Consider the following 56,764-nt stretch of genomic DNA (forward strand, 5'->3'; position numbering starts at 1 on the left):
TGAAAAAGAAGCGGAACTCATCTATGCAAACAAAATGTATGATGATTTGAAACAGGATGATACCGACGTCGAACTAGTCATCATCAATCGCGACGGTACCGAAGAAGCTGAAGATGCTGAGACGGACACCGAAATGGTGGAGGACCTGGAGAAGGCACAGCTGGAAGGTCGTGCATACAGCAGGATGATTCAGCAATGGATTGGTCACGATGGCCAGGATGCGATGAAGGTTGTCGATAAATCGACACAGCAGCAGCGTGATATTCAGTATCGGGATATTGTTATCCTGCTGCGATCTATGACATGGGCACCGGCAATCGTGGAAGAACTGAAGCAGCGGGGCATTCCGGTATACGCAGAGCTTTCAACGGGCTATCTGGAAGCCATTGAGATCAAAGTGATGATGAGTGTGCTGAAAATCATTGATAACCCGCTTCAGGACATACCGTTCGCTGCCGTTTTGCGTTCTCCTATCATTGGTCTGAAGGAAGACGATCTTGCCAAAATAAGACTCGCAGATCAGCGAAGCAGCTATTACGAAGCGGCTAGGGCCTATGTTCGGACTGCGAATGATGAGATTTCTATCAAAATCGAACGGCTGCTGGAATGGCTTCGCTCTTGGAGAATGGAAGCAAGACAGGGAGCATTGTCAGCATTGATTTGGTCGATCATGAGGGAGACAGGCTACTATGATTTTGTCGGCGGTATACCAGGCGGACGACAGCGTCAGGCGAATCTTCGTGCCCTTTATGATCGAGCTAGAAACTATGAAAATACATCATTCCGCGGACTGTTCCGCTTTGTGAAGTTCATCGAACGTATGGAAGAACGCGGAGATGATTTAGGAGCTGCGAAGGCTTTAGGTGAACAGGAAGACGTCGTTCGGATTATGACGATTCATAAAAGTAAGGGGCTTGAGTTTCCAGTCGTCATCACTGGTGCGATGGATAAAACATTCAACCAGCAGGATTTGAGGGAACGTTATTTGCTGCATAAAGATCTAGGATTTGGCAGTAAATACATTGATCCAGTGAAAAGGCTTATGTATCCTACATTGATTTACCATGCATTAAAGGCAGAGAAACAGCGGGAATCACTAGCAGAAGAAATGCGCGTACTTTATGTTGCTTTGACACGTGCAAAAGAAAAACTGGTCATGGTCGGCAATGTCGCATCATTAGAGAAAAAGCTGCAAAAGTGGCGTCAAATTGCTGATCATCCGTCATGGGTGCTGCCGTCGCATTATCGACTGGAAGCAACCTCCTATTTGGATTGGGTGGCACCTGCGCTAATGCGTCATGAACAAGCAATGGAACTGAGAGCAGAAGAGCTATCACAGCACCTGCCGACAGAAATCACAGCAGATAGTTCCCAGTGGCGAATCCGTATCCAAGAAAGCAGAGATTATCTAACTTCTGAGGAACAGGAAGAAGAAGCTAACCAAGAGCTGCTTCAACGTATCACTGACTGGAATCCGGGTGAAGAGGATCCGGATTGGAAGGAAGAAGTGGAAAACCGGCTGACTTATCATTATCCGCATACAGAGGCGACAAGGTTCCGGGCAAAGCAGACAGTAACGGAAATTAAGCGCCAGCGGGAAATACGGGACAGCTATAGTGATAGTGGTGTAGTGAACCGTATCCAGCAAAGAGCACCGATTTCAAGCAGACCACGTTTCCTGCAGGAAGCGAAGGAACTTACACCGGCAGAACGAGGCAGTGCGGTCCATGCTGTCCTGCAGCAGCTTGATATCCGAAGGGAATGGGATAAGAAGAAACTGGAGGAATTTCTCTTTGAATTGGTAGATAAGGAATTTTTACAGCAAGAAGCTGCCGCATCGATTGATGTGGAGCGGATACTGGATTTTCTAGAGTCTCCAATAGCAGATCGCATACGCCGAGCTGAGCACTTCTATCGAGAAACACCGTTTACTTTGGCACTGCCGGCGAATGAACTGTACAATGACTGGACAGGTGCGGCTTCTGACAGAGTAGTTGTTCAGGGAGTGGTGGATCAAATTCTAGTGGAGGAAGACGGACTTGTACTCCTGGATTACAAAACGGATTCACTTTATGGAGAAGATCCGAATAGGAGAGCTGAGATTCTGACGGAGAAGTATCGGGTACAGATCGAGCTATACGCAAAAGCAATCGAACGGATTTGGAAGAAGCCGGTCAAGGAAAGGTATCTCTACTTCTTTGATAAAGGTCTCTTGCGACAAGTATGAGAAAAGGAGACAGCCACCGTGGGCTGTCTCCTTTTTAATTTGGCTGCAAATGTCTTTCCAATTCATAATAATCCATTTCATTCCCTGTGATTTCCGCTAACTGCTTTAGATAATCAAGTAAGCGAATCCGGTCAGCACGGAAGTAAGCAGAATCCGAGATGTGGAGGATTGTGTCTTTGGCGAACTCCCATATAATCGGGAAGTTCTTTTGAGATATAGAATCAGTCATCCGGATGAAAACGAGAATCATTTCCAGGATTAATAGATAATCCTTTTGCGTATAATGCCGAATCCTTCCGAAGCCTTCATGCAGATACGTAGAAAAAGTGACGGTATTATACACGACGCGTGTCTGTTCATCTTCATCCTGTAGATAGGGGTGAAGCGTCGTTGACGCATCGATATTGATCATCAAGTCCGCCATTTGATGGAAAGTATTTATAGCGGAGGTTGGATCATCATTTCCAATCGACTTGATGGCGATTTCACTTAGTTTATTCATACTCATATCCACGTCCTGAATCTCGGATCGCTTATGTCCAATTTGGATGAGCTTGCTGTATTTTTCGATTTGTACATCCTGTGCACCTGGTCCGCGATAGCTGAACAAGCGATTGCCTTTTAGTACGAAATCACCTGCTTTGGCATTCATTTTTACAACAACATTGTCTTCTTTAGCCTGCTTGATCATGTCCACAAAGTTGATCAGCTGGATATACCCCGAATTAGATGCTTTACAAGTGTATCCAGTATAATCTTCAAATGTATAACCGGACTCATCACTACGATACGGCTCGAGTTCATCAATTAAAGTCGATTGGATAATCCTTTCAGACTCGGTTTTCATAGCATCTACGATATTATGCATTTGCATCCATGTTGTCGTGTGGTTAACAAATACAGCAAAACCGATAACGGCTGTCAGTGTAACAAGCGTACTGGCAATCGGCACAGCCGTAAAATAATCCCGGGAACTGTTCGTGACGAACAGGAAGGAGACGAGCATAAACACAAAGCTTCCATAGAATAGTCCTAGAATATGCTGCGTCGTTCGATCAGAGATGAAGTTGAATAGCATGCGTGGTGAATACTCTGAACTGAAGCTTGTTAAGACTACTAAAATCGAGTTCAACGTATAAGCTGCCAGAAGCAGCGTACCACTGACTAGCACACTAACAAGGGTACCGGTATTCGAGGCGGAAGCATTGAAAAATCCCGTTGTTTTCGTCGGTAAATCCAAGTAAAGGTCTAATAATAGTGGTATTGTTACAAGCACGAGGGCTCCGACTATATAGATGGCGGGCATCATCCAGAGATTTAGCTGCGCTTCATGCTTGCGCTGACGTTTTGTCATATGTAGATATTTTCGTATAGGTCGCGGTAGTAATTTGATAAGCATATAGGACGCCTTTCTAATGGGAGTGATCATTGGATTTTACCCTACATTTGGAAGCGGCAAACACCTGGGAGCCAGATGAATACCTAGCTGATCATGCGGGTAAAGTAGGGGAAGGAAGGAGTTGGTACTATGGCAGACATCAAACAAGAACAAGGGCGCTTTTATATCGGAAATAGTGACCAGCCGGATGCAGAGGTGACATTCAGGGAATCTGATAATATTGTCATTGAACATACGATGGTAATAGAGGATAAGCAAGGCGCAGGCATTGGAAAGCAATTGATTAATCGAGTCGTAGATTATGCTAAGGAACAAGGGAAACAGATTGTTCCTGTATGTACTTTTGCGCATGAGATTCTGAGTTCTGACAAGAAGTATGATGGGGTTTGGGAAGGCCCGCTATAAGGAAGAGTGACTCGCATCCTGCGAGTCACTCTTTTTTAGTTGTTGATATATTTTTCGTAAACTGCACCGAAATCATGTGCATGATATTTATCTTTTGTGGCGGTCAGCCACTCGAAGCCGAATTCAGTCAGTTTTTTGTATGTCTCGTCCAGCGTACCGTCGGTATAACGGGATTGCTGAAGAATGGTCGCTGCTTTATCCAGGCTTGTATGCGCCATATCTGTATATAAACTGTTTTCATAATTGATTTCTGAAATGCGCAGCAGAGCTTTATACAAATCTTTCAGCTGATCGATTTGATCTTTCTTCACATCGATACTGATAACCTGATTATCGATAGAAAATTTAATTTCAATATCCAGATCCACTTTACCGGCTGTTTCTAAATAGACATTGCTGATACGGTGCTGCATATACGGGTAACGGCGGAGAGTTCTTTTGGAAGAAACGGCGCTTTCACCGTCAACATGAATGATAGCGAGATTCGTAAAGCAATACTCATCCTGCCTCGTTTTAATCAGGAAATAAATTTTTTCATTATCTTCATTCATGACATAATCATCGGCATCTGTCTTATCATAGTCACTTGGAGGAATGATCTTGCCGATATCAGATAGACCTAGAGCATCAGAAGCTAGTTTCTTAAACATAATTTAACCCTTTCCGCTATGTAGCATGTGATATACTAATTTTAGCAATTTTGACAGAGTGCATCCATATTTTTTCTGTAAATGGTGCATCTGTACTAATGAAAGGCGGAATGAGATGAAAGAAAGAATAAGACCTATGCCACAGACAAAACGGCTGCATTGGATCGACGCAGCAAGAGGGGCAGCCATACTTGGTATTTTCATGGTGAACGCACCATCATTCGGATCTCCCTTTTATATGCCGGGATTTGACTCTCCGGAATGGGATTCACCACTTGATAACTTTTTGCTAGGCGGTATCGATATATTTTTCCAAGCCAGCTTCTATACGTTATTTTCCATATTATTCGGGTTCGGTATGCAGCTAATATTTGATAGTCGGAAACGAGACGGCATCAAACCTGGCTGGTTCCTGAGCAGACGTATGCTGGTACTGCTCGGACTAGGAGCAATCCATGCATTTCTTATTTGGCATGGCGATATTCTCTTTACATATGCAATTCTTGGTTTACTGCTTATTCCATTCCTATATACACCAAGATGGGTTCTGCTGACAATGATTCCGGTTTTGCTTCTTCCGGTGGTTCTGCTGTTTACGCTGTTAACTCTGGCCGCGTCAATGCTAGGTGAAGGAATAAATGAAATAATGTACAGCACGATGGATATACCTAGTAAGCTAGCCGCTTATGGTAATGGTACTTATACTGATGTCCTGCAGCAGAATCTAATTGACTGGTCGACAGCCAATGGGGCCGGCGGTATATTCCTCAATGCATTTATGCTGCTGCCATTATTGATGCTTGGCGCGTATATCGCCCGTACGAAGCTGTTTCATGATCCAGTAGCCAATCGTCGCAAGCTGATTTGGTTTACTGCTATAACCGGATTTCTTTTCGTCGTATTCAAAGCGGGACCGTACTTGATTGGAGCACCTTATTGGCTGAGCATTGTTCAAGATTCGATTGGCGGCCCAGCATGTGCGCTGTTTTATCTTTCTTTGATAACACTCCTGGCAAACGTCCCTATCTTCAGTTGGATTGCACGTCAGCTAAGCTACGTTGGGCGCATGTCTTTGTCCAACTACTTATTCCAGTCCGTATTGATGTTCGTCTTGTTCTACGATATCGGTTTCGGATTATATGGGACGTTCTCTTTAGCAGGCTTCATTGGCTTTGTCATTGGTGTCTTCGTAATCCAAGTGATCTTGAGCCGCCTCTGGTTCCGATATTTCACCTTCGGACCTATTGAATGGCTGTGGCGCATACTGACGTATGGAAAAATTCAGCCGCTTCGGAAGAAAAACGAACAGCAAGTGTCTTAATGCGGCAATAATGGGAAACATGGTATGATGTACGGGTACATAACAAAAGGAGGCGCACCATGGACGGAATGATACTTACACATATAATCGGCTGGGGACTCGGTCTTCTGCTCTTCTTCTTTGCGCTTGTTCTTTATAGCGAGAAGAAAATAAAGAAGGCAACAATTCCGCATATGATCCTTCGGCTTGATTATCTGCTTATCTTGTATACTGGCTTTGTACTTTTATGGAGATATTTTGACGCATCTGGTTCTTCCTTTACTGTCCAAGCAGTCATCAAAGGTATTGCCGGGTTGATCGTCATCGTCTGCATGGAGATGATTCTCGTGAAACTGAAGAAAGAAAAGTCCGCAAAAGCTTGGTGGATTATCTTCCTCATTGCGCTCGTCATTACATTACTGCTTGGCTTTGGCATCCTTCCGATGGGATTCCTGCCATAAACCTGCCTATAAAGGCAGGTTTTTTTCTTTTGCTCACGTTTAGCTCCGCTTTTCATATGTTGTAGAAGTAACGGCTTAATATGACATAGGCGAGAAAAGGAGTAGAGCGGGCATATGTGCGGTATTACCGGGTGGGTTAATTTCAAACGAAATCTGGTGCAGGAGCAACCTGTGATCCAGAAGATGGCTCAGACATTATCGAAACGGGGTCCGGATGAGTACAACGATTGGGGCGCACCACATGTCCTGTTCGGTCACCGGCGACTGATTGTAGTAGATGCTGCAGGAGGCAAACAGCCGATGCAGCACACTGATGAGCGCGGGACTTATACATTGATTTACAATGGAGAGCTCTACAACACAGAAGATATTCGGAAGGAATTGAAGCAGCGTGGATGGTCCTTTCAAGGGCATTCCGACACGGAAGTGCTGCTGAAAAGCTATATTGAGTGGCAGGAAGCGTGTGTCGAGAAATTTAATGGGATATTTGCATTCGCCATTTGGCATGACAAAACAGAAACCCTCTTTTTTGCAAGGGATAGATTAGGCGTAAAACCACTCTTCTTTATGGAACAGGATGGCGGGCTGTTGATCGGGTCAGAACTGAAAGCAATCCTTGCCCATCCAGAAGTGGAAGCAGTACTTGATAAGGAAGGCGTTTCGGAGATTTTGGCACTCGGTCCATCACGGACACCTGGCCACGGCGTCTTTAAAGGCATCAAGGAATTACGAGCAGCACACATTGGGAAATTCGATCGGAATGGCTTGAAGCTGACTCGTTATTGGAACGTGGAAAGCAAAGAACATACAGATTCTATAGATGAAACTGCTGCAAAAGTAAGAGAACTTCTGACAGACTCCGTCATCAGACAGCTTGTATCAGATGTACCGCTTGGCACCTTTCTGTCAGGCGGCATCGACTCGAGCGCGATAACCGCAATTGCTGCGAATCACTATAAAGAAACAGGCAAAGGGCAGCTTTCAACATTCTCGATCGATTTTGACGGGAACGATACGTTTTTCAAGAAAAGCGATTTCCAGCCGGCAAGCGACCAGACTTTTGTTGAGAAAATGCAGAAAGCCTTTGGAACGAACCATAAGACATATGTAATGGATAATCTGTTATTAGCTGGCTCGCTAAAAGAAGCAGCGATTCTTAGGGATTTGCCTGGTATGGCGGATGTCGACGCCTCATTATTTTGGTTCTGTGAACGAATCAAGGAGAATGTTACGGTAGCATTATCAGGTGAATGCGCAGATGAAATCTTTGGTGGCTACCCGTGGTTTTACCGGGAGGATGACTTGAACAGAGAAGGTTTCCCTTGGATCCGATCAGCTCAAGTCCGTAATGGCTTGCTGAAGAAAGAATGGCAGCATGACCTTGATTTGCATGGGTATATGCTAGATAGATATCAAGAGACTATTGATGAAACACCAATGCTGCCTGGTGAAGAAGCAGAAGCAGCAAAACGGAGACAAATGTTTTATTTGAATATGCATTGGTTTATGCCGACGTTGCTCGATCGAAAGGACCGGATGAGCATGGGAGCAAGCTTCGAGGCCCGGGTTCCGTTTAGTGATCATCGATTGGTGGAATATGTCTGGAACATCCCATGGGAAATAAAGACGTACGGCAATAAAGAAAAGGGCATACTTCGAAAAGCGCTCGAAGGAATCCTGCCGGATGAAGTGCTTTATCGGAAGAAGAGTCCATATCCGAAAACACATAATCCAGTTTATACGGCTGCTGTCGTTCAGTGGATGGAAGAGATTCTCCGGGATGATGATGCGCGCTTATTCGACTTATTCGACCGGAAGGCCATTGATGCACTTGTCAAAAGCAAAGGTCAGGATGTAACTGCTCCTTGGTTCGGTCAATTGATGACCGGTCCGCAGCTGCTGGCACATCTGGGACAGATTGACTTTTGGCTGCGGCATCATGATGTAAAGATACGAGTTTGACTTCGGGAGCTACTATTAGCTCCTTACTTAAGAAAAGTATTTTCATTCGGAGTGATTTCGGCTATAATGATTCGCGGGCTTTGCGCAGGAATAGCTTACAGTCGTTCTGCGCAAGCTTTTTAATGTATGGGTCTTATGAGGAGGTACATAATTGTTCTACTTTGAAGTGAAACGTATCGTGGTCGTCATTTTCGGAGCTTTGCTCAATGCAGTGGCACTGAATTTCTTCCTGATACCTGCAAGTGTATATGGCAGCGGCTTTACCGGTGCTGCACAGCTTTTATTCGATTTCTTTGCACAAGTACTTGGTATCACCTCGATCGGTACTGGGATTTGGCTTTTCATTTTGAACGTTCCAGTAGCTATCCTTGGTTGGATGAAGGTGGGCAAAGGCTTTACGATTTATAGTCTCTTTTCAGTTGCTTGTATGACAGTCATGCTGGAGCTGCTTCCTATTCATGCTCTTTCAGATGATATCATCCTGAATGCCGTATTCGGCGGTGTCATTGCAGGTGTTGGGGTTGGTCTGACACTCAAATGGGGAGCTTCTACCGGAGGTATGGATATTGTCGTCATGATTTTATCCCGTCTGAAGGATCGCCCTGTTGGCACATACTTCCTGCTTTTGAATGGAGTCATCATCCTTCTTGCCGGTGTCTTGAATGAACCAGCCAATGCCTTGTACACGCTGGTCACGCTTTATGTATCGACTCGAGTAATCGATGCGATCCATACACGCTATGAGAAGGTGACAGCAATGATTGTCACTACCAAGGCGGACGAGCTTTCAAAAGCGATTTATAATAAAATGGTACGGGGTATTACGATCATTCCTGTTCGAGGCGGCTACACAAAGCAGGACAAAAATATGCTGATGCTCGTCATCACTCGTTATGAATTATATGATTTGGAGCACATTATTAAGGAAGTGGATCCATCAGCCTTCATGAATGTCGTAGAGACAGCGGGTATCTATGGATTCTTCCGTAAAGATAAATAAAAGCTGAGGAGCATTATAGCTCCTCAGCTTTTTTTAATAGCCTGCTTCTTCCATGACAGCGACGACTTTCGCAGAAAGCTCGTCCCAATCTGCGTTCGGCAGCTTGTTGATTGTAATGAAGTTCTGGAAACCGAAAACATTATCGACACCTTCAACTGTCATCAGCTGATTCATGATGTCGTATTCGCTCGTTTGTCCAGGCATGACAGACACGCTGCCGTTGCCTTCAAAGATGATTTTATCAGTAGTAAATTTCTTTGCATTCGGATTTGGGGTATTTTCCACTCTAATACTCATGCTATTGGCCTCCTTGCGTCCATACTTACCACTATCATAGCAGATAGCGAACGATTTAAAAAGCGGGAAATAACTTGGTTAAATAGAAACAGGTTTGGGTAGTGAAAAAGGTGTAGAGGAGGGGTATGGATGGTGGTTCGTGTTTTTTGCATTGGCAGTATATCGGGCATTGCACTATCGGCCTGGATGTATCTTTGGCAGCAATTAACTAGCAGTAAGGTGTATACATTACTGCTGAATGTTGATTTCATTCCCTATTTTCGACAGGTGGATTGGAATGAACTTATGCTCAACATCTTTCACATTATTATTTCCTGGGCAATTGTCCTTGTCTTCTTCTTATTGATAAATAGGATCGGACTAGGCAGGTGGTTGAGTAGTATTGGTCTAAGCCTCTTTGCGGCCTCTGTATATTTTCCATTATCCATTCTTGCTAAACAGTCAGTACCAGCTGTAGATGATTGGTTGGCTATTATAATCTGGTATACCGGGCACTTACTATATGGTCTTCTGGTAGTAAAACTGACCGATTTATTTTATAATCGTAAATTTTTAGGGAAACAAAGATGAAGGTTGCTGTTGTGATATAATCAACCTGCAATCTTAGCTAATACACCAGGAGTTAAGTGCTTAATAAAGATAGAGGTGTACAGATTGAAGAAATACCAAGAGATATTTACGTCAAAAATTAATGAAAGTTTTGCAATGTTCAAGCAGCAGGAAACGATACGAAAAGGGGATTTATATCAGTTAATCCATCAAATAAAAGGGACAGGAGCATCCATAGGTCTTAATACCTTGTCTGAAGTTGCAGAAGCCCAGCTGCTCTGTATAGCGGAAATAGATGAGGAACGTCTGTCAAAGGACATTTGGATGCCAATAATAGAAGCTATCGAGCCAGAATTGCAGCAGCAAGCTGAACTTCCTGTTAGACCGCGGGAATTTATCAGGCAAGAACCTGTGCTGCTTATATCCAGCAATAATGACTGGCTCATGCGAGCGAGAGAACGTATCGAGAAGGAAGGGCTCCAAGTAATTGTAGCCGCGGACAAAGAACGTGCGATTGCGCATCTTTACGAGGCGCATCCGCTTATGACACTGATTGATGGCAGCTGGCGTGAGCATATAAAGAAGGAAGATAAATCCTATGTTCAACAGAAGATGTTTTCCTTTGTCATGTTCATTGGAGGTAATTTGAAATTCGAGGAAAAACAGCGATTCTTCCGAAATGGTATAACCGATATTATTGATCAGCATGAAGTGGACGAGTTGGTAATTGAACTCATCTTTAACCGTTTGAAGCTTTTGGAAACGCTGGAACAGCGAGTCGTGGTCGACCCATTAACGCAAGTTTATAACCGCTCATTCTTAGCTGGCTTCCCAGCTGGCCGGGAGGCAGAGCTCACTTGTGCCGTGCTTGATATTGATAATTTTAAACAAGTAAACGATACATATGGTCACGCAAGCGGTGATATTGTACTGCGGAATTTTGCTGCTTATTTTAAAGGTGCTGTGAGAGAAGAGGATTACATCATCAGGTATGGAGGGGAAGAGTTCCTTCTGCTCATGCCGGGAATTACGGATGAACTTGCAGCAAGCCGCTTACGTGAAATTCTGGAAGGCTATAAACAGCAGCCGCATGAGCTGGCTCAAACAACGATCTATACATCCTTTACAGCAGGTATAGCATCGAGAGGAAAAGGTGAGCAATTTTCGCTGGATCATTTGATCGAACAAGCTGATCAAGCCCTGTATTTCGGGAAACGTAATGGAAAACAGCAAGTAAATATTTATGAAGCTTGTCATCATAATATGGATGAGAAGCATTATAAATCTCTTTATCTATCTGTAGTGGATGATGATACCATCATTCGTTCATTGCTTCATGATAGTCTGGAAGGTTTGCAGATGGATGGCTATCGTGTACAGCTAAAGGCTTTTGCAGACGGAAGCTCCTTGCTTGACTCCGATTGGATCAGACAAGCGGGCAAGCATATTGTTCTGCTTGATGGAGTCATGCCGGATATGGATGGGCTCGAAGTGCTGACAGCTTTGCGCACATATTCAAATGAAAAAAATCTTTTTGTCATGATGCTGACTGGCAGACAAGATAACCAGGATGTAGTAAAAGCGCTGGAGCTTGGAGCGGACGACTATATGACCAAGCCATTCCATGTTGAAGAAGTGGCAGCCAGAATCAAAAGGCTGACGCTCCGCACCTAAGAGGAGGAAATAAGATGGCAAAGATATTAGTGGCGGATGATGAAGAGGTATTGCGTATGTTAATCACGGATACTTTGGAAGATGAAGGTCATGAGATTGAGAGTACAGCTAATGGAAATGAAGCCCTAAAGAAAATGCAATCAGAAAACTATGACTTGGTGATTCTGGATAATATGATGCCCGGCAAGACAGGTATCGAGGTGGCCCAGTCGCTGTCTGCGGATTGGAAGCAGAAATGCCCGATCATTATGCTGACCGCAAAAACACAGCAGTCTGATATCGAGGAGACGAAAAAAGCTGGCATTGCCTATTATATGGCGAAACCATTTAGTCCGTCTCAATTGATTTTGTTAGTAGAGGATATTCTAGATGCCTAATTACTTTCGAAAAACGATCAGACGGCAGTTCCTTTATATTCTCTTCTTTGTTCTGCTGGCCACGATGCTAGGTATTGCTGCTTTCTTTTATATGCATTATTCGACTAATAAGCAATATGAAAAGGAGCGGGATGTCCTTGTTGAAAAGCGGGGAGTTCTGCAGAATATTAAATCTGACTTAAGTGATATGGTATTCCATATGCGAGGTTACGCTCTTTATACAAATGACCAGGAAAGGCAAAATGCAGAAAACTCTCATGCGTCATTGGAGGATAACCTGGCCAAGCTCGAAGCGTTCGATCTTTCTTTGGAAGAAAGAGATAACCTGACACGGATCAAGAGTTTTGAGGATATTTATTGGGATACGTATTATCCAGAGCTGCAGGAAGCTATCGAGTCGGATAATCTGCAAGGATTTGCGGATGATGTAGTCGATGAACGGATAGATGAAATCAATGATATTCTGCATGTGACGGAAAACCTAAGACAGCATAACGAGGATGCTATATCCGAGCTGCATAATGAATTTATGCAGGATAACACGTGGGAATCTTATATGCTGCTGCTCTTTGTCCTGCTTATCTTCGGAATTTTATTATTCTTTAACCGACAGTTCACGCGGAACATTGGGAAGCCTTTGTATGATTTATCAACTGCTTCCTATGATGTTGCACATGGGAAAAATGTGACCATTGCGCCTCTTGAACGAAGTGATGAAATCGGTATTCTATCGGATGCTTTCCGTGATATGACTAAACGTATTCAAAATCGGGAGCAAAATCTTTCTAAACAGAACGCTCAGCTGACGGAACAGCAAGAACAGCTGGAGAGCTATGTCAATGATCTGCGTAACTTGAATTGGGCATTGAATGAATCCTCGATGGTGATAGTTCTGGATAACAAAGGGATTGTCAAACAAGTAAATGAAAATTTCAGTTCCATTTCCATGTATCCGGAGAAAGAGCTTATCGGAAAGGATTTTCTCAATATTATCGCGCTAGAGGCGAATAGGACAGATATCAGAACAGTTTTTCCTGAGCTGTTTCAAGGGCAGGCTTGGAGCGGAACACTTGAGCATCGGAAGAAAGATGGAACAAGCTATTGGGTGCATGCAACAATTGTGCCGTATTCAAATGAAGATCAGGTTATGGAACAGCTTATTGTAATTGAACAGGATATTACGCGAATCGTAGAGTCAGAAAGGATGCTTCGGGATTCTTTGCGTGAGACTGAGGAAACAAAACAAAGCATCGAACGAATGAATCGTATGAATAACACATTATCCGTTACGATGGAAAAGCAAGCTCTTCTGGATACAACGATAAAAGAACTGTCTGCTCTTTATCAGTATGATAAAGGCGTCATTTTTATGGCAGAGACATCGGAATTTGCTGCAATCGGAATCACAAAACAATTTAAAGCGCCAGTAGCTGCACATTTCCAGACAGTGATACAGCGTCTGGAAGAAAATCCGGAACCATTTGTACTTGAAAGGCAGGCAGACAAAGGGGAAGTGGGATATCGTGAAAGCGGAATGAGTGAAGATTTGCATATCCCTGTGCATAACTCGGCTGGAGAATTAGTTGCTGTATTTATATGTACGAGATTCCAGCGTTCTTTCCGGGAGTCAGAAAAGAAAGAACTGAATTGGATTTTGAAACGACTCAGCTTATTCTTGGATAAGATTGAATCGTATGAGCTCACAGAATACAATAGACAACTTAATCAGGATATTATCGATAATGTGAATGAAGGTATCCAATTTGTCAGTAACACTGGGGATTTACTGCAGTACAATGCCAATTGGCAGGTATACCTGCAGCTTGCTGCCGTGCAATCCCGCCGGGACGCTTGCAATGATTATGCTAGCTGGATGGAATTTAGTAAAACATACATTGAAAATCAAGAAGCATACGAGGCATACGTGAACCAAGCCATTTTCAAAGAAGAACAGCCAGAGGGCGGTCTGAGGCTGCGTGTCAGCGGAGTACAGAATAAAGTGCTGCTTCTATATCATGTCAGCATTACACGTCATGACGAGAAAATTGGTACCCTTTTTGTTTACCGTGATATTACAGCGGAATACGAAGTGGATCAAATGAAATCTAATCTGGTTAGTACGGTCAGCCATGAATTAAGAACACCTCTGGCAAGCGTACTTGGTTATACAGAGCTGATGATCACCAAGGATTTAAAGCCGGAGCGCCAAGCGCGATACTTGCAGACGATTCATCAGGAAGCGACAAGGCTGACGAATCTGATCAATGACTTTCTCGATTTGCAGCGCATGGAAGCCGGGAAGCAGGAATATGTGAAAGAAAAACAGCCTTTCACGCCGATTGCGGAGCAGGTGATCGAGAATTTCCAGTCTATGAACACTAATCATAATCTCGTCCTTCAGCAGAATAGTGTATATGATCATGTGAGTGTGGATCATGACAAAATGATTCAGGTATTGACGAATCTCGTCAGTAATGCCATCAAGTTCTCACCGGAAGGCGGAGATGTGGTCGTTTCTATTCAACAGCAGAAGCATCAGCTTTATGTCCATATTTCTGACGAAGGAATCGGCATTCCAGATCAAGAACTAGGGCGACTGTTCCAGAAATTCAATCGGCTCGATAATTCCAGCAGTCGCAAAATCGGCGGTACTGGATTAGGGCTTGCTATTTGTAAAGAAATCGTCGAAGCCCATGACGGGAAAATCATGGTCAGATCCACCGAGGGTGAGGGCAGTGTCTTTTCAATAGTATTGCCTTTGGTTGAGGCAGATGTGCATGTCTTGCCAGAAGTTGAACAAAGCCGCCAAATAATTCTTCTGGAGGATGATCGCAGCTTAGCAATTCTTCTGGAGGATGAGCTGAAGGATGCCGGCTTTGCTGTGAACCGCTTCATCACTGGAGAGGCACTTATCAAACAGCTGCCGCAATTAAAACCAGCAGCATTTGTAATCGATTTGATGCTTGGCGAGGGTGTGGATGGCTGGGATGTTATACATGAAATCAAACAGCATCCAGAACTACGGCATATCCCTATTTTCATTTCTAGTGCTATACAGGAAATGGAAAAAGCGAAGCACTATGAAATCAATCATTATTTGATCAAACCCTACCCGCCGAATAAGCTGTCGACTGTAATTTTGCAATCGATCTTGCAGCCTGGTAACAAAGGGATAATTGCATTTGAAAAGGAACAGGAATAAGAAAGAGGCAGATCCGAAAACCGGATCTGCCTCTTCTGTTACTGGTCGAGCTTCTGCTCGAAGTCCTGCAATTGCTGCTTTTCTTCTGCAGTCGCATCGTTATATGCAGATTGGATAGTCTCTTGCGCTGTTGCAGAGTCATCCTGGCTTGGTTTATTAGTCAAGCCCTGCACTGTTTTCTTGGCTTTTTCGAAGAAGTTTTCCATCCTAAAACCCTCCATTATGGCTTTCTGATTGATGCTTCTTCACACTATCGCTGAAACGTTCGCGGTAGACGAAAACATCGTCATGCTGTCTTACCGATTGCGCTCCTTGACTCGTGAACCGTTTAGATTTACTCCTCTTACTCATTCGTTACCCCTCCGAACGTCTAAAGAAGTAAAAGCATAACCGGCTTTACCCGATTACGCTTTTAGTTTGCTCCTTGAACGCAGGAAGTATGATTTGTAAAAATTGTTAATTCGTCGGCACTTCCAGCTTCAGATAAGAATGAAGGAAGGTTGCAATGCCATCCTCCATATTCGATCCGGTTGTGTAGTTGGCGATTTCTTTCAACGGCCCGATAGCATTACCCATTGCAACTCCTGCACCGGCATACTCGATCATTTCCAGATCATTGTCTTCGTCACCGAAGGCGATGATATTTTGCTGCGGTATACCATAATAATGGGAGATCTTTTGCAAACCGACTGCTTTGCTCAGCCCTTTGCGAATGATTTCGATGATATGGTAAGGTGCACCCCAGCGTCGATGCTCAATTACTTCGGCATGCTCTTTCTCGAGTGTCTCCCTGATGGAAGCAACTTGGTTTTCATGTGGATAAATGAGCAGGGAAGTTGGATCATCCTGCAGCGCTTGATTCAAGCTGCCAACTTTAATCGGATCATCTTCTTCCTCTAAGTGGAACAAGTCCAATAAGTATTGGTCGAAACGATCGATATATACATCATCCATCACTTCTGCAATGATATTTTTCACATCAAGTTTATTGCATGTGTCCACAATTTTACGTGCTGTACGGACCGGCATCGGGGAGTGGACAGCGTCCCATTTTTTATCATCTGGATGATGGATGAGCGCTCCGTTGAAATTCACCATCGGGGTAGTAAGCCCGAGTTCACGATAATAAGCCAAGGAAGCACGATGGGGCCTCCCTGTTGCAATAACGACGACATGACCAGCATGTATTGCTGCTGCTATGGCTTGTTTGTTCTTTTCAGAGATATGTTTATCATCTGTTAAAAGTGTTCCATCTAAATCAAGTGCTATCAAATGTTTTTCCATTTATTATCACCTCTATATTGTACATTATAGTGTATCCTTCTCTTTCTCATCTGTAAAGAAATCGTCAAGACGAAGGAGTATCGATTTACAAAAGCGGCCTGGACAACTAAGATGAAGCAGTAGGTAATGGAAAACGTAGAAGAGGATGAAGCAAATGATCGTCATTAAAGAAGAAGTCTGGAACGAGGTACCGTTGCTGCGTATTGAGCAAGCAGGTGCTGAGGATCAAGAACTTCCTGTGTTTACATATTTCCATGGCTTCACAAGCGCCAGGGAACATAATTTGCCAATTGCATACATGCTGGCTGAAAAAGGATATCGCGTACTCTTGCCGGAAGCGCTCCATCATGGTATTCGGGAAGATGGTGTAAGCAGCAGCAAGCGTCAAATGGAATTTTTCGCAATCGTAAAGCAGAATCTGTATGATTTGCAGCAGATTCATCAGTACGCATCCGAAAAAAGATTAATACAGAGTGAACGGTTTGCAATCGGTGGTACAAGCATGGGTGGAATCACGACATGTGCTGCACTTACACAATTTGAATGGATCAAAGCTGGTATGGTCATGATGGGATCGCCTAAGATTGCAGCATTCGCGCGCGGAATGGTGGAAGCGGTAAAGAAATCCGGCGTCGAAATGAATATACCAGAGGAAGAAATGGAGCAGCTATTCACCTCTTTAGAGAAAATTGATTTATCTCTGCATCCTGAGGCGATCGGTGACCGGCCAATGTTCTTCTGGCATGGTGATCAGGATCCTGTTGTTCCATATATACATTCCCGCAGTTTCTATGAAACGCTGGAATATGAAGCCGCAGATCAGGAGCAGTTCACGTATGTTACGGAAGCTGGATCTGGGCACAAAGTATCCAGAAAAGCGATGCTAGCCGGAACAGCTTGGCTGGAGAAGGTACTGTAGCAGTTTATTTCTATTTTACCGAAAATATGTTTAAATAGATGCAGACAAACAGTTTCTTGAACTGGTATAAAGGAGGAGTAAGAATGGATCAAGCATTGGAAGAGAATATGCTCGGTGCACTGGAGAACGTTATCGACCCTGAGTTGGGAATTGATATTGTTAACCTTGGCCTAGTGTACGGTGTAGATATAGATGAAGATGGTACTGGCATCGTTACGATGACGTTGACTGCAATGGGCTGCCCGCTGGCTGGCCATATCGAACAAGATGTAAAACGCGTCCTTATGGATATTCCAGAAGTGAAGGAAACAAAAGTAAATATTGTATGGAGTCCGCCATGGTCCAAGGACCGCATGTCCCGCTATGCGAAAATAGCTCTCGGAATTCCGGATTAATACACTGTCCTCCTGCTTAAGCAGGAGGGCTTTTTTTTTGCACACAGGACACTTTCCCGGCATAGGCTGAGTGTGTAAAGGGGGAGGGTTCATCGTGACGAATTCTTATGAACAAACATATCCGCAGTCTCATCACATGATGAATATGTGTAAGCAGCATAAAAACCAATATGTCCTTGTGCAGCTTATGGATGGCTATCAATTGGATGGAATTGTTTTGGATGTGGATGACGAGTATGTCCATCTCGCAATACCAGCAGATGAGCAGTATGATTATGTGGAAGAGGATGACGACGAATACCGCAATCCATACGGTTATCCGGGTTATGGATACGGGTATGGATATCCTGGCGGTCGCTTCCGCCGGCTGGTATTACCGCTAGTAGGCTTGGCAGCACTCAGCCTTATTCCGTGGTAAAAGAAAAAACCTTGCCAGATGGCAAGGTTTTTATTCATGTTCTTCCCCTTTTGGAAGAACAGCAGATACAGTCCATACACCTAGACTGAAGATGATTGTCATGACGATAACAAGTGACATATCGTATGGATCACCGGACATGCTCGTCAGCACAAACGCTACGACAGCACTAAGGACGAAAGCCCAAATAATTGTTGCAACAAACCGCATTAGTATCACCTCTATCATTCACACATATACTTCTATCATAGCAGGTTCCGGTCAAAAAGAAAACGATTCTTGTGCAAATCCTCACATGGATAGGAGCGGTGAAATTTATGCATTTCCTCGTAAGTCAGTGTTATTCCTGGGAAGGGTATCATTTAGTCCAGGCATTACTGGAAGATGGCCATGAAGTATCAGGCTTGCATGGGCAATCCTTAACAGATAAAGAGTCACATTTAAGTATGTATATTGGTCGTCATGCCATGTTCCGCGAAGGAATTCAAGATACGGATTATAAAGCGTATGTCAGTTTCTTCGGAACAGCGGATAAAAGAGTGGAAAATCAATCTTGTGTAGATATCAGTTACGCTGCCGAGAATACCTCTGAACTTGAAAAACAGATTCTGTTACCGATCTTATACGGCGAATGGATGCCAAGAGATGAGGAAGCAATTCAATGGAATAACAAACGAATTTTGTTTGATGATGAATATTTCCATAAAAATGCGCTGCCTATCAAACCTGTCATGCAAACCATCAGCAAGCTGTTATCAGGTGATGGAAGTATGACTAATTATCGCTTTTATACAAAAGAGGTGTGTCCGGAGCAGGAAGATCAAGCAGCTATTGCTCTTACACGCAATTTAAAGGATGATTTATCGGCTTTACACAAACACTATGCACAATTCAGATTTTTTTATGAATAAGCCTGCTCCGCACAGTCCAGTCTTCATTTTTTCTTAATGTATTTTGCTGCGTGATTTTTCAGATGTTTTACATATGGAGAGAGTTGCTCATAAGTCTCCATGATTGTGCCAGCTGTCTCCATCAAATTGAATTCTTTTTTTGGTTCTTCTTTTTTAATTTCCTCTTGTTCCGGCTCTGAATTTCTTCTCTTTCCAAAAAGGAATTCATCCATACGGTCATTTCTTCTCATCTCCGCACCTCCATACGTTAAAGTATGTTCGCAGTCTGCATCTTGTCTATGTAATTACCTAGTTTATTGGAACTGAGATATTTTGTTTTCATTTAAGAGCTTACAGATCAAGAAAAATACGTTACAATGTATTTCAGATTATGCACTTTATCATGGTCATTATAATTATTGGACATGTCAGATCAGCTTCAGCATGATTTTTTGCTGAAGAAGGAGGAAACAATCGTATGGAAAAGAAAAGAGTAGTTGTCACGGGACTAGGTGCGGTGACACCAGTTGGAAATGACGCCGCTACAACGTGGCAGAACCTCTTGGAAGGTAAATCGGGTGTTGATGTTTTGACCCGTGTTAATAAAGATGATTACCCTGCGAAGGTGGCAGCGGAAGTAAAGGACTTCAATCCTGAAGATTATATGGAGAAGAAAGATGCGAAACGCATGGATCTTTTCACACAATATGCGGTAGCAGCGAGTAAGATGGCTGTCGAAGATGCAAAACTGGAGATTACTGACGAAAATGCAAACCGTATCGGAGTTTGGATCGGTTCTGGTATTGGTGGAATGGGCACATATGAAGAACAGTTCGAGAAACTAATGACGAAAGGTCCTCGTAGAGTAAGTCCTTTCTTTGTACCGATGATGATACCGGATATGGCTTCCGGGCAAGTATCCATCCAGCTTGGTGCAAAAGGAATCAACTCTTGCTCCGTTACAGCGTGTGCATCTGGAGCGAACTCGATCGGAGATGCCTACAAGGTTATCGAACGCGGTGACGCAGATGCGATGATCACAGGCGGATCGGAAGCGCCTTTGACAAAGATGGCTTTTGCAGGCTTCTCAGCTGCCAAAGCACTATCCTTCAATGATGATCCGAAGACGGCAAGCCGTCCTTTCGATGCCAACCGAGATGGTTTCGTAATGGGAGAAGGAGCGGGTATCTTAATTTTAGAATCACTTGATTCCGCCTTGGAACGCGGTGCAACTATTTATGCTGAGATTGTTGGCTACGGAGCATCGGGTGATGCTTATCATATCACTGCACCAGCTCCAGAAGGTGAAGGTGCTGTACGTGCGATGCGTCAAGCAATGGAGGATGCAGGCCTGCAGGCAGAAGATATCGATTATGTTAACGCACATGGGACAAGCACAGAACTTAACGATAAATTCGAAACAGCAGCTTTAAAACAGCTTCTTGGAGACCATGCTTATCAGACAGCTATTTCCTCTACGAAATCAATGACAGGCCATATGCTTGGTGCTGCTGGAGCGGTGGAAGCAATCATATGTGTCAAAGCAATTCAAGAGGGCATGATTCCTCCGACAATCAATCAAACGGAGAACGATCCACTTTGTGATTTGGATTATGTACCGAATGAGAAGCGTGAGAAGAAAGTTCGCGCTGCTTTAAGTAATTCACTTGGTTTTGGCGGCCATAATGCTGCACTTGTATTCAAACAATATCAGTGATTTAGAGAACCCCCTAATTCTTAGGGGGTTTTTTTATTTTTTCAATCATATAATACAAGAATAAATCTTTGCTGGTTGGTCATAATGTATCCTACTACAAGCCACACGGGACGCGCTCCCCACACCCAATGGTTTCAGCTGCATGCAAGCGCGTACCGGAGTGGATTAGCAGAATCGAAAAGCAAAGTGAGGGTTATCTATGTTATTTATGCATGATATTTGGGTGAACTGGTTTGAAGGAGAAGAAAATGGCTATAACGTATGCTCATTTCATGAATGGCGAAAGGAAGACGGCATCGAACTGCTCGATCAGGTACCGCTACTCTACATAGAAGATGCGCTGTTCGCATACATCGAGAATGACTTAAGGGAGCTTCCAAAGCAAATGCTGGATATGATTCACAGAAAAGCTTTCCTGCGTAAGAACCAAGAGCGGATCGCCATCGATTATGCTTGCATTATAACGAACGGAAAAGCAATCCTTGCAATCGATACGATGGGCTATATCACGCCGGTCAGAAAAAGCAGGCTTATTCCGCGCCAGGAGCGGCTCGTCTATCAAATGATTGAAGATGCCCATCCCGAAACCTTCAGCTGGCAAGCAGAAGAGGAAAAGAAAGAATATCATATCTTATCCCTGAAGCCCGACTTGATGGTTGGACTGACAAGGAAAGAGAGACAGCTGAAGCAGCTTCTAATGATGACGCTGGATCAGCTTGAGACGAGTGAGAATTTGGAGCAGGTCAGATACTGGCTGACAGAGTGGAAACCTGAAGAGTACCATGTGCATCGTTCATTAGAATTTCAGGAAGCATGGCAGAAGCTGTATGACGGAGTTTCCGTCGGCTGGAGCAAGAAGCAAGAGGAACTATGTGAAAAAATGGTAAAAGGCCAGCCTTTCTATGAAAAGCTATGGGAGCTCGAACAAAATGATCAGGCAAAAACCTCATAAAAAATAACCGGCAGTTATCTGCCGGTTATTTTTATTTACCGCGACCTAATCCCATCGCTTTTTTCGCTTTGCGCAATGTTTTGTTTGCAACTGCTTGTGCGCGTTCTGCGCCCTTATCAAGCACCTCATCCAATGCATCGCTTTCCATCCATTCATAATAACGCTGCTGGATAGGAGACAGCATGTTAATGACAGCATCCGCAACAGCTTGTTTGAATTCACCATAACCGCTGCCTGCAAATTCCTGCTCGCTTTCCTCAATCGTCTTGTTGGTAGCAACCGAATAGATTGTAAGCAGATTGCTGACACCAGGTTTGTTTTCTTTATCATAGCGTACGACACCCTCGGAATCGGTTACCGCACTTTTGATTTTCTTCTCGATTTGCTTCGGTTCATCCAGGATGAAAATAGAAGCCTTCAGATTCGCATCTGATTTACTCATCTTCTTCGTCGGCTCCTGTAAGGACATGATCCGAGCACCGACTTTCGTGATCTGGATATCTGGCACTGTGAAGATATTATTGAAGCGGTTGTTGAAGCGCTCGGCTACATTGCGAGTCAGCTCCAAATGCTGCTTCTGATCATCGCCCACAGGAACGATATCCGTATTGTATAGAAGAATATCGGCAGCCATTAGTGGCGGATATGTCAATAAAGCAGCTGAAACGCCATCTTTTCCATCTGATTTGTCCTTGTACTGTGTCATGCGTTCCAATTCACCAATATAGCTGATGGATTGGATCATCCATCCTAGCTGCGTGTGCGCCGGTACTTCCGATTGGATGAAGAGAACGGATCTCTCCGGGTCGATTCCAGCAGCCAAGTAGAGTGCTGCGAGTGAACGGATCTGTTGTTTGAGCTTCAATCTGTCCTGCGGTACAGTGATCGCATGCTCATCTACAATACAGAAGTAGCATTGGTTCTCTTCCTGCAGTGCAGGAAACTGGCTAAGAGCGCCGATGTAGTTACCGAGTGTCAAACTGCCGCTCGGCTGAATACCTGAAAAAATAGTCTTCATCTTAAAATCATCCTCCTAAAAAAAGACACAAAAAAATCCATTCGCTGTCTGCATTTGCTGCAGGGACGAATAGACCGCGGTGCCACCCTAATTATCCTCCTGTATGAAGGATCACTTGATGCAGTTAACGCCTGCTTAAACGGCGGGACACAATCCCGCAGCTCCAAAAACCCAATTTCCGCTACCCATGGTGCTTGTTCTCACCAGCCACAAGCTCTCTTTAACCAGAGGAGTACCGTACTATATTTTCTTCGTCGCTGTTATATTCCTGTTAGTTATTCATTATATGCATGTTGCGACCGGTTTGCAAGCCGGTCTGTCAGAATAGATAGTAGATCGCAAGAAGGATAAGCAGGATGCCGATCAGTACCAGCGCTTGGAAACGTATATAGGAAAGGAAATTCCGATTCACCCATTCAGATGGAGCTCCGTTCTCTTCAAAATCATAGAGACCGCGACTTTTGAATTTACCGAACTTACGGAAGCTGTAAACAATCCCGTCCAGCACCCGTCCTTTAATGACGACTAAGATCAACGTGACTACAAAATAGAAGAAAGCCACATAAAATACTGCATTTATAAGATGAAAAAGATCTTTTGCTTCTCCTGTCAGAAAGACAGTAAGAGTTATAAGCAAATTGATGACCAGTAGAATCCAATGCAATTTCCCCAAAATAATACCCGCCTTACAATATAGTTTTAAAAGCAAGTATATCATACATAGGTAAATGATAATTTGTAAATAGATTCCCTTCCGCACCTCAAAGCATTTAGTACTAGTTGAAATGATTCAATTGTGTAAAAAGCATAAAATTTGTGCAAATTCCATGAAATCAAACTAGTTAATTAGTCCTATTTTTTGTTATGAAAATGCAATGTTTTCGCACTTTTGTAAAATTGCTCTAAAATTAGGGGTGCACAAATTGTGAGAAAACTTGTATAATTCTAATTGCGAACAAGTTGTTCGTAGAAAAGTGATAAAATTTAGAATTTTTGGGGAGGTCATGTTTTCACATGAGAAAGACGAACTGGTTATTACTTGCACTTGTTTTAGTTCTAAGTTCTTTCCTTGCAGCATGTTCCGGCGGTTCTAGCGGTTCCGGCGGCAGCGGAGGAGAAAGCGGCGGAGACAGCGCTTCAGGCTCTGCAAACGGCGATCAGATTTTTAACTTGCCTATCACTGATGAGATTCCTTCCATGGATCCATCCAAAGTTGAAGATGCTCTTGGGATCCAATGGGTATCCGAGGTTATGGAAGGCCTTTACCGTTTAGATGAAAACGGAAAACCTGTTCCGGGTATGGCTGATGGGGAGCCCGAAATCAGTGAAGACGGTCTTACTTATACATTCAAAATCAAAGAAAACGCTGAATGGAGCAATGGTGATCCAGTAACTGCTCAAGACTTCGTATTTGCTTGGCAGCGCGCAGTTGATCCAGCTACAGCTTCTGAGTACGGTCCATATATGATGGGCGGCGTTGTAAAGAACGCAACACAAATTTCATCCGGAGAGATGGATCTTGAAGAATTAGGAGTAAAAGCTGAAGGCGACAAGACATTGGTTGTAGAACTTGAAAAAGAAGTTCCTTACTTCCAGTCCATGACTACTTTTGCTACATTCTTCCCGCTTAACCAGAAATTCGTTGAAGAGCAAGGAGATAAGTTCGGTCTAGAACCAGAAAACATCCTTTCCAACGGACCTTTCGAAATGACAGAGTGGAACCACTCTCAAAGCATGAAATTCGTGAAAAACGAAACATATTGGGATGCTGAAACAGTTCAGCTTGAAGAGTTGAACCTAACTGTAGTTAAAGATACATCAACTGGTGTAAACCTTTATGAAACTGGTGAACTTGACAGAGCAGGATTAAGTGCTGACTTTGTTGATCAGTATATCAACGATGCTAACTTCATCACAGAACCTGAACCAACTGTATTCTACTTGAAAATGAACCAAAAACGCGGTGGTGAAGAGGATACACCATTCGCTAACGAAAACGTACGTAAAGCAGTTGCTCAAGCAATCAATAAAGAAGACTATGTTAACGTAATCCTTAACAACGGATCTACTGTAATTGACGGTTTAATGCCGGCAGATTTCGTTTCTGGTCCAGATAACAAAGACTTCCGTGAAACTAACGGTTCCCTTCTTTCTTATGACCTAGAAGCTGCACAAGCCGCTTGGGAAAAAGCAAAAGAAGAGCTTGGCACAGATGAAATCACTATTGAGATGCTAGGTGATGACGGCGACACAGCAGCGCAAACATCAGCATACTTCAAAGACCAGCTGGAGAAAAACCTTCCTGGCCTTACAGTTGAAAACAAACAAGTACCGTTCAAGCAGCGTCTAGAGCTTGATAATGCGCAAGATTACGATCTTCAAGTAGCTGGCTGGGGTCCTGACTATGTGGATGCAAACACATTCATGAACCTATTTGTTACAGATGGTGCAAATAATGGTATGAGCTACTCCAGTGAAGAGTATGATGCTTTGATTGAATCTGCTAACGGCGAACATGCTGGCGATCCAGAAGCTCGTTGGAATGATTTCCTTGAGGCAGAGAAAGTACTGATGGAAGATGCAGCAATAGCACCTCTTTATCAGCGTTCCCGTTCTGCTCTACAAAGTCCGAAGGTTCAAGGCGTATTCAAAAACGCTTCTGGTCCTGACTACGAGTACAAGTGGGCATACGCAGATAATGCGGCTGCTGAACAATAATAATTTCATAGTCTTTTAACTGAATAAGGTATAAAAGGCAAGAGAGAGTATATCCAACTTGATTGGCTTATACTCTCTTTTACCGTTAATGCGCATTTTGTCGGATAATAACAAATTTTCAAAATTTGAGGAGGAGAAGAGCTATGGGGAAATATATCGCACAACGTATAGGCTATATGCTGATCACTTTATTCCTAATTGCTACCATTTCGTTCTTCCTGATGCATTTCCTGCCAGGAACACCAATAACGAATGAAAATAAATTATCACCTGAACAAAGAGAAATCATCTTGGAAACATATGGCTTAAATGATCCACTGCCAGTACAGTATGTGAAATATATGGGTGGACTAGTAACAGGCGATTTGGGAGTTTCTTTCCAATATGACAACCGTGGTGTGACGGAAATATTGATGGATAGAATAGGACCTTCTATGCAATTAGGTGCCCAGGCGCTATTGATTGGTACGATCCTTGGAGTCCTTCTTGGATTAGTAGCAGCCATCTACCATAATGGTTTCATGGATTATACATCAACTATCGTAGCCGTTTTGGGTACATCTATCCCTTCCTTCGTATTTGCAGCATTGCTTCAATATGTACTTGCTGTACAGTTGGGCTGGTTCCCGGTAGCAACCTGGGAAGGCTTCAGCTATACGATACTTCCTACCATAGCGCTGGCGATATTCCCAATGGCCACCTGCGCCAGATTTGTCAGGACAGAGATGATTGAAGTGCTTGGCGAGGAGTATATCACAACTGCAAGAGCGAAAGGATTGAAAGGCTCTGCCATCATCTTCAAGCATGGAATCCGTAATGCGCTAATTCCTTTGATTACCGTATTGGGACCATTAGCAGTTGGTTTGCTTACAGGAACTTTGGTTATTGAGAAAGTATTCGCTGTACCTGGAATAGGTCAGCAGTTCGTTAGCTCGGTTACAACAAATGATTTCCCTATTATCATGGGAACTACACTGCTTTTTGCTGTATTCTTCATTGTAATGCTGTTGATTATCGATATCCTTTACGGATTGATTGATCCTCGAATCAGACTGGCTGGAGGTAAATAACATCATGGAAAATCCTAAAAAGAATATTGATAAAAACTTATTTCAGCTGGCAAACCGTCCCGAGGAGCAAGGGGATAAAATAGCAAGACCTAGTACGACACTTTTACAAGATGCTTTTAGAAGTATCAGAAAAAATGTGTTTGTGATGATATCCATTATTTTGCTTGTGTTTATCCTGGCAATGAGTATCATCGTACCAATGGTATCTGATCACAGTTATACAGAGCAGAATCTAAATGCTTCCCTTATGAAACCGCGCGTACCTGGATTGGAAAAGATGGGTATCTTTGATGGTAAAGAAACAAAGAACTTTGTTGGTAATAATGTACAAGCTGCAACACAAAAAGCAAATGTAGCTTATGATAATGCTACTGATTATATGGATGTTGAGGTTGTAAATGAAGGAAACGGTTCTCCTAACTCTGCCGAAGTTAAGGTAACTTACGACAAATATGGAGCAAAAGACATGGCTGATGAATATTATTACTTCGGTACTGACCGACTTGGCCGCGATCTTTGGGTACGTGCTTGGCAGGGTACTCGTATTTCCCTGTTGATTGCTTTTGTAGCCGCTGCAATTGACTTGGTCATTGGTGTTGCATATGGCGGTATTGCTGGTTACTTCGGCGGCAGAGTAGACAACTATTTAATGCGATTCTTGGAAGTTATAGTTGGTTTACCAAACTTGGTTGTCGTAATTCTTATGATTCTAATACTAGATCCTGGATTATGGGCAATTATTATCGCACTTTCGATAACAGGATGGACCAGTATGGCCCGAATTGTCCGTGGTGAAGTACTCAAGCTTAGAGGACAGGAATATGTATTGGCTGCTCGTACACTTGGTGCTTCTAATTCAAAAATAATTGGAAAACACTTAATACCGAACGTTTCTGGGTTAATCATTGTTAATACAATGTTTACAATACCATCTGCTATATTCTTTGAAGCCTTCCTAAGCTTCATTGGTTTAGGCTTACCAGCTCCAGATGCTTCCCTAGGAACACTTATCAATGATGGCTTCACATCTATTTTGATTACGCCACATGTTATCCTATGGCCGGCTATCTTGATTTCTTTGATTATGATTTCCTTCAATATCCTAGCAGACGGACTGCGCGATGCGTTTGATCCGAAGATGCGTAACTAATTAAAGGCGGTGAACCGAGATGGAAAAAATTCTTGAAGTGAAAGATTTGAAAGTCTCCTTCAAAACACATGGGGGAGAGGTACAAGCGGTTCGCGGAGTTACCTTCGACCTCCATAAAGGGGAGACCCTCGCAATCGTAGGTGAGTCTGGATCAGGAAAATCGGTAACAACTAAAACGCTTATGGGTTTGCTTCCTAAGCCTCATGGTTTTGTAAAAGAAGGCAGCATTGCCTTCGACAATAAAGATATTACGAAATTGAAAGAATCAGAACTTCAAAAGATCCGCGGGAAGGATATTTCGATGATTTTCCAGGATCCTATGACCTCCTTAAACCCGACTATGAAAGTCGGAACGCAAATTATGGAAGGTTTGATCAAGCATCAAAATATGGGCAAAACAGAAGCTCGTGAGAAAGCGATCGAGCTGATGAATTTAGTACAAATTCCGAATCCTGAAGCGCGGATGAAGCAATATCCGCATCAGTTCTCAGGCGGTATGCGTCAGCGTGTCGTAATCGCAATTGCGCTTGCATGTAATCCTCGGGTATTGATTGCCGATGAACCGACAACTGCATTGGATGTAACCATTCAAGCACAGATCCTGGAGCTGATGAAAGACATTCAGAAGAAAGTAGATACTTCCATCATCTTCATTACCCATGACCTTGGAGTTGTTGCTAATGTGGCAGACCGGGTAGCGGTTATGTACGCAGGTAAGATTGTTGAGGTTGGTACAGTTGATGAAGTGTTCTATAATCCGAAGCACCCGTACACATGGGGTCTGCTCGGTTCCATGCCGACACTTGAGAGTGATGAAGAGGAACTGTTCGCGATTCCGGGTACACCACCTGATTTGATTGCACCTCCAAAAGGGGATGCCTTTGCAGCGCGTAATAAGTTCGCGCTCGAAATTGACTTTGTTGAGGAGCCGCCAATGTTCAAAGTGTCTGATACGCATTATGCTGCAACATGGCTATTGCATGAAGACGCACCGAAAGTCGAGCCGCCTGAGTCAGTCAAGAAGCGAATCGAGTCAATGGAACATTCTGAGGAGGCGACGCGATAATGAGTCAGGAAAAATTACTTGAGATCAAAAATCTGAAGCAGCATTTCAAACTTGGAAGAAATAACGTCGTCAAAGCGGTAGATGGATTGACGTTTGATATTTATAAAGGAGAAACATTCGGACTTGTAGGCGAATCGGGCTGTGGTAAATCCACAACTGGCCGCTCCATCATCCGTCTGTACAACTCTACAGATGGTGAAGTGCTTTTCAAAGGAGAAAACGTCCAAGGAAAGAAAAACAAGTCTGAGTTGAAGAAATTCAACCGTCAGATGCAGATGATTTTCCAGGATCCGTATTCTTCCCTCAACCCGCGTATGACAGTTATGGATATCATTGCAGAAGGTATCGATATTCATGGCTTGGCAAAGAATGCCGAAGAACGAAAGGCAAAAGTGTATGAATTGCTTGAAACAGTTGGTTTGAACAAAGAACACGCTAACCGTTATCCGCATGAATTCAGTGGCGGTCAGCGTCAGCGTCTTGGAATCGCCCGTGCCTTGGCAGTGGACCCAGAATTCATCATTGCCGATGAGCCGATTTCAGCACTTGATGTATCGATTCAGGCACAGGTGGTCAACTTGATGAAGCAGCTTCAGAAGGAAAAAGGCCTCACTTACCTGTTCATCGCCCATGACCTTTCCATGGTTAAATACATCAGTGATCGTATCGGTGTTATGTACTTCGGTAAGTTAGTTGAGCTTGCTGATGCAGAGGAGCTTTATAAGAATCCGGTGCATCCATATACACGCTCTCTTCTTTCCGCGATTCCGCTTCCAGATCCAATTTACGAGCGCAATCGTAAACGTATCGTTTATGATCCAAGTCAGCATGATACAAGTGAAGAGCCGGAATTCCGTGAAATCAGCCCAAGACATTGGGTATTGTGCACCTCCAAAGAATTTGAGGAATACAAAAAAGAAAAACAAAATCCTGTTACAAATTAATAAGCAAAACCGCAGCCTATGACTGCGGTTTTTTTTATGCTGTATTAGGTTTGCTATATGAAAAATTAGGATAAGTAGGAAGGGGGGGATAATCCGACATAAACTTGGCGATTTCGTAAGAGACTTGGTAAAACCGGTTTCATCTTCCAAATAACTCCCTTATAATGATATTAACTACCGAATAGGAGATTGATAGAATGGGAAAATTTAAAAAGTCGATGATGACGGCTGCACTTGCTGTTACAGCGCTAATGCCCACAGCTGTCTTTGCAGCTAATGAAGGGGAACAATTGGAAGGAAAGCAGCTTACTGCCCGCTCCTCGACTGTAGATACGTATGAAGTACCGCCAGTGATGAAGCGGTTTACATATTCATCCGATTTATCCTTTGAATATCCCGATGCTGTCAGAGGTATATATGTTACTGGACCTAGCGCAGGGGGAGCAAAATTCGACAGTTTAGTGAAGATGGTGGACGAGACAGATCTTAATTCAATGGTCATCGATATCAAAGACGATCATGGAAACATTACATACACGCCTGATGAAAAATCACCATATTACGATATAGCACAAAATTACATAGACGATCCGCAAAAGATGCTGAAGGAATTAGAAAAGCATAAGATCTACCCGATTGCCCGAATCGTGGTGTTCAAAGATACGTTATTAGCCGAGAAGAAGCCAGAGCTTTCCTTCCGCAACGCGGACGGCAGTGTATGGAAAAACGGACGAGGGGAAGCATTTGTCAGCCCATTCCAGCATGAAGTATGGGAATACAATGTCGAGCTGGCAAAAGAAGCAGCTATGATGGGCTTCCAGGAAATTCAGTTTGATTATGTCCGTTTCCCGGAAGGGTTTGAAACAAAGGACGATGAACTGCAGTATGATCTGGGTGATTACACCGATGAAAAAACGGATAATGTACAGAAGCGTGTCAATGCCGTTACTGATTTTGTAGCATATGCAAAAGAGGAATTATCCAACTATGATGTGCAGACATCAGTTGATATATTCGGCTACGCTGCGACTTTGGATGAAGCACCAGGAATCGGTCAGAACTTCTCCAAAATATCGTCCAATGTCGATGTCATTTCGTCGATGATATATCCGAGCCACTGGACGTCTTATTTTGGATTGGATGTTCCGAATGACCATCCGTATGAATTAACGGCTGAATATGCCAAAGTAGAGAATGATGTATTAGGTAAGCTTGAGAATAAACCAGTATCAAGACCGTGGATTCAGGACTTTGAAGCGCCATGGGTATCCTCGAAACAATATGGCAAGCAAGAAGTAGAAGATCAAATTCGTGCGCTAAATGAGAATGGAATCGACGAATTTCTCATTTGGAATGCAGCAAATAACTATACAGAAGGTGTCGATTTCACACCATGATCCGGAACAGCCTCTCTTTTGGGAGGCTGTTTTGTTTATGGAGAGTGTTCGCGGGTATAATTATGTTATCACGTCGCTGAAGGAGTTGCCTTATGAATTGGTATGAGAAATTAAGCAAATATTTTCCGATAGAAGAAATGAAATCGAAGGAGCATATGGAATTGCTGCTGAAAGAAAAAGCAGATGTATATTTCAAGGATGAGAGTGCGGATCATGTCCTGATGTATGCAGAGTTCGACCATTTTCTATTTATTGACTATGTGTATGTCTCCGCCAAAACGCGCGGAAAAGGCATTGGAGGTAAGCTGATTGATAAACTGAAGAAACGTGGAAAGCCAATTTTGCTGGAGGTGGAGCCACTTCAGTATGATGATACAGATTCCGAGAAACGTCTCCGTTTCTATGAAAGACAAGGGTTCCAGCATGCCCAGACGATTGGATATAACCGTCGTTCCCTTGCCACAGCTGAGGAGAACCCAATGGAAATCCTGTATTGGGCGCCTAATGGGGAAACAGAGGAGGAGATATTTGGCGCAATGCGGGACATGTACGAACAGATTCATACGTACAAGGATAAACAGCTGTATGGTGAGGCCTATCAGACATCGGATGAAGTGCTGACATTTTCAAAGGATGCATCAAAGGATAGTATTTTTGATATGTTGAAAGAAAATGAGAAATAAATTATTAAAATGGGTTTCAAACCCTATAGGCAGGGTAAACAGGAACCATAACAACATTGCATACGTATATTTGTGTAAAAACTGTGGTATCTTTCAGGAAGTCTTTTAATAACTTGACCACTGTAGTATACTTGTACATAGAGAGATTAAATTAAAATTATTTTAAATAAAATCTTTCCATGGGCAAAGAAATAGAAACATATTCTGTATTGAGGAGTGAAGTTTAATGGTAACACTTTATACCTCACCAAGTTGTACATCTTGCCGCAAAGCTAAAGCTTGGTTAGAAGAGCACGATATTCCGTTCACAGAGAGGAACATCTTCTCCGAGACATTATCACTTGATGAAATCAAGGAAATCCTGCGTATGACAGAAGATGGTACAGATGAAATCATCTCTACTCGCTCGAAGGTTTTCCAAAGCCTAAATATGAACTTAGATCAATTACCATTGAAGAAGTTATATAGCTTGATTCAAGAAAACCCAGGTCTTTTGCGACGCCCGATCATCCTTGATGAGAAACGTTTGCAGGTAGGCTATAACGAGGATGAAATTCGCCGCTTCTTGCCAAGAACTGTGCGTACTTTCCAGTTGCGTGAAGCACAGCGTATGGTCAACTGACCTTATACAAACAAAGGACGTAGATCCATTGGGATCTGCGTCTTTTTTCTTTCCAGCTGCCCTTGGATGACAAATTATCTGAAATGCGCTACAATGGACAGAATCCTTCTAAGGTCATTCGCCTTTTTTCGGCATTCTTAAGCCTTTCTGTTTTCCATACGGAAGGATTTATCATAAAATAGAAATACACACAGAAAAAGTTAGATTGAGGGTAAGGGAATACGGGAAGTGTAAAGGCAAGAGGGCGTTTTTCACCTGCCACTTTACTGGAGGGAGAGAAAACCATGGAAATAGAAAGAATAAATGAGAATACAATCAAATTTTATATATCTTATATAGATATTGAAGATCGCGGCTTCGATAAAGAAGATATTTGGTATAACCGTGAAAGAAGTGAGCAATTGTTCTGGCAGATGATGGATGAAGTCAATTATAAAGAAGACTTCAGCGTTGATGGTCCGCTTTGGATTCAAGTGCAGGCCATGGATAAAGGATTGGAAATTGTCGTAACAAAGGCTCAGCTATCAAAAGATGGAGAAAGCTTAGAGCTGAATGTGGATGATAAAACAATCCAATCCTCTGTAGAGGAAAAAGTCGAATCTGTTCTGGAAGAGAAATTCGGCTCACATCAGCAAGATGGAGAAGAAGAGGATGAGGAGGAGTTGTCCTTCGTCATTCAATTCAGAGACTTTGAGGACGTCATTCAGCTCAGCCACTACTTCGAAGAGACATATGGCATAGAGAACAGATTATTCCATTACAAAGACAGATACATGCTTTATGTGGAATTCGATGATACGGTACTTGGAGATGATGAGCAGGAAGATGTTCTAAGTCAGATACTTGAATTCGGCTATGATTCCCAAACAACGATTTATCGATTGGAAGAATATGGCAAGGTGATATTCGCTGAAGACGCACTTACTAACGTGAAGCAATACTTCCCTCGTAAATAGACATTCATTACAGAATGTCTATTTTTTTGTGCTTAAAATTGCTTTTTTGATTAGTTTTCCAGCGCTGAATGTTTCCTGATATATACTAGCCTCAAGGAGGTGATAGCTATGTTGCAGGCGCAGTTGGAGGATGGAAGATTAATCCTGCTTGCTGCACATCGTAAAGAGCAAATCCATGATTTCAAAAAGCAGCGTTTTCTCTGTCCTGCCTGCAGAAAGTCAGTCATCATAAGGGCTGGCAAGAAATTGATTCCTCATTTTGCCCATGAGCAAATCCACGATTGCGAGCTGAATAGAACCGGGGAAAGTTTATACCATATGCGAGGTAAGTTGCAGCTGTTCCGTTGGCTTACTAAGCAAGGCTATACTGTTAAATTGGAGCAATGTCTTAAAGATTCCGCTAGACGTCCAGACTTGCTGCTTCGTACCGCTGGAGGAAAAGAGCTGGCAATAGAATATCAATGTGCAGCCATATCGGATGAAGAGCTGCTGCGGCGCAATGAAGCATACGAGCGGAACGGGATAGTTCCTATATGGATCTTGGGCGGCAACAGGTTAAAACGTACATCTACTTATATGCTCGACTTACCAAAAAGGGAACAGCGCTTCTTGACGCAATATAAGCAGAACATGCAATTGCAGATGTTATATTATTGCTCGGACAGTAAAACATTTTGTAACGTCCAACACATTCTCCTCACTGGAAAAAAACAGACTGTTGGTCAGTTCTTTTTCCGCCCTCTTCCCAATTTACTCTTTCCTCATTTATTTCAAGTTCTCCCTCAAAATGTTGAAGAAACACATAAGGTGTGGCAAAGTATCCAAGCAAGAGCGGTAGCGAGGCCGCTCACATATGCTCCTGCTTCTATTAAACGCTGGGTGATGCGCTTGTATGACGCCGGGTTTCTCCTGCATGATTTCCCGTTATCCATCTTACAGCCTGTTGAAGCGCAATATCAAATGTCTGTACCGCCATATATTTGGCAGACTGATCTCTGGCTTGAGCAATTGAACGTTTTACCTGTAATGGGGAGCGTATCTCTTAATCGGCTAAAATACGTATGCAGAAAATGGGAAGCCGCCACAAGACCTTTTGCCGTGCCTATCAGTACGCATCCGGCGGAATCGTATATGCAGCGTCTATGCCAGCTCGGATGGTTTGGGCAAATTAATGCTGATACTTTCGTAAAGAAAAAGGCATTATCTCTATTTTGAGGTAAATTCTTCGCATGATTCTCTTGCTTTTATATATAATATAAGAGAGAAAATGCTTATAGTTGAAGGATTTTCCCTGCCAAAATACGAAATAGTTAATTGGAACAGAAAAAGGTAAGCAGCATTGGAGGAGGATGTTCGTGTCAAAATCAGCTAAATCTTTACCAAAAAGAAACGAGGTTCCAGTAGAAAAAACTTGGAACCTAGAGAATATATTCGCGACAGATGAACTGTGGGAGGAAGAGCGCAAAGCATTGTCTGAGGATGGAGATAAGATCTCTGCATTCCAAGGCAAGCTGGAAGAGTCCGCAGATACTTTGTACAAGATGTTCAAGCTGCAGGATGATCTGTCTGAGCGTATCGGCAAGCTTTATACATACGCGCATATGCGTTATGATCAGGATACGACGAACGGGCATTATCAGGCATTGCAATCAAAGGCGGAGCTATTGATTACGCAGATCTCAAGCAAGATGAGCTATATTGTTCCGGAATTACTTGCAATTGACGAGAGCCGCATCCAATCGTTCCTGAAAGAGAACGATGATCTTAAAGTGTACGAGCATACCTTGAACGAAATAAGCCGTCAGCGTGCGCATGTGCTGTCTGAAAAGGAAGAGACATTACTTGCACAGGCTTCCGAAGTTACCGATAATGGCTCTGCTACATTCGGTATGCTTAACAACGCCGATTTGACTTTCCCGAGCATCAAGAATGAAGAAGGGGAAGAAGTGGATGTGACACACGGTCGTTATGTCACATTCCTGGAGTCGAAAGATCAGCGTGTACGCCGGGATGCATTCAAGTCCATGTATGATACTTTCGGTCAATTCCGCAATACTTTTGCCTCTACTCTTTCAGGTACAGTGAAGAAGAATAACTTCTACGCAAAAGTAAGGAATTATGAGTCAGCGCGTCAGTCTGCACTGGATAATAATAAAATTCCAGAACAGGTTTATGATAACCTCGTAGATGCAGTCAATGAGCGTTTACCACTGCTTCACCGTTATGTGGAACTCCGCAAGAAGGTGTTGGGCATAGACGATTTGCATATGTATGATCTCTATACGCCGCTAGTGAAAGATGTCGACATGAAGGTGACATATGACGAAGCGAAGGATTATGTCCTTAAAGGACTTGAGCCATTAGGTGAGGAATATCAGTCTATCCTGAAGGAAGGCTTCGAAAACCGCTGGGTTGATGTGGAAGAGAATAAAGGTAAACGCAGTGGTGCCTACTCATCTGGTGCATATGGAACAAACCCTTATATCCTGATGAACTGGCAGGATAACGTCAACAATCTGTTCACTTTGGCTCATGAATTCGGTCATTCGGTCCATAGCTATTATACACGCAAAAATCAGCCATACCGATATGGTAACTATTCCATCTTTGTTGCTGAGGTTGCATCTACATGCAATGAAGCTTTGCTGAATGAATATATGATTAATAATGTGGATGATGAGCAGGAGAAGCTGTATTTGCTGAATCACTTCCTCGAGGGCTTCCGCGGCACTGTTTTCCGTCAAACAATGTTTGCTGAATTTGAGCATATGATTCACAAGCATCAGCAGGACGGCGAAGTGCTTACAGCCGAGAATCTGACATCCATGTATTATGATTTGAATAAGAAATACTTTGGTGATGGTTTGACTATCGATGAAGAAATTGGATTGGAATGGGCACGTATTCCTCATTTCTATTACAATTACTATGTGTATCAATACGCTACAGGCTACGCAGCTGCTACTGCACTATCAGCTAAGATCCTTGAAGAGGGAGAGCCTGCTGTCGAAAAATATGTAGGTTTCTTGAAGGCTGGAAGCAGCGATTATCCAATTGAGGTACTGAAGTCTGCTGGAGTAGATATGACGGATATACAAACTATTCTTTCTGCACTTGATGTATTCGAGGCGAAGCTTGACGAAATGGAAAAACTATTGCAGAAGTAAAAAGAAAACCGATGCTAACGCGTCGGTTTTTTCATGCCTTTGAATGTTCTTCTTCTTGTAAAGAAAAAACATGCAGCTAGTAAGGATAAAAATAACAAAGGCAACGTAATTGCCAAGGAAACGAAATGCAGCATACCGAGAATATTGAAACATAAAGCAAAGATGACCCAGGCGATCAACAGGATTCCGATTCCTTTCATCGTACCACCTCCGACTATCATCACTTTATGCAGGCATGGAAAAGACTAGACTAAGTGAGCTTGTGACTTTTTTGTGAAATTGTGCACATAATAGTTGCCATCTATCAATGTGATATGGTACATTATATTTGTGAGAAACATCACAAACAAGTCCCCTTTGTTTGGATTATTGTTCTCCCATCCCCTCAGTAGAAGTTATACATGCAAAAAGGTCTGCCGAAAGGCAGGCCTTTTTGTTATGCTTCCCACTTTTTGAAGCTGTCCAAATCCTCAAAATGGATGCTATGAGCGCATGTATCAAATTGCTCGGTTTCTGCTTCTGTCCATAACTTCTTTCGATAAGATAGGGGAGTAGGGCCGCGCATAAGTAATGTTGAACATGTGACTTTTCGATAGGTTTCTGTATCATCGCATTTACATAATCCTGCGACGCTTTAATACCCTGTGGATTGAAACATAGCCAGCAGCCGTCTTTTGCTCCATAAGCGCTCTCTGTGTAGTATAAGAAGTAGTTTCCCTCTGTACTTGTTCAATATTGTAAGACAGCGTAGCGAGAGTGTCGACTGTGACTATATACCTTATCAAGATATGTTAGCTGCAAACCATTTGAATAGAGGTAATGCTGCTTCATGGGTTTTTCCCCCTCCTCTGTACATCTTTCTTCAATCCCCGGTTCAAGGAAATGAAAAACAGCCGCACATAAAGTGCGGCTGTCAGGGATAAGTGCAGCAATAAGTTATTCAGCTTTCGAAGTAATATTATATTTCCAAAAAGTATCGTGTTTGATTGGGATGCGCTCTACCATCTGTTTCAGCTGTAGCTTTTTCATTTCTTTTTCTGTCTGCGCATTCGTCCAATCATAAATCAATGAAATTTCCCTGCTTCCAACAAATTTATAGCTGGAAAGGAATTCTTCCACAGGCGGTTTGGCTGCCGGCTGCGGATCTATCTGCAGCATCTGGTGCAAGACATTGACATACACATCGTAGCTATATAAGCCGGAAATTTTAATACCGGAGTCTTCCTCGGATTCATTAAAGAAGACAATGGAAGGGGATTCGTCAATTTCCAGTTCCTTCGAAAGCTTCACATCGCATTGGAATGCTTTTTTTGCGGATGCAGAATACATATCCTCACGAAATTCCTCTAAATCCAGTTTAGCGATTTTGGCACATTCAATTAGAATTTCATCTGCAGTGATATCTTGCTTGTTCAGGAACAGTGCCTCCTGAATAGTTCGGAGGAAACGGGTACCTGCTTTTCTCCCTTGCAGTTCCGCTGCCTTTATTGCGAGTGACGTGCGCCATGGGAAGGACACGGCATTGTTTAACAAGATGTTATCTGGCTGCAGAACCGTTTTCGGGTAGCTGCATTCATTTCGTTCACGAACGAGCGGCTGATAATCTCCTGTCAGTATCGGGCGTAAAGTGAAATATTGACCATATTCCATTGTGAGTTTCTTGAGAAAAGGCTCGAGTGACCAGCAATCCTCGCAAAGCGGATCGATAAAAACGTAAATCTCCACGGGTTTCTTAGAGGAAGGAAACAGTCCGCAAAATCCGCCACAGTCATCCTCAGGCCTTTGCTGTATTGAATTAGAAGATTCCCAGCTCATATCGATTCTCCTTTCTCTTCATCTGGTGTATTCATCATATGATGTGCGGTTAACGCAAGTCGTTCATATATTATGCTTTTATAAGGTTCCTCTATGTCAGTTTCCACTAGGGCAGCTGCCATGCAGGAAAGCCATGCATCCTTGCGTGTAGGTGTGATCTCGAAAGGGAGGTGCCGGTATCTTAGCTTCGGGTGGCCGTGCTCTTCTGTATAGAGCGGCGGACCGCCGAAGAATTGTGTCAGGAACTGCTTTTGTTTGCGGCGGGTCTCCGTCAGATCATCCGGGAAAATCGGCTTTAAATCAGGATGCTCTGCCACGCGTCGGTAGAATGCATCTACCAGCTGCTCTAATATGGCTTGTCCGCCAATACCATCGTACAATGTTTCAGCTTGATTCATTGATTCTTCCTTTCTTATGCAAAGAGCAATCAACATAACATCTGCCCGGCGTGGGGGTTGACTGTAAATTTATTTTATCAGCCACCTGCCAAGTTGGGCAACTTATCTGTTTCGGAGGCTGTCATAGAATCGCTGTATTTTGTTCGGAGTCTTGCGTTTCACTATGCCATTTTCGTTAAGGACGGTACGGAAAACATGCTCTCCATGTGCAAAGCTATGTGCTTCCAATTCCAATTCATAATCTATAATATCGCCGTATTTACTTTTATCAAGAACGATGATTGTATCATTATATGACTGCTCCCGACGGATAGTTTCCAAAGATCCGCCATAAGTCAATTCAGCAGCAGAAATACCTAATTCCTGAAGCTGCTTACTGATTTCAGGGCCAAGCGTAATATGACCTTGCAGCCAGAAACTTGCTTCCTGCTCTGTCAGATAGTCATGTGTTTCCAGGAGACCTTCTCCTTGCGGCTGTTTCAATGTGGATTGATATTTTCCGTTCTTTTCTCTGATTCGCAGTGCGGCACCATGCTGCTTCAGCTGAAAATCCTTTGTTTCAAAATAGTGATTCACCTGATGTATTTCAGGCGCGTTTCCCATATCAAACGCTTCGTATAGTTTGTTGAATTCTGCTTCTGTAAGCAGGTTCTTGAACTCGATTTCGATTTCTTGCGGCATCCTGATACCCCCTGTGCGCACATATGCTGTATTCCATTGTAATGCCAAGCTGCTTTTATGATACACTGAAAGCAGATATAATGCATCTGGAACAACTAGACGCTGCTGGGAAGAAAAGGGGCTATGAAGAGCATGAACTGGGAAGTATTTTTAGCACCATATGTACAGGTAGTAGAAGAACTGAAAGTTAAGCTGAAGGGAATGCGATCACAATTCGAAAATGAATCGCGCCATTCTCCGATTGAATTCATCACTGGTCGGGTAAAGCCAGTACGCAGTATCCTTCAAAAGGCGGCTACTAAGCAGGTCACGGTAGACCTATTACATCAAGAAATCCAGGATATTGCCGGTCTGAGAATCGTGACGCAGTTTGTCGATGATATCTATACGGTTGTGGGCATGCTAAAAGCACGAAATGACTTTACTATCGTAAATGAAATTGACTATATTGTTGAAACAAAGGAAAGCGGCTACCGGTCGTATCATATGATCATCGAATATCCGGTGGAGACAATACACGGCGAAAAGAAAGTGCTGGCCGAAATCCAGATCAGGACACTTGCCATGAATTTCTGGGCTACAAATGAGCATTCGCTCAATTATAAATATGACGGCCAAATACCGGCTGATTTGAAAACAAGGTTGAAAACAGCGGCAGAAGCTGCATTCCGACTGGACGAAGAGATGTCCAAAATCCGGGATGAAGTGCAGGAAGCGCAGCGGATTTATCACGATCAGCAGCAAATCAAAAAGCATAAATAGGGGTGTGAGCTGGGATGAAATATACGGTTTTATCACGGGGAGATGAGAAGTCGAATGCGATCAAAGAGACAATTGTCGAACATCTTGCGCATTTCAATTTCGAGTACGATGATAAGGAGCCGGCTCTCGCGATATCCGTTGGGGGAGACGGGACTTTCCTGGAAAATTTCCATACATATGTCCATCGATTGGACAGTACGGCTTTTATCGGTATCCATACAGGACATCTAGGATTCTACGCAGACTGGGTTCCTGAAGAGCTGGAGAAACTGCTGCTGCAGATCGCCAATAAACCGTACCATATCGTAGAGTATCCCTTGCTCGATATATCCATTACCCATAAAGATGGCAGAGTGGACGAGCATTTGGCATTGAATGAATGCTCTGTCAAAACCCCAGATGGCTCGGTTGTGCTTGATGTATCGATAAAAGGAGAGCATTTCGAGACATTCCGAGGAGATGGCCTTGTCATCTCAACGCCTTCTGGAAGTACAGCCTATAACAAGGCGCTGAATGGAGCTATCATTCACCCTTCTTTGGCATCCATACAAGTGACAGAACTAGCTTCCATTAATAATCGTGTATTTCGGACGATTGGTTCTCCGCTCATTTTGCCGAGCCATCATCCATGCACACTAAGACCGACGTTGGATAAGAGTTTCCTGATCGCCATTGATCATATGACAGAGAATCATTCGGATATCGAGTCCATCACTTGCTCCGTTGCGAAGCAGCGCGTTCGGTTTGCGCGTTTCCGTCCGTTCCCATTCTGGAAACGGGTACATGACTCATTTATTGCAGATAAGAGGTAAAAGCTATGAAATTAAGCTGGACCTTGCAGGCGGAAATCGTCATCAAGGAATTCCTAAAATCGCAAGGAGTTTCAAGAAGATTATTCAAGACATTAAAAGAGGAGCCGCAGCTGGTTACGCTCAATCAGCAGCCGGCACCTCTTTGGCATGCGGGGAAAGCAGGGGATAGCTTAGAAGTGGAGCTGCCGCAGGAAAAAGCTGGTGCTTATATGGAAGCAGAGCCGCTCGAGCTGCCGATTGTCTACGAAGACGAGCACGTTCTAGTCTTGGATAAGCAGCCAGGGGTGGCAGTGATTCCATCTATGAATCAGCCGTCAGGTACGATTGCGAATGGTTTGCTTTGGCATTATCAGAAACAAGGGCTTGCTTATACAGTCCATATACTGACAAGGCTTGATCGCGATACTTCGGGATTGATGCTTGTCGCAAAACATCGCTATGCCCATACGCTTTTGGCTGCCGACCAAAAGCAAGGAAAAATACAGCGGTCATATGTCGCGCTAGTGGAGGGCAGTATGGAAGAATCGTCCGGGACAATCAGCAAACCGATCGGCAGGAAGGAAGGCTCGATCATTGAACGGGAAGTAAGGCCTGATGGACAGACAGCAGTTACTCACTTTCGCCGTCAGACCAGCTTCGCTGATCATACACTAGTTGAAATAAAGCTTGCTACTGGAAGGACGCATCAAATCCGTGTTCATATGGCATCACTTGGACATCCGCTCGCCGGTGATACACTGTATGGCGGTGGTACGGGTGTCATCAGCCGACAGGCGCTCCATTCCCAGCAGCTGCGCTTTATTCATCCGTTTACGAAACGCGTACTGACCTTTCATTCACCGGTTCCGGCTGACTTTTCAATCGAATGAACGGAATTTCTCTTCGACGAACGGCTGCTGGGACGGGACGCTATGCAGGGATTGTTCTGGAAAGCGACAGGCGGTAAGCTTGTTGCCGAAAACACAGCCTGTATCGATATTGATAGTATGATGAATAGTGCGGGCTTCCAGAACCGGGGTATGGCCATAGATAATCCAGTCTTCCCCATGATAATGCTTAGCCCAGTCCAGTCTGACTGGACGGCCAAGTTCATCCATTTCACCAGTCGTATCTCCATAAAGAACAAAGCTTTTCACTTTTTTCCCTTCCTTGCCGATTAGGGATTCTTTAATACCAGCATGTGCTGCCACGACGCCTAATTCCGGGATTTGTTTGTATAGAGGTGCTTTTTTGTAGAGCTGCATGAACATATTAGATAGCTTTCTGCGCTTATTCGGTTCACAATTCTGAAGTTCAGCTACTGTTGTTTCCAATCCATGTTTCACTTGTACGTTATTACCGCGCAGGTAACGGTAAAGCTTATCACAATGATTACCTGGTACATAATATCCCAGCTCTTCTTCGACAAGCCGGTAAACGAGTTCAATTACACCTAAGGAATCGGGGCCGCGATCCGTCAAATCTCCGATGAAAAATGGCCGGCGTTTTTCTGGATGGACAGGCAAACCATCCTTTATGTCATATCCTAACTTATTGAGTAGCTCGAAAAGCTCTGGCAAGCAGCCATGCACATCTCCGATAAAATCTATTTTCATATGAATCACTCCTATATACAAAAAGGGAAAGCTTATAATAGCTTTCCCTTTTTACGTAAGGCTTATTTCTGTGTTTCAAACATGAATGTACGTGTTCTCGAGTGGATATTGAGCACGATACCGATTGCAATCATATAGGCGAGCGTCGAACTTCCTCCATAGCTGAGGAATGGCAGCGGAAGTCCGGTAATCGGTACGAGTCCTACCGACATCCCGATGTTCTGGAATATCTGATAAGTGAACATCCCGATGAACCCGGCTGCCAAGTAACTGCCGAATGGCTCGTTGCTCTCCAGTCCCACTTGAATCATCCGATAGATGAGGATGAAGAATAAGAAGAGCACAATTGCGGATCCGATAAACCCAAACTGTTCAGCGATGGCAGAAAAAATATAATCTGTATGTCTTTCCGGAATGGAGACCTGGAAATTTGATGCCCCTTTTCCGAAAAGAATTCCTGATCCAATAGCCATCAGTCCCAATCTGTACTGGTAACTGGAATCTGGATATTTTTCTGGATAAAGCCAGCCGAGGAATCGGCTCTCAACGTGTTTGAAAATCGTTTCCTGCAAGAAGGCACCGACCTGGTCAGGTAAAATATAAGCCAAAATTGCTACAAATAAACCAATACCAAGGATAACACCCAATATGGTCAACAGCAGCCTCCAGCTGATTCCTGATACTAAAATCGTAGCTCCAAGAATAGAACACAGTACAAGGAAACCGCCCAGGTCAGGCTGTACAGCGATCAGTCCCATAGGGGGCAAGGCTACTGCAAACAGCTTCCCAAGCAAGAACAAATCTGTTTTATTTGTGCGGACTGTATTCTTTTCGTTATGGGACATGATGACATGCGCTAAAGCGATAACGACAAACACCTTCACAAATTCGGCAGGCTGCATCGAACCGATACCCGGCAAGATGAACCAGCTTGTCGCTCCGTTTGCTTCATTGATGATGGCAGCTGGGAATTTGAAGAATAACATCAACAGCATAACCATACCAATTCCGTAGAAAATCCACACGAGCTGGCGAAGCCGGTCATAATCAAGCAGCATCATAACAGCAATGACGACAGCACCAAGGACGTACCACATAATCTGGCGCGGCATATATTGTGTTTGGGCTGCGATACCGGATAATGTCGGCTGCAGCTCGAATAACGTGAATGAAGAGACGATACAAAGCAATATCAAAACTAATATAATTGTTAGATCTAACCGGAATTTGTTAGAATTCATACACAACACAAAACCTTTCTTTCGTTCCTTCCGCATCTCTAGCTGCTATAAAAGCGATTAGATTTTGCAAATGAGTGGAATATAATCTTGTTACAGTTTACAACAAAATGACGGATAAATTAAGTGAACTCTATTAAAGTTTCTTAAACCTTTCACATAACGACCGTTTTTACGTTGACAAAGGGCAAGATATTACTTACTATTGAGTGTTCTTGCAAGCGAGGAGGCAGACGTATGGATCATTTGGAAAACCAAGAAATCTTACTATACCAAAATAAAATCAGGGAAGCACTAGCTAACCAGCAAATCGACCAATTTCGTGCAGAATACCTAGAATTGCACCCGTATGATCAAGCAGCTGTTTTCGAGGAACAGCCTGAAGAAATACGGAAGCAAATTTATTCCTATCTCTCACCAGATGAAACCGCAGAGATTATGGAAAACGTCAACTGGGAAAATGCAGACCTGTATTTCACCGAGATGTACTCACGTTATGCAGCGCAGGTACTGGCCGAGATGTCTGCAGATGATGCCGTCGATATTTTAAAGGAAATGGATAAAAACAAGGTTGCTAGTTTCATCACGATCATGGAAAAAGAATCAGCAGATGAAATTAAGCATCTTCTGCATTATGAGGATAAAACGGCCGGGAGTATCATGACGACTGAATTTGTCAGTGTCAGCGCTACGGATACAGTACGGGAAGCAATGCTACATCTCAGAGCGGAAGCACCTGATGCTGAAACTATCTACTATACGTATGTCGTTGACCAAGACAAGAAGCTGGTCGGCGTTATTTCTTTACGTAATCTCATAATAGCGGAGAAAGACTGGCTCATTTCTGAAGTGATGAGCGACAGGATCGTTAGTGTCGATGTCGGTGGCGATCAAGAGCATGTCGCCCAAATGATGCGTGATTATGACTTCTTGGCACTGCCGGTTGTCGACTTTCAAAATCATATACTCGGTATCATTACGGTCGATGATATTCTTGATGTTATGGAAGAAGAAGCAGATGAGGATTACAGCCGATTAGCTGGTGTCAGTGATACGGAAAGAGGGGAAGACAGTGCCTTTGTATCCGCTCGAAAACGGCTGCCATGGCTCGTAGTTCTCCTTTTCCTTGGTATGGTTACGGCTAGCTTAATTAGTCGTTTCGAGAATACACTAAGCCAAGTGGCCATACTGGCGAGCTTTATTCCGCTAATCGGGGGAATGGGAGGGAATACTGGCACCCAGGCACTGGCAGTTGCAGTTCGGGGCATGGCGACAGGTGATGTTGCTAAGCATGGAAAGATGCGGATGGTGATGCGGGAAGGTCTGACAGGAATTATAACTGGACTTAGCTGTGGTATCGTCATCACCTTAGTCGTAACCGTCTGGCAGAAAGATTTCTTCCTAGGTCTACTTGTCGGGTTATCCATTTTTGCGACATTAATCATTGCTACACTGGCAGGAGCTATCATCCCGCTGCTCATGCATAAACTGAACATCGACCCGGCCATCGCCTCAGGTCCGTTCATTACGACTATTAATGACATCATTTCCATTTTAATTTATTTCGGGCTGGCGACAGCTTTTATGGGACTGCTGACAAGTTAATATGTGACAAAAAAAGACTGTCTGAATACAGTCTTTTTTCTTTTAGTCAAATTGGGCACCCTCTATCATCAGCTGCATATAATGGGTAGGAATCCTAATGCGAAGGAGGACGTTGCGTGTCCAATGAAAAGGTAAGGAGCCAGCAGCCAATGCTGTTCATAGCCCAGCCCAAGCTTGATTTGCCAAAGGCAGAAATGCAGCAGGCCTATCGTACGGCAAAAGGAAAAAAGAAAGAAGTACTAACAGAAGAAGAAAAGCAAGAAACTGCACAAATAGAGGAAAAACGTAAAGCTGCTGCACGAGCAGAGGAGAAAACACAGCCATCTGAGAAGAAAGCAGCACCAACCAGTAAAAAAGTGAATTTCAAGGAATTGACGACGGTCGAAAAGGTTGAGTATTTCTTGAATCTTCCTTCTCAAATCCCCAGAATGAAATGTGAAATCGTTACATCGGAAGGCAGCTTGATCGGCATCATTTCAGGTAGGGAAGAAGATCTAATTCAATTTAAATCCATACGGCGTCCGTTTAAACGGGAATTGAAGATTGAAGATATCCGTGATATCAAGTTACTTGGTTTCTAAAAAAAAGTTCAATCTTGTAATCAAGATTGAACTTTTCTTGTTTGATCTTGGATTAAGCAGTTGGGCCAGTTGTACCAGTAAGGAATGCGGAGATAGCTGGCAAAGTAGTGATGTGTGCAAATTTAGTCAGATCGACTGTGAAGCAAAGGCCAGTTGCTGCTAAGCCAGTAACTATCTGATCGTCGACACCATCAGGAATGAGTGTGATATCAGCTGGGCTGCGAAGCAGTTCCAATACAGCAGCGTCATCATCGTAAACTGCTTTTACACGGAAGTAGTAGCTTGCAGCTACCGGTCCGAGTGTTCCAGGAGTTGCTCCTGGTGCTACACCATATCCGCGGAAGATACCTCCGAGATCGTTGTATAGCATTATTGGTACTGTATCGAAACCAGCAGATCCTCCAAAGTTTCCAAGAAGATCATTAATGGATTGTTCCGCACTTGTTGCACAGCACTCGCTGGAGATATCTCTTTGTGCATTAGCAATTTCTCTGACGATATCCACAACGATTGATGAACTTTCTCGCGATGCGTTGCTCATGATTTTACCCCTCTCGAAATGATAAAGTAATGACGTTTCGTCTTTAATAAGATATGAGAGGTCACTTGTTATGTGTGGGCACTTATCCGCATAATGCAAGAAGTTGGTAGGTATTTGCTTGTGAAGAAAAAACACAGGATTAGGCGTACATAGCACACCTTATCCTAATGGGTTACATAAACTATCAAGACTTGAGTCCAAGGAAAAAGGAGTGAAAGACATGTCACAGGAAAAAAAGGTCATCCACGTGAAGAATCTCATCATTAAAGCTGACAAAGTTGTGCTTGATGCAGACGATATCCACAAAGATAAGCACGATCATGACGATAAAAAGCATCATGATCATGAAGATAAAAAACATCATCAAAAACAAGACTATGATCTGTTCTTTGGTTCCGGCCGGAAAAAAGATGATGACAAACACGATCATGATGATAAACACGATCATGATGATAAACATGATCATGAAGATAAACATGATCATGGCTTTGATTTTGATCCAATATTCGGTTTCCGCCGGAAGAAAGATGATCGTAAACATGATGACAAACATGATCACGATGATAAAAAGAAAGACGACGATGATAACAAAAGACGCCCTAATTTCTGGTTCTGATAAAAGCAGCCTCGGCTGCTTTTTTTATATGGTTCAACAAGGAAGTAAACGGGAAAAAGAAGAATAAGATACATAAAGGAGGAGATTGTATGAGTTGGACAGTACCGGTTTCATCCTATCAGTATATGGATTACCAAAATAGGATCAACAGTCCAAAAAGCGATCGTTATGTAATTGAAAGAACCAACCCGATTATGTCCCACAAAACAAAAGATACATTTGAGCAGCGCGTTCAGGATAGGCTGGACTACCAAGCTGCTGCTATGCCCCGCCAGAAGCGTAATCAAACAACCAAAGAGGCACTATTTGACGGGCAGACATATAGCTTCTTAACCGGAAAAGGGCGTTATATTAACACAGTTTGTTAGTTAATACGATTTAGTAAATAGTCCGTCAATAGGCGTCCATTCCGCATATGCTACCTCAGAAACACTGTTGAAGCCTTGTTTGCTTATTTCATTCTCCAGCCATTCCAATGTCTGGCCGCTATTTATAATGTTATCCTTTATTGTTTCACCATCTAGTATGAACGAAACAGGGAGAGGGTTGGGCTGTTCTTTCAAATCAAGGTCATTTCTTGTAGGATTTTGATACGCACTTTTTTTCAAGACGCTAAGACTGCCATCAGCTTCAATAATGGCGTAATCAACTTCTGAGAGTGAAAAGATGCTGTTTGATCGTAATTGGTGCATCAGCTGATTGAAATCCATCTTGTTGGCTTTCATGTCAGCGTACCTGAGCTCGCCTTTGGAGATGATCACAGTAGGTTTTCCTTCCAGAAAACCGCGTGTACCTTTGAATTGCTGGGTGATTTTCTCAATGACGACCATCAATAAGCCCCATGTGATGATTGCAACTGCAATATGCGATATACCAGCTTCTGGATCAAAAATAGCATTACCGAATAGCTCTCCGACAGCGATTGCGGCGATAAAGTCGAAGGCAGTAATTTGATTCATTTGGGTTTTTCCGAGCACCTTCGTTAAGATAAACAGGCCAAAAAAGCCGAATATTACTTCCACGATGATATGTCCATATTCTCCCATGTGCAACACATCCCTTCTAAGAGAAAGCATGCCCAAAGGAATCATGACTATACAAAAAAAGAGACCTCCAAAAGGAAGTCTCACAGCTGTTTTGTCATCGTTTTATGCGGAATGCCCGCATCCATGAATTCTTCTGAAACGACTGTATAACCTAATCGTTCATAGAAAGGAATGGCCTGAGTTTGCGCGTTCAGTTTCGCTTTTTGCATGCCGCGTTTTTTGGCTTCCTCTTCCATTGCCCACATTAGATCATTGCCATAACGTTTGCCTCGGAATTCTTTCAGGATGCAAATGCGTTCCATCTTCGCATACTCATCGACCAATCGCATTCTGGCAGCCGCTCCCGGAGTTCCATCCTCGTACCCGACGAAATGGATACTTTCATTTTCCAATTCATCGATTTCAAGATCGGCCGGTACTTTTTGCTCTTCAACGAATACAAGTGTTCTTACTTGGAAAGCATCTTGCTGTTGTATACTGTTTTCTGCTACGAATATTTCCATGATTATTCCTCACCTAACGTAAAAGTTTCTTTCACGATCCATTTTCCGTCTTCTTGTTCCTGAAGTAAATGGAACTGTGTGGCTTGTTCTTCATATTGAAATTGCTTCAGCTTCAGCGTTCCGTGCAAATCGGCATATTCCCCATTGGAAAGATTTTGCGCAATCGTGATATGCGGAATGAATGCATATGCTTTTTCGCCTTCGAAGAAACCATGATATAGCTTTTCGTGCAGTGTTTTTAATTCCTCAGAAGGCGTCACCTTGAAATAGAGTGTATTATGAGCAGGTGCAAACGTACTTACTTTTTCGATTTGATAAGAAAAGGGTGCTGTTTCGCGTGCGATTCGTTTCAGCTCACTGACAGCATCGATCAAATCATCTTCTTCATTCAATGTGAATGGCTGTCTTACCTTCATATGCGGTTTGATGAGTGCGTAAGCCGAGTCGTATCGTTTGCGGTACGAATTAGCTTCTTGCTGCACGTGCTCAGATGGGAAAATTGCTACAGTGTAGTTCATCTCAATACCTCCAATTAAGAATGAGTAGCATGCGTATCGTTTGCTTTATGCCTCTTATTATACCAGAGATAGGGCCTGCTGTATGCGGCCGAAGGTTCAGCCGAATACGTCTGTCAGGACCTGTTTCATATCACGCTGCCAATACTTCCATGTATGTTCTGCATTCTCCAGTTCCCGATACGTATAATCAACAGGCTTTGTGTGGAAGTATTCCTGTAAGCTACGGTTCGGTTCCACAAAGTCAATTTCTTTCCCGAAGCTTGTAGGAACCTTTGTCTCATTCGTACCGATTGTATGATAAATAGACAAGCTATCCAGCTGCTTTGCTTCTCTTACTTCCCGCATGACAGCTTCATCGATTAATGGAGACTGCATTACAACGCCTCCGAATGTATGCGGAAAGCGAAGGGCAGCAACAAGGGAGAGAGTGCCGGCCAGAGAATCACCCATTAATGTCCTGGTTGCTCCCATATGTAATGTCGGCAGATCATCCTCCAAAACCGGCAGCACTTCATGAAGAAGGAACTGCAGAAAGGCTTCGTGTTTCTTTCCATCAGGGTAGTATTTATCAATTCGGTCGTAACGGTCGCGATAATGGATGCCGGCGAAAACTGTATTTTGAATCTGACCATCACCATGCAGCTGATCGCTTAACGTCGCGATACGCCCCATTTGGAAATAATCGTTGCCATCCTGCATGATGCATAGCTGATACTTATACATGGGAGAAAAGGTCTCCGGTTTATACCATCGCACTTCCAAGCTTTCATCTAAATAGATACTGTCTATGATGGCACTTTCCATCTTACCATTTCGTTTCATCTGCTAAACCTCGCTTTGTGAAAGGGTTGTGATGTCATTTTACCATGAAAGGCGGGAAGAGAAAGAATAATACGGGATGTTAGGGTAACGTACAGCCATATGGAGTGGATTGCTTCTTCTTTAACCCCATAGAAAAAGGATCCATTTCACAGAATCGAAATGGATCTAGCGCGGTGTATGTAATCCAGGAATCATTTGTTTTTTTCCATGACTGCAAAGTAATTTCCTTCATAATCTGCAAAGTTAAAAACTCTTTCAGATGGCATTTCAACTATTTCTCCGACGGTCACATGAACCGTTAGTAAATCATTATGTAGTTTATCAAGATCATCTGAGACGAACATTAAAGAGGGAGTACCTAAATTTAGTTCAGGCTCCATTTTAGAGATGAATGCTTTATTGTGGAGAACAATACTTGTTTCCGCATCTTTTGAAGGTGCGATTTCAATCCATCTCATACCATGTTCATTGTCTTCTTCGGCAAGCACATGAAAACCAAGTTTTTCTGTCCAAAAATGGACTGCTTGATCCTGATCATTTACATACAGCATAATTTGACCAACGCGATTAATCATTATTATTCTCCTTTATTATAGGCGTGCCTATACATTCTACAGTCTCTCGGATTTTACCTTTTAAAAGCACTCTTTCTTGTAAAATAAACTGGCCGCAAGCTTAAAAAAATAGTATGCAGCCAGTTAAAGGAGAATACTTAGTCTGAATTCATGACGTGGTCATCGTCCGATAACGTCGCAACAGCCCATAGCTTGGGGAGAATATCCATGTCAGCAGAAATAAAATACCTCCCGAAGCACTCATCGATCCTGAAATGGAAGCATCCAGCAGTAATGCACCGTAATAACCGGATATGGCACTAGCGGCTCCAAACAAACAGCTATACAGCAGCATCACAGATAATCGATCGGTCAAAAGATAAGCGCAGGCGCCCGGCACGACTAGCATGCTGACGACAAGGACAGCGCCAACTGCATCAAATGAGCCAACTGATGTAATGGATACCAGACCCATTAATAAATAGTGGATCAAAGTAACCGGAAGGCCCAGCGTCACTGCCAACGCAGCATCGAAACTCGTGAGCTTTAATTCCTTATAGAACATCAGAATGACAAGCAATGCGAAAAGGCTGATAGATAGGAGCATCCCAGTTGCTTTCGGTATTTCGATCCCAAGAAGAGTGAACGTATTCCATGGAATAAAGGCAATTTCTCCCATTAATGCATGCTCCACATCGAGATGGACATCTCTGGCGAAAAGCGAAATAAGTATGACCCCGATGGCAAAGAAAGTCGTAAACACAATACCGATACTAGCATCTTCTTGAACGCCTGAGTTATGGAGTGATTGGATAGCAAATGTCGTCACCAATCCAATTATGGTTGCACCAATCAGCATGTAGATGCCGTTCAAACTATTTGCAACAAGAAATGCGAGTACGATTCCAAGCAGTACGCTATGACTGATCGCATCAGCGAGCATCGTCATTCGCCTAACAATCAAGAAACAGCCGACCATACCACAGCTGATTCCGACGAGACAGGCAGTCAGTAAAATCCAGCCTTCATAAGTCATACACTTTCCTCCTTCAAACGATCAGCATGTACGCGATGCGCCATCATCTTTTGAATAAGGCCGCGCTTTGGTCCAATAGTGAAGGAGACGATAAAACAACCAGCAGCAGTTACAACGATGAGCGGACCTGTAGCCAAACCAGTGCTAATCGTACTGATCAAGGCGCCAGCAATACCGGAGAGAGCTCCAATAGATCCAGCTATGAAAATCATCCAGCCAAGTCGGTCCGTCCAATACCTGGCGCTGATAGCTGGTATAATCAGCAATGCTGCCATCAAGATGACGCCAACCGCTTGGATGCCAATTACAACTGTGATTACAAGCAGGGTAGAGAAGAGTGTTTCAAGCAATCCAACTGGCAGCCCGCTGTTTTTGGCAAAGTCGGGATCGAAAATAAGCAGCTTCCATTCTTTAAATAGAAGAAAGGCGAGTAGTATCAGTCCGCTGGCAACACCAGCCATGGTATAGACATCGTTTCGGGTCATAGCTGCAGCCTGACCGAAGATAAAGTGATCGAGCCCGCTTTTATTTCCTCCGGCTTGCTGCGTGATCCGGCTCAGCAAAACAATTCCTGCGCCGAAGAAGACGCTTAATATGAGGCAGATGGCAGCATCTTTTTTTATCGTCGTCGTTGCCGTAATGAGCTGGATAAGATAGGTAGCCAGCAGTCCGGTCGCAGTCGCACCGAGCAGAAGGACAAGCAGCTGCTTTTCACCGGTGAAGAGGTAAGCGATACATATTCCTGGCAGTGCAGCGTGGGCAACCGCATCACCGATTAGGCTCTGTTTTTTTAAAAGAGCAAAGCTTCCAAGAACTCCGCTGGCAATCCCGAGCAGCATTGTGCTAAGCACTACCCACTGCGCATTCGGCTGGTACAGTAATGCATTCCACATGTACTGCATCATGATGTCACACGCCTATCGTCTGTTGGAGTAAAAAATGCCAGCGTACCGCCATAGGTTTTCTGAAGCAGATCTTTTGTGAATACTTGTTCGGTAGGTCCGTTGGCTATAACAGTGCGATTCAATAGGAGCGTATGATCAAAGTATTCTGGCACAGTCTGTAAGTCGTGATGCACGACGATAACCGTTTTGCCTTTTTGCTTTAATTCTCTTAATAAGTCGATAATCGCTTTCTCTGTTTTGGCATCCACTCCGACAAAGGGCTCATCCATGAAATATACTTCAGCATCTTGCACCAATGCACGCGCCAGGAAGACGCGCTGCTGCTGTCCGCCGGAAAGCTGGCGGATCTGCCTATCTGCATATTCAGTCATTCCGAGCTTGTGCAATGCTTCTTTCGCAAGCTTAATATCCTGTTTGGAAGGCCGCTTGAACCAGCCGATATGTCCGTAGCGCCCCATCAGGATGACATCAAGAGCATTTGTTGGAAAGTCCCAATCGACGGATCCGCGCTGTGGTACATAGCCTACATTTCGATTTTTTGAGCTATATGTTTTCCCGAGAATGGAGATTTGTCCTGATGAACGCTTCAGCATTCCGAGTATGGCTTTGATCAGTGTGGATTTTCCTGCTCCGTTAGGACCGACGACTGCTGTAAGGCTGCCCGCAGGGACAGAAATATCCACACCGTCCAGTACCGCTTTTCGATCATAAGCAACGGTTAAATCCTTTACTTCCAATGCATTCATCAGTCATCCTCCTATTTCAAAGCTTCCACGATTGTGTCTACATTGTGGCGGTACATACCGATGTATGTGCCTTCCTCAGTACCTTCCTCACCCATGGCATCTGAATATAGTTCACCGCCAATTTTTACTTCGTGCCCAGCTTCCTTGGCTCCATCAATCACTGCATTGATAGATTTCTCCGATACACTCGACTCAACGAATACTGCACCGATTTTTCGTTCCGTCAGCTTATCCACCAGTCTCTGAATATCAGCCAAACCGAATTCGGAGTCAGTAGACAACCCTTGGAGTCCCATCACTTCCATATCATATGCCTCGCCGAAATATTGAAAAGCATCATGCGCTGTAATAAGAACCCGTTGTTCTTCTGGAATGGAGGCTATCTGTTCTTCAGCATAAGTCTTCAACTCATCTAATTCCCTCAAATAAGCAACTTCATTTTTCTCATAATCTGCTTTGTTTTCAGGATCTTTTTCGATAAATGTGTCGGTAATACTGCCAATAGCATCTTTCCAGAGTACAATGTCAAACCAGATATGAGGATCGGAAAGAGAGTCATCCTCTGTATCTGTAAGCAAACCTGAATCGTTGATTTGCTCGCCGATTGCAACTGCAGGAGTCTTATCTTGCATATTCTCGAATACTTCCAGCATCTGACCTTCCAAATGCAGACCGTTATAGAGAATAACATCGGCATCCTGAAGCTTTTGCATATCGCTTTGTGTTGCTTTGTACAAATGTGGATCGATTCCTGGACCCATTAGACTTTCAACATCCACATGTTCGCCGCCAATTTGGTCAGCAGCATCGGCAATTTGAGCAATAGTCGTCGTCACCTGCAATTTCTTTTCCTCCGAACCCGAAGCAGAATCCGAAGCACCACAGCCAGCAAGCAAGAAGACAGCAAACAAAGGGGAAACAAAGTAAAACAGCTTCTTCACACTAAACACTCCTTTTCAGTAAATTCAATCCTTTAGGCGCGCGCACTTATTTTGCCTTAGTGCAAAATTATATTATGTACATGGGAAAGTCAAGTGTGTTTATGCAAAAAATAATCAATTGAGAAAATGATTTTACCTAAGGCAAAAAACGACATGTGCAGCATGAAAATTATGGTAAGATGGCAGGAAGGGGATGTTACAATGGAACAGATGAAAGGAATCATGCAAGTATTGAGGCTTGCTGAAAAGCTCAAATTCGAGATGCGGCACAGCTGGCTTTCAAACGGCAGGCAAGAGAGTGTAGCAGAACACACATGGCGTGTAGGCCTTATGGCAGTACTGATAGAACCGTACATAGAAGAAAAATTAGACATGGCAAAGTTGCTGAAAATGATCATGATTCACGATTTAGTCGAAGCAGAAGCAAAGGATGTTCCTGCTTTTGATACGCTGTATGATGCAGAAAGAAAAGTACAAAAGCAGCTTGCTGAGCAACATGCTATGGATAACATAAGGGGAATGCTGGAAGAAGAGCCAGGTAAGGAGCTTCAGATACTTTGGCTTGAATTCGAAGCAAAGGAAACATTCGAGGCAAAGGTAGCCAATGCGTTAGATAAGTTGGAAGCACAGCTGCAGCATAATGAAGCAGCGATGGATACATGGCTGGATATTGAAAGAGAAATGGTTTATATGCTGAAACCCCATACGGAATTCCATCCGGTACTGGAGGATCTGAGGCAGGTTATTGTAGGTGAGGCAGAAGAGAAGTTGAAAGCGAATGGTTATGTTCAAAGCGTGGGACCATCGGAATGATCAAGGGAATCAGCCATATCACGTTTGGTGTCAGGGATCTTCCTCTTTATAACAAGGGACCAAAAAACTGATCAGCGGCCAGTCGACCTTCTCAAAATCAATTTTTTGGTCTTTATCCCGGAACCATATATAGACAAGCGTACCAGCAATCCAAAGTGACATCAAAAATGGGTACCAAAAGACGAAACGGGCAATGCCATTCAGCCCTGGTACGAAAATATTATCGAACATGTCTTGCCAACCTTTATGTATTACGCTAACTGAGCTATCAAAGTGTAATAGATTGCCAGATTGAAGTACTGGAATTTTGTATATATCTGTAAAAGAAAGCAAAAATGAGGGATGTTTGAGCTCTCTATAAGCTGCTGTTTCTTAATTAATACGCAGGGCAATTCAAGTATTATTTGGGACTACTTGAATACCCCAGTAGACAAATGAATGTGGATATATACATATCAAATCCAGGTTTTTACACTTTTAAAATTTATCTACTTTTCTGTATTTGCTTTATGCAGTTCTATATGTTATGATGAATTTAGTTATTTTTGTTCGGTGTAAGATTTGCAAGAAGTATTATATATCTTGAGATAATATGTTTGAACAAGGGTAGTAATATATTTGTGGGAATTCCCACAACAGGAGGCAACAATTATGGAACAAGGTACAGTGAAATGGTTTAACGCAGATAAAGGATTCGGCTTCATCGAAGTTGAAGGCGGAGAAGATGTATTCGTACATTTCAGCGCTATCCAAGGCGAAGGCTTCAAATCTTTAGACGAAGGTCAAAAAGTGACATTCGATATCGAACAAGGTCAACGCGGAGCACAAGCTGCTAACGTTAACAAAATCTAATTAAAGTAAAAAAGACCCCTTCGGGGGTCTTTTTTTATTTCTTATGATGTGTTAGCTATAAAACACATACTAAATCTACTTTTGAAATTTCGGTATAAAAATACCAGAGTTGACAGAAGTTCTTTGGGGAATCATAAAGGCGGACATAATATATTTTGGATTGATACCCGAGAGGATGAGAGCTATGAGCGCAGGAATATTCCGTAATGGAGAAGTAGTCAAAATAAAAGAATCGAATGAATTAGTAACGGTCTTGAAAAGTCATTATGTGAAAAACATGAAAAAATACTCTTATGTAGTCAATAAATATCCAAGTACTTTTTTCTTTGAAGAAGAATTGTTGAAACATGAAAATAGTTAATAAGGGCATATAAACTTTTTAAGTGAGCTAAGATTTTTTTAATAGATTGAGCTTGGACCTATGTAGCTTGGCCTATGTATGATGAGAACGCAAAAGGCATATCTTAAGGGGAAAAAGCTGAATGCAAGTTGCAAGCTTAAATAAAATGGACCGA

64 protein-coding genes and 1 other annotated feature (1 of these 65 only partly in view) are annotated in these 56,764 nt (G+C 43.2%); of the genes, 37 read left to right on the forward strand and 27 right to left on the reverse strand.

From position 1 onward, the window contains the following. Positions 1–2,227 carry the 3' portion of a helicase-exonuclease AddAB subunit AddA gene (gene addA, locus ABXS78_RS05575; protein WP_366249271.1) on the forward strand. 1,499 nt of this gene lie to the left of the window's left edge, so the window shows 2,227 of its 3,726 coding nt (coding positions 1,500–3,726); the start codon falls outside the window, past its left edge; the stop codon is at positions 2,225–2,227. Between the two features lie 34 nt (positions 2,228–2,261). Here addA and ABXS78_RS05580 read toward each other — a convergent pair whose 3' ends face one another. Next, positions 2,262–3,626, reverse strand: a complete 1,365-nt coding sequence (locus ABXS78_RS05580) for a DUF2254 domain-containing protein (protein ID WP_366249272.1) — start codon at positions 3,624–3,626, stop codon at positions 2,262–2,264. 129 nt (positions 3,627–3,755) lie between these two features. Between ABXS78_RS05580 and ABXS78_RS05585 the strand changes: the two genes are divergently transcribed. Continuing rightward, entirely contained in the window at positions 3,756–4,031 is a 276-nt protein-coding gene (locus tag ABXS78_RS05585; protein ID WP_366249273.1) for a GNAT family N-acetyltransferase, read from the forward strand. Positions 4,032–4,066: 35 nt separating this feature from the next. Here the strand turns inward: ABXS78_RS05585 and ABXS78_RS05590 are convergent, their stop codons facing one another. Beyond that, entirely contained in the window at positions 4,067–4,681 is a 615-nt protein-coding gene (locus ABXS78_RS05590) for a PH domain-containing protein (protein WP_366249274.1), read from the reverse strand. A 115-nt stretch (positions 4,682–4,796) separates the two neighbouring features. Between ABXS78_RS05590 and ABXS78_RS05595 the strand changes: the two genes are divergently transcribed. The 4 genes from ABXS78_RS05595 (at position 4,797) to ABXS78_RS05610 (ending at position 9,404) form a co-directional block, all read left to right on the forward strand. Further along, positions 4,797–6,002 (forward strand): DUF418 domain-containing protein, encoded by a 1,206-nt coding sequence (locus ABXS78_RS05595; protein ID WP_366249275.1) that lies wholly within the window; start codon positions 4,797–4,799, stop codon positions 6,000–6,002. A 59-nt stretch (positions 6,003–6,061) separates the two neighbouring features. Continuing rightward, on the forward strand, positions 6,062–6,442 hold the full coding sequence (locus tag ABXS78_RS05600) for a DUF1516 family protein (protein WP_366249276.1): 381 nt from the start codon (positions 6,062–6,064) through the stop codon (positions 6,440–6,442). Positions 6,443–6,556: 114 nt separating this feature from the next. Continuing rightward, complete coding sequence (gene asnB / locus ABXS78_RS05605) at positions 6,557–8,404, forward strand: asparagine synthase (glutamine-hydrolyzing) (RefSeq protein WP_366249277.1); 1,848 nt, start codon at positions 6,557–6,559, stop codon at positions 8,402–8,404. Positions 8,405–8,555: 151 nt separating this feature from the next. Further along, positions 8,556–9,404 carry a YitT family protein gene (locus ABXS78_RS05610; protein ID WP_095223785.1) on the forward strand — a complete coding sequence of 283 codons (849 nt, stop codon included), beginning with the start codon at positions 8,556–8,558 and terminating at the stop codon, positions 9,402–9,404. A 33-nt stretch (positions 9,405–9,437) separates the two neighbouring features. Here the strand turns inward: ABXS78_RS05610 and ABXS78_RS05615 are convergent, their stop codons facing one another. Beyond that, complete coding sequence (locus tag ABXS78_RS05615) at positions 9,438–9,701, reverse strand: NifU N-terminal domain-containing protein (protein WP_366249278.1); 264 nt, start codon at positions 9,699–9,701, stop codon at positions 9,438–9,440. A 129-nt stretch (positions 9,702–9,830) separates the two neighbouring features. Here ABXS78_RS05615 and ABXS78_RS05620 point away from each other — a divergent pair, with 129 nt between their 5' ends. The 4 genes from ABXS78_RS05620 (at position 9,831) to ABXS78_RS05635 (ending at position 15,503) form a co-directional block, all read left to right on the forward strand. Continuing rightward, positions 9,831–10,271, forward strand: a complete 441-nt coding sequence (locus ABXS78_RS05620; RefSeq protein WP_366249279.1) for a hypothetical protein — start codon at positions 9,831–9,833, stop codon at positions 10,269–10,271. 84 nt (positions 10,272–10,355) lie between these two features. Then, positions 10,356–11,924 (forward strand): diguanylate cyclase, encoded by a 1,569-nt coding sequence (locus tag ABXS78_RS05625; RefSeq protein WP_366249280.1) that lies wholly within the window; start codon positions 10,356–10,358, stop codon positions 11,922–11,924. 14 nt (positions 11,925–11,938) lie between these two features. Further along, entirely contained in the window at positions 11,939–12,301 is a 363-nt protein-coding gene (locus ABXS78_RS05630; protein WP_366249281.1) for a response regulator, read from the forward strand. Next, on the forward strand, positions 12,294–15,503 hold the full coding sequence (locus ABXS78_RS05635; RefSeq protein WP_366249282.1) for an ATP-binding protein: 3,210 nt from the start codon (positions 12,294–12,296) through the stop codon (positions 15,501–15,503). Before ABXS78_RS05630 ends, ABXS78_RS05635 begins: the two co-directional genes overlap by 8 nt. 38 nt (positions 15,504–15,541) lie before the next feature. Here ABXS78_RS05635 and ABXS78_RS05640 read toward each other — a convergent pair whose 3' ends face one another. From ABXS78_RS05640 to ABXS78_RS05650, 3 genes are all read right to left on the reverse strand, one after another. Continuing rightward, complete coding sequence (locus tag ABXS78_RS05640; RefSeq protein ID WP_176465779.1) at positions 15,542–15,709, reverse strand: DUF3813 family protein; 168 nt, start codon at positions 15,707–15,709, stop codon at positions 15,542–15,544. A 1-nt stretch (position 15,710) separates the two neighbouring features. Next, the gene (locus ABXS78_RS05645; RefSeq protein ID WP_170937469.1) at positions 15,711–15,854 is read right to left on the reverse strand and encodes a hypothetical protein; all 144 of its coding nucleotides are present in this window, start codon (positions 15,852–15,854) and stop codon (positions 15,711–15,713) included. A 105-nt stretch (positions 15,855–15,959) separates the two neighbouring features. After that, a complete protein-coding gene (locus ABXS78_RS05650) occupies positions 15,960–16,787 on the reverse strand; it encodes a Cof-type HAD-IIB family hydrolase (RefSeq protein ID WP_366249283.1) in 828 nt (275 codons plus the stop codon). A 154-nt stretch (positions 16,788–16,941) separates the two neighbouring features. Between ABXS78_RS05650 and ABXS78_RS05655 the strand changes: the two genes are divergently transcribed. The 3 genes from ABXS78_RS05655 (at position 16,942) to ABXS78_RS05665 (ending at position 18,519) form a co-directional block, all read left to right on the forward strand. Continuing rightward, positions 16,942–17,706 (forward strand): prolyl oligopeptidase family serine peptidase, encoded by a 765-nt coding sequence (locus ABXS78_RS05655; protein WP_366249284.1) that lies wholly within the window; start codon positions 16,942–16,944, stop codon positions 17,704–17,706. An 83-nt stretch (positions 17,707–17,789) separates the two neighbouring features. Continuing rightward, entirely contained in the window at positions 17,790–18,101 is a 312-nt protein-coding gene (locus ABXS78_RS05660) for a metal-sulfur cluster assembly factor (RefSeq protein WP_038559343.1), read from the forward strand. 94 nt (positions 18,102–18,195) lie between these two features. Beyond that, entirely contained in the window at positions 18,196–18,519 is a 324-nt protein-coding gene (locus tag ABXS78_RS05665; RefSeq protein WP_286160776.1) for a hypothetical protein, read from the forward strand. A gap of 30 nt (positions 18,520–18,549) precedes the next feature. On the opposite strand, the gene ABXS78_RS05670 is transcribed toward ABXS78_RS05665, so the two are convergent. Beyond that, positions 18,550–18,729 carry a DUF2929 family protein gene (locus ABXS78_RS05670; protein ID WP_141234162.1) on the reverse strand — a complete coding sequence of 60 codons (180 nt, stop codon included), beginning with the start codon at positions 18,727–18,729 and terminating at the stop codon, positions 18,550–18,552. 107 nt (positions 18,730–18,836) lie between these two features. Here ABXS78_RS05670 and ABXS78_RS05675 point away from each other — a divergent pair, with 107 nt between their 5' ends. After that, the gene (locus ABXS78_RS05675; protein WP_366249285.1) at positions 18,837–19,430 is read left to right on the forward strand and encodes a hypothetical protein; all 594 of its coding nucleotides are present in this window, start codon (positions 18,837–18,839) and stop codon (positions 19,428–19,430) included. A 23-nt stretch (positions 19,431–19,453) separates the two neighbouring features. Here the strand turns inward: ABXS78_RS05675 and ABXS78_RS05680 are convergent, their stop codons facing one another. After that, positions 19,454–19,660: a hypothetical protein gene (locus ABXS78_RS05680; RefSeq protein WP_366249286.1), complete on the reverse strand. Its 207-nt coding sequence runs from the start codon at positions 19,658–19,660 to the stop codon at positions 19,454–19,456. Positions 19,661–19,887: 227 nt separating this feature from the next. On the opposite strand from ABXS78_RS05680, the gene fabF reads away from it, so the two are divergent. Both fabF and ABXS78_RS05690 read left to right on the forward strand, forming a co-directional pair. Further along, complete coding sequence (gene fabF, locus ABXS78_RS05685) at positions 19,888–21,126, forward strand: beta-ketoacyl-ACP synthase II (RefSeq protein ID WP_095223796.1); 1,239 nt, start codon at positions 19,888–19,890, stop codon at positions 21,124–21,126. 199 nt (positions 21,127–21,325) lie between these two features. Continuing rightward, the gene (locus tag ABXS78_RS05690; protein WP_366249287.1) at positions 21,326–22,078 is read left to right on the forward strand and encodes a DUF3603 family protein; all 753 of its coding nucleotides are present in this window, start codon (positions 21,326–21,328) and stop codon (positions 22,076–22,078) included. 31 nt (positions 22,079–22,109) lie between these two features. Here ABXS78_RS05690 and trpS read toward each other — a convergent pair whose 3' ends face one another. After that, positions 22,110–23,096, reverse strand: coding sequence for a tryptophan--tRNA ligase (gene trpS, locus ABXS78_RS05695; RefSeq protein WP_366249288.1), 987 nt, complete (start codon positions 23,094–23,096; stop codon positions 22,110–22,112). A gap of 58 nt (positions 23,097–23,154) precedes the next feature. Beyond that, positions 23,155–23,360, reverse strand: a binding site (T-box leader). Between the two features lie 55 nt (positions 23,361–23,415). Next, complete coding sequence (locus tag ABXS78_RS05700) at positions 23,416–23,769, reverse strand: DUF3899 domain-containing protein (RefSeq protein ID WP_366249289.1); 354 nt, start codon at positions 23,767–23,769, stop codon at positions 23,416–23,418. 341 nt (positions 23,770–24,110) lie between these two features. On the opposite strand from ABXS78_RS05700, the gene ABXS78_RS05705 reads away from it, so the two are divergent. The 11 genes from ABXS78_RS05705 to pepF all read left to right on the forward strand — a co-directional run bounded on the left by ABXS78_RS05705 (position 24,111) and on the right by pepF (position 36,869). Continuing rightward, positions 24,111–25,814, forward strand: coding sequence for a peptide ABC transporter substrate-binding protein (locus ABXS78_RS05705; protein WP_366249290.1), 1,704 nt, complete (start codon positions 24,111–24,113; stop codon positions 25,812–25,814). Positions 25,815–25,957: 143 nt separating this feature from the next. Beyond that, the gene (opp3b, locus tag ABXS78_RS05710) at positions 25,958–26,884 is read left to right on the forward strand and encodes an oligopeptide ABC transporter permease (protein WP_095223801.1); all 927 of its coding nucleotides are present in this window, start codon (positions 25,958–25,960) and stop codon (positions 26,882–26,884) included. Positions 26,885–26,888: 4 nt separating this feature from the next. Next, entirely contained in the window at positions 26,889–28,034 is a 1,146-nt protein-coding gene (gene opp3C / locus ABXS78_RS05715; RefSeq protein WP_095223802.1) for an oligopeptide ABC transporter permease, read from the forward strand. A gap of 19 nt (positions 28,035–28,053) precedes the next feature. Beyond that, positions 28,054–29,100 (forward strand): ABC transporter ATP-binding protein, encoded by a 1,047-nt coding sequence (locus ABXS78_RS05720; RefSeq protein ID WP_095223803.1) that lies wholly within the window; start codon positions 28,054–28,056, stop codon positions 29,098–29,100. Beyond that, positions 29,100–30,044, forward strand: coding sequence for an ATP-binding cassette domain-containing protein (locus tag ABXS78_RS05725; protein ID WP_095223804.1), 945 nt, complete (start codon positions 29,100–29,102; stop codon positions 30,042–30,044). Before ABXS78_RS05720 ends, ABXS78_RS05725 begins: the two co-directional genes overlap by 1 nt. A 197-nt stretch (positions 30,045–30,241) precedes the next feature. Further along, complete coding sequence (locus tag ABXS78_RS05730; protein ID WP_366249291.1) at positions 30,242–31,441, forward strand: putative glycoside hydrolase; 1,200 nt, start codon at positions 30,242–30,244, stop codon at positions 31,439–31,441. A gap of 92 nt (positions 31,442–31,533) precedes the next feature. Further along, positions 31,534–32,124, forward strand: coding sequence for a GNAT family N-acetyltransferase (locus tag ABXS78_RS05735; RefSeq protein ID WP_366249292.1), 591 nt, complete (start codon positions 31,534–31,536; stop codon positions 32,122–32,124). 226 nt (positions 32,125–32,350) lie between these two features. Continuing rightward, positions 32,351–32,746, forward strand: coding sequence for a transcriptional regulator SpxA (spxA, locus tag ABXS78_RS05740; RefSeq protein WP_038559379.1), 396 nt, complete (start codon positions 32,351–32,353; stop codon positions 32,744–32,746). Between the two features lie 284 nt (positions 32,747–33,030). Next, positions 33,031–33,702: an adaptor protein MecA gene (gene mecA, locus ABXS78_RS05745; RefSeq protein WP_366249293.1), complete on the forward strand. Its 672-nt coding sequence runs from the start codon at positions 33,031–33,033 to the stop codon at positions 33,700–33,702. A 108-nt stretch (positions 33,703–33,810) separates the two neighbouring features. Further along, on the forward strand, positions 33,811–34,917 hold the full coding sequence (locus tag ABXS78_RS05750) for a competence protein CoiA family protein (RefSeq protein ID WP_366249294.1): 1,107 nt from the start codon (positions 33,811–33,813) through the stop codon (positions 34,915–34,917). Positions 34,918–35,051: 134 nt separating this feature from the next. Next, entirely contained in the window at positions 35,052–36,869 is a 1,818-nt protein-coding gene (gene pepF / locus ABXS78_RS05755; RefSeq protein WP_366249295.1) for an oligoendopeptidase F, read from the forward strand. Positions 36,870–36,883: 14 nt separating this feature from the next. On the opposite strand, the gene ABXS78_RS05760 is transcribed toward pepF, so the two are convergent. The 4 genes from ABXS78_RS05760 to ABXS78_RS05775 form a co-directional block, all read right to left on the reverse strand. Next, positions 36,884–37,069 carry a hypothetical protein gene (locus tag ABXS78_RS05760; protein WP_095223809.1) on the reverse strand — a complete coding sequence of 62 codons (186 nt, stop codon included), beginning with the start codon at positions 37,067–37,069 and terminating at the stop codon, positions 36,884–36,886. A gap of 736 nt (positions 37,070–37,805) precedes the next feature. Then, positions 37,806–38,684: a ClpXP adapter SpxH family protein gene (locus tag ABXS78_RS05765; RefSeq protein WP_095223811.1), complete on the reverse strand. Its 879-nt coding sequence runs from the start codon at positions 38,682–38,684 to the stop codon at positions 37,806–37,808. Next, positions 38,681–39,082 (reverse strand): globin, encoded by a 402-nt coding sequence (locus ABXS78_RS05770; RefSeq protein ID WP_366249296.1) that lies wholly within the window; start codon positions 39,080–39,082, stop codon positions 38,681–38,683. Before ABXS78_RS05770 ends, ABXS78_RS05765 begins: the two co-directional genes overlap by 4 nt. Before the next feature lie 102 nt (positions 39,083–39,184). After that, a complete protein-coding gene (locus tag ABXS78_RS05775; protein ID WP_366249297.1) occupies positions 39,185–39,763 on the reverse strand; it encodes a CYTH domain-containing protein in 579 nt (192 codons plus the stop codon). A gap of 132 nt (positions 39,764–39,895) precedes the next feature. On the opposite strand from ABXS78_RS05775, the gene ABXS78_RS05780 reads away from it, so the two are divergent. The 3 genes from ABXS78_RS05780 to ABXS78_RS05790 are packed head-to-tail and all read left to right on the forward strand — an operon-like array spanning position 39,896 to position 42,206. Further along, positions 39,896–40,525 carry a GTP pyrophosphokinase family protein gene (locus ABXS78_RS05780; protein ID WP_366249879.1) on the forward strand — a complete coding sequence of 210 codons (630 nt, stop codon included), beginning with the start codon at positions 39,896–39,898 and terminating at the stop codon, positions 40,523–40,525. Between the two features lie 14 nt (positions 40,526–40,539). Further along, a complete protein-coding gene (locus tag ABXS78_RS05785) occupies positions 40,540–41,337 on the forward strand; it encodes an NAD kinase (protein ID WP_038559402.1) in 798 nt (265 codons plus the stop codon). 5 nt (positions 41,338–41,342) lie between these two features. After that, positions 41,343–42,206, forward strand: coding sequence for an RluA family pseudouridine synthase (locus ABXS78_RS05790; RefSeq protein WP_366249298.1), 864 nt, complete (start codon positions 41,343–41,345; stop codon positions 42,204–42,206). On the opposite strand, the gene prpE is transcribed toward ABXS78_RS05790, so the two are convergent. Beyond that, the gene (gene prpE, locus ABXS78_RS05795) at positions 42,195–42,932 is read right to left on the reverse strand and encodes a bis(5'-nucleosyl)-tetraphosphatase PrpE (RefSeq protein WP_366249299.1); all 738 of its coding nucleotides are present in this window, start codon (positions 42,930–42,932) and stop codon (positions 42,195–42,197) included. The genes ABXS78_RS05790 and prpE overlap by 12 nt on opposite strands. A gap of 62 nt (positions 42,933–42,994) precedes the next feature. Then, positions 42,995–44,173, reverse strand: coding sequence for an FtsW/RodA/SpoVE family cell cycle protein (locus ABXS78_RS05800; protein WP_366249300.1), 1,179 nt, complete (start codon positions 44,171–44,173; stop codon positions 42,995–42,997). A gap of 234 nt (positions 44,174–44,407) precedes the next feature. Between ABXS78_RS05800 and mgtE the strand changes: the two genes are divergently transcribed. Together mgtE and ABXS78_RS05810 are read left to right on the forward strand one after the other, a co-directional pair. Next, positions 44,408–45,775, forward strand: a complete 1,368-nt coding sequence (gene mgtE, locus ABXS78_RS05805; RefSeq protein WP_366249301.1) for a magnesium transporter — start codon at positions 44,408–44,410, stop codon at positions 45,773–45,775. A 116-nt stretch (positions 45,776–45,891) separates the two neighbouring features. After that, entirely contained in the window at positions 45,892–46,356 is a 465-nt protein-coding gene (locus ABXS78_RS05810; RefSeq protein WP_366249302.1) for a CotO family spore coat protein, read from the forward strand. Between the two features lie 52 nt (positions 46,357–46,408). On the opposite strand, the gene ABXS78_RS05815 is transcribed toward ABXS78_RS05810, so the two are convergent. Continuing rightward, positions 46,409–46,897, reverse strand: a complete 489-nt coding sequence (locus ABXS78_RS05815; protein WP_366249303.1) for a CotY/CotZ family spore coat protein — start codon at positions 46,895–46,897, stop codon at positions 46,409–46,411. 220 nt (positions 46,898–47,117) lie between these two features. Here ABXS78_RS05815 and ABXS78_RS05820 point away from each other — a divergent pair, with 220 nt between their 5' ends. Continuing rightward, positions 47,118–47,513 carry a hypothetical protein gene (locus ABXS78_RS05820; protein ID WP_366249304.1) on the forward strand — a complete coding sequence of 132 codons (396 nt, stop codon included), beginning with the start codon at positions 47,118–47,120 and terminating at the stop codon, positions 47,511–47,513. A gap of 89 nt (positions 47,514–47,602) precedes the next feature. Continuing rightward, the gene (locus ABXS78_RS05825; protein ID WP_366249305.1) at positions 47,603–47,881 is read left to right on the forward strand and encodes a hypothetical protein; all 279 of its coding nucleotides are present in this window, start codon (positions 47,603–47,605) and stop codon (positions 47,879–47,881) included. Here the strand turns inward: ABXS78_RS05825 and ABXS78_RS05830 are convergent, their stop codons facing one another. The 9 genes from ABXS78_RS05830 to ABXS78_RS05870 form a co-directional block, all read right to left on the reverse strand. Further along, positions 47,882–48,559 (reverse strand): DUF421 domain-containing protein, encoded by a 678-nt coding sequence (locus ABXS78_RS05830; RefSeq protein ID WP_366249306.1) that lies wholly within the window; start codon positions 48,557–48,559, stop codon positions 47,882–47,884. Between the two features lie 80 nt (positions 48,560–48,639). Further along, positions 48,640–49,062 carry a GNAT family N-acetyltransferase gene (locus ABXS78_RS05835; RefSeq protein WP_366249307.1) on the reverse strand — a complete coding sequence of 141 codons (423 nt, stop codon included), beginning with the start codon at positions 49,060–49,062 and terminating at the stop codon, positions 48,640–48,642. Positions 49,063–49,064: 2 nt separating this feature from the next. Beyond that, on the reverse strand, positions 49,065–49,580 hold the full coding sequence (locus ABXS78_RS05840; RefSeq protein ID WP_366249308.1) for a 2'-5' RNA ligase family protein: 516 nt from the start codon (positions 49,578–49,580) through the stop codon (positions 49,065–49,067). A 96-nt stretch (positions 49,581–49,676) separates the two neighbouring features. Next, positions 49,677–50,402: an alpha/beta hydrolase-fold protein gene (locus ABXS78_RS05845; protein WP_366249309.1), complete on the reverse strand. Its 726-nt coding sequence runs from the start codon at positions 50,400–50,402 to the stop codon at positions 49,677–49,679. 191 nt (positions 50,403–50,593) lie between these two features. Continuing rightward, positions 50,594–50,977 carry a VOC family protein gene (locus tag ABXS78_RS05850; protein ID WP_366249310.1) on the reverse strand — a complete coding sequence of 128 codons (384 nt, stop codon included), beginning with the start codon at positions 50,975–50,977 and terminating at the stop codon, positions 50,594–50,596. Positions 50,978–51,125: 148 nt separating this feature from the next. Then, entirely contained in the window at positions 51,126–51,992 is an 867-nt protein-coding gene (locus tag ABXS78_RS05855) for a metal ABC transporter permease (protein ID WP_366249311.1), read from the reverse strand. Continuing rightward, a complete protein-coding gene (locus ABXS78_RS05860) occupies positions 51,989–52,897 on the reverse strand; it encodes a metal ABC transporter permease (RefSeq protein ID WP_366249312.1) in 909 nt (302 codons plus the stop codon). Before ABXS78_RS05860 ends, ABXS78_RS05855 begins: the two co-directional genes overlap by 4 nt. Then, positions 52,894–53,643, reverse strand: a complete 750-nt coding sequence (locus ABXS78_RS05865; protein WP_366249313.1) for a metal ABC transporter ATP-binding protein — start codon at positions 53,641–53,643, stop codon at positions 52,894–52,896. Before ABXS78_RS05865 ends, ABXS78_RS05860 begins: the two co-directional genes overlap by 4 nt. Before the next feature lie 11 nt (positions 53,644–53,654). Then, positions 53,655–54,584 (reverse strand): zinc ABC transporter substrate-binding protein, encoded by a 930-nt coding sequence (locus tag ABXS78_RS05870; protein WP_366249314.1) that lies wholly within the window; start codon positions 54,582–54,584, stop codon positions 53,655–53,657. Between the two features lie 210 nt (positions 54,585–54,794). On the opposite strand from ABXS78_RS05870, the gene ABXS78_RS05875 reads away from it, so the two are divergent. After that, positions 54,795–55,397 carry an HD domain-containing protein gene (locus tag ABXS78_RS05875; protein WP_366249880.1) on the forward strand — a complete coding sequence of 201 codons (603 nt, stop codon included), beginning with the start codon at positions 54,795–54,797 and terminating at the stop codon, positions 55,395–55,397. Positions 55,398–55,427: 30 nt separating this feature from the next. Here ABXS78_RS05875 and ABXS78_RS05880 read toward each other — a convergent pair whose 3' ends face one another. Continuing rightward, entirely contained in the window at positions 55,428–55,628 is a 201-nt protein-coding gene (locus tag ABXS78_RS05880) for a hypothetical protein (protein ID WP_366249315.1), read from the reverse strand. Positions 55,629–56,048: 420 nt separating this feature from the next. Here ABXS78_RS05880 and ABXS78_RS05885 point away from each other — a divergent pair, with 420 nt between their 5' ends. Both ABXS78_RS05885 and ABXS78_RS05890 read left to right on the forward strand, forming a co-directional pair. Beyond that, positions 56,049–56,249 carry a cold-shock protein gene (locus ABXS78_RS05885; RefSeq protein ID WP_038559445.1) on the forward strand — a complete coding sequence of 67 codons (201 nt, stop codon included), beginning with the start codon at positions 56,049–56,051 and terminating at the stop codon, positions 56,247–56,249. 184 nt (positions 56,250–56,433) lie between these two features. Continuing rightward, positions 56,434–56,610, forward strand: coding sequence for a hypothetical protein (locus ABXS78_RS05890; RefSeq protein WP_366249316.1), 177 nt, complete (start codon positions 56,434–56,436; stop codon positions 56,608–56,610). The last annotated feature ends 154 nt before the right edge of the window (positions 56,611–56,764 follow it).

Source organism: Terribacillus aidingensis (genome assembly GCF_040703035.1).
GTDB lineage: Bacteria > Bacillota > Bacilli > Bacillales > Amphibacillaceae > Terribacillus.

Coding starts and splice junctions, on each gene's coding strand:
- ABXS78_RS05580 (WP_366249272.1), bottom strand. CDS start 3,626: ATGCTTATCAAATTACTACCGCGACCTATACGAAAATATCTACATATG.
- ABXS78_RS05585 (WP_366249273.1), top strand. CDS start 3,756: ATGGCAGACATCAAACAAGAACAAGGGCGCTTTTATATCGGAAATAGT.
- ABXS78_RS05590 (WP_366249274.1), bottom strand. CDS start 4,681: ATGTTTAAGAAACTAGCTTCTGATGCTCTAGGTCTATCTGATATCGGC.
- ABXS78_RS05595 (WP_366249275.1), top strand. CDS start 4,797: ATGAAAGAAAGAATAAGACCTATGCCACAGACAAAACGGCTGCATTGG.
- ABXS78_RS05600 (WP_366249276.1), top strand. CDS start 6,062: ATGGACGGAATGATACTTACACATATAATCGGCTGGGGACTCGGTCTT.
- asnB (WP_366249277.1), top strand. CDS start 6,557: ATGTGCGGTATTACCGGGTGGGTTAATTTCAAACGAAATCTGGTGCAG.
- ABXS78_RS05615 (WP_366249278.1), bottom strand. CDS start 9,701: ATGAGTATTAGAGTGGAAAATACCCCAAATCCGAATGCAAAGAAATTT.
- ABXS78_RS05620 (WP_366249279.1), top strand. CDS start 9,831: ATGGTGGTTCGTGTTTTTTGCATTGGCAGTATATCGGGCATTGCACTA.
- ABXS78_RS05630 (WP_366249281.1), top strand. CDS start 11,939: ATGGCAAAGATATTAGTGGCGGATGATGAAGAGGTATTGCGTATGTTA.
- ABXS78_RS05635 (WP_366249282.1), top strand. CDS start 12,294: ATGCCTAATTACTTTCGAAAAACGATCAGACGGCAGTTCCTTTATATT.
- ABXS78_RS05640 (WP_176465779.1), bottom strand. CDS start 15,709: ATGGAAAACTTCTTCGAAAAAGCCAAGAAAACAGTGCAGGGCTTGACT.
- ABXS78_RS05645 (WP_170937469.1), bottom strand. CDS start 15,854: ATGAGTAAGAGGAGTAAATCTAAACGGTTCACGAGTCAAGGAGCGCAA.
- ABXS78_RS05650 (WP_366249283.1), bottom strand. CDS start 16,787: ATGGAAAAACATTTGATAGCACTTGATTTAGATGGAACACTTTTAACA.
- ABXS78_RS05655 (WP_366249284.1), top strand. CDS start 16,942: ATGATCGTCATTAAAGAAGAAGTCTGGAACGAGGTACCGTTGCTGCGT.
- ABXS78_RS05660 (WP_038559343.1), top strand. CDS start 17,790: ATGGATCAAGCATTGGAAGAGAATATGCTCGGTGCACTGGAGAACGTT.
- ABXS78_RS05670 (WP_141234162.1), bottom strand. CDS start 18,729: ATGCGGTTTGTTGCAACAATTATTTGGGCTTTCGTCCTTAGTGCTGTC.
- ABXS78_RS05675 (WP_366249285.1), top strand. CDS start 18,837: ATGCATTTCCTCGTAAGTCAGTGTTATTCCTGGGAAGGGTATCATTTA.
- ABXS78_RS05680 (WP_366249286.1), bottom strand. CDS start 19,660: ATGAGAAGAAATGACCGTATGGATGAATTCCTTTTTGGAAAGAGAAGA.
- fabF (WP_095223796.1), top strand. CDS start 19,888: ATGGAAAAGAAAAGAGTAGTTGTCACGGGACTAGGTGCGGTGACACCA.
- ABXS78_RS05690 (WP_366249287.1), top strand. CDS start 21,326: ATGTTATTTATGCATGATATTTGGGTGAACTGGTTTGAAGGAGAAGAA.
- trpS (WP_366249288.1), bottom strand. CDS start 23,096: ATGAAGACTATTTTTTCAGGTATTCAGCCGAGCGGCAGTTTGACACTC.
- ABXS78_RS05705 (WP_366249290.1), top strand. CDS start 24,111: ATGAGAAAGACGAACTGGTTATTACTTGCACTTGTTTTAGTTCTAAGT.
- opp3b (WP_095223801.1), top strand. CDS start 25,958: ATGGGGAAATATATCGCACAACGTATAGGCTATATGCTGATCACTTTA.
- opp3C (WP_095223802.1), top strand. CDS start 26,889: ATGGAAAATCCTAAAAAGAATATTGATAAAAACTTATTTCAGCTGGCA.
- ABXS78_RS05720 (WP_095223803.1), top strand. CDS start 28,054: ATGGAAAAAATTCTTGAAGTGAAAGATTTGAAAGTCTCCTTCAAAACA.
- ABXS78_RS05725 (WP_095223804.1), top strand. CDS start 29,100: ATGAGTCAGGAAAAATTACTTGAGATCAAAAATCTGAAGCAGCATTTC.
- ABXS78_RS05730 (WP_366249291.1), top strand. CDS start 30,242: ATGGGAAAATTTAAAAAGTCGATGATGACGGCTGCACTTGCTGTTACA.
- ABXS78_RS05735 (WP_366249292.1), top strand. CDS start 31,534: ATGAATTGGTATGAGAAATTAAGCAAATATTTTCCGATAGAAGAAATG.
- spxA (WP_038559379.1), top strand. CDS start 32,351: ATGGTAACACTTTATACCTCACCAAGTTGTACATCTTGCCGCAAAGCT.
- mecA (WP_366249293.1), top strand. CDS start 33,031: ATGGAAATAGAAAGAATAAATGAGAATACAATCAAATTTTATATATCT.
- ABXS78_RS05750 (WP_366249294.1), top strand. CDS start 33,811: ATGTTGCAGGCGCAGTTGGAGGATGGAAGATTAATCCTGCTTGCTGCA.
- pepF (WP_366249295.1), top strand. CDS start 35,052: ATGTTCGTGTCAAAATCAGCTAAATCTTTACCAAAAAGAAACGAGGTT.
- ABXS78_RS05760 (WP_095223809.1), bottom strand. CDS start 37,069: ATGAAAGGAATCGGAATCCTGTTGATCGCCTGGGTCATCTTTGCTTTA.
- ABXS78_RS05765 (WP_095223811.1), bottom strand. CDS start 38,684: ATGAGCTGGGAATCTTCTAATTCAATACAGCAAAGGCCTGAGGATGAC.
- ABXS78_RS05770 (WP_366249296.1), bottom strand. CDS start 39,082: ATGAATCAAGCTGAAACATTGTACGATGGTATTGGCGGACAAGCCATA.
- ABXS78_RS05775 (WP_366249297.1), bottom strand. CDS start 39,763: ATGCCGCAAGAAATCGAAATCGAGTTCAAGAACCTGCTTACAGAAGCA.
- ABXS78_RS05780 (WP_366249879.1), top strand. CDS start 39,896: ATGAACTGGGAAGTATTTTTAGCACCATATGTACAGGTAGTAGAAGAA.
- ABXS78_RS05785 (WP_038559402.1), top strand. CDS start 40,540: ATGAAATATACGGTTTTATCACGGGGAGATGAGAAGTCGAATGCGATC.
- ABXS78_RS05790 (WP_366249298.1), top strand. CDS start 41,343: ATGAAATTAAGCTGGACCTTGCAGGCGGAAATCGTCATCAAGGAATTC.
- prpE (WP_366249299.1), bottom strand. CDS start 42,932: ATGAAAATAGATTTTATCGGAGATGTGCATGGCTGCTTGCCAGAGCTT.
- ABXS78_RS05800 (WP_366249300.1), bottom strand. CDS start 44,173: ATGAATTCTAACAAATTCCGGTTAGATCTAACAATTATATTAGTTTTG.
- mgtE (WP_366249301.1), top strand. CDS start 44,408: ATGGATCATTTGGAAAACCAAGAAATCTTACTATACCAAAATAAAATC.
- ABXS78_RS05815 (WP_366249303.1), bottom strand. CDS start 46,897: ATGAGCAACGCATCGCGAGAAAGTTCATCAATCGTTGTGGATATCGTC.
- ABXS78_RS05820 (WP_366249304.1), top strand. CDS start 47,118: ATGTCACAGGAAAAAAAGGTCATCCACGTGAAGAATCTCATCATTAAA.
- ABXS78_RS05825 (WP_366249305.1), top strand. CDS start 47,603: ATGAGTTGGACAGTACCGGTTTCATCCTATCAGTATATGGATTACCAA.
- ABXS78_RS05830 (WP_366249306.1), bottom strand. CDS start 48,559: ATGGGAGAATATGGACATATCATCGTGGAAGTAATATTCGGCTTTTTT.
- ABXS78_RS05835 (WP_366249307.1), bottom strand. CDS start 49,062: ATGGAAATATTCGTAGCAGAAAACAGTATACAACAGCAAGATGCTTTC.
- ABXS78_RS05840 (WP_366249308.1), bottom strand. CDS start 49,580: ATGAACTACACTGTAGCAATTTTCCCATCTGAGCACGTGCAGCAAGAA.
- ABXS78_RS05845 (WP_366249309.1), bottom strand. CDS start 50,402: ATGAAACGAAATGGTAAGATGGAAAGTGCCATCATAGACAGTATCTAT.
- ABXS78_RS05850 (WP_366249310.1), bottom strand. CDS start 50,977: ATGATTAATCGCGTTGGTCAAATTATGCTGTATGTAAATGATCAGGAT.
- ABXS78_RS05855 (WP_366249311.1), bottom strand. CDS start 51,992: ATGACTTATGAAGGCTGGATTTTACTGACTGCCTGTCTCGTCGGAATC.
- ABXS78_RS05860 (WP_366249312.1), bottom strand. CDS start 52,897: ATGATGCAGTACATGTGGAATGCATTACTGTACCAGCCGAATGCGCAG.
- ABXS78_RS05865 (WP_366249313.1), bottom strand. CDS start 53,643: ATGAATGCATTGGAAGTAAAGGATTTAACCGTTGCTTATGATCGAAAA.
- ABXS78_RS05875 (WP_366249880.1), top strand. CDS start 54,795: ATGAAAGGAATCATGCAAGTATTGAGGCTTGCTGAAAAGCTCAAATTC.
- ABXS78_RS05880 (WP_366249315.1), bottom strand. CDS start 55,628: ATGTTCGATAATATTTTCGTACCAGGGCTGAATGGCATTGCCCGTTTC.
- ABXS78_RS05885 (WP_038559445.1), top strand. CDS start 56,049: ATGGAACAAGGTACAGTGAAATGGTTTAACGCAGATAAAGGATTCGGC.
- ABXS78_RS05890 (WP_366249316.1), top strand. CDS start 56,434: ATGAGCGCAGGAATATTCCGTAATGGAGAAGTAGTCAAAATAAAAGAA.